50 protein-coding genes and 3 pseudogenes (2 of these 53 only partly in view) are annotated in these 57,671 nt (G+C 37.4%); 39 read left to right on the plus strand and 14 right to left on the minus strand.

What is annotated here, in order from left to right; translation table 11 throughout:
* Nucleotides 1-499, plus strand: partial view of an NAD-dependent succinate-semialdehyde dehydrogenase gene (locus BK574_RS21850; RefSeq protein WP_218970609.1) — the 3' end only. 932 nt of this gene lie to the left of the window's left edge; the window shows 499 of its 1,431 coding nt (coding positions 933-1,431); the start codon falls outside the window, past its left edge; the stop codon is at nt 497-499.
* A gap of 377 nt (nt 500-876) precedes the next feature.
* Here BK574_RS21850 and BK574_RS21855 read toward each other — a convergent pair whose 3' ends face one another.
* Nucleotides 877-2,148: a BaiN/RdsA family NAD(P)/FAD-dependent oxidoreductase gene (locus BK574_RS21855; protein WP_078430088.1), complete on the minus strand. Its 1,272-nt coding sequence runs from the start codon at nt 2,146-2,148 to the stop codon at nt 877-879.
* Nucleotides 2,149-2,918: 770 nt separating this feature from the next.
* Here BK574_RS21855 and BK574_RS21860 point away from each other — a divergent pair.
* Entirely contained in the window at nt 2,919-4,559 is a 1,641-nt protein-coding gene (locus BK574_RS21860; protein ID WP_078430089.1) for a putative polysaccharide biosynthesis protein, read from the plus strand.
* Nucleotides 4,560-4,725: 166 nt separating this feature from the next.
* On the opposite strand, the gene BK574_RS21865 is transcribed toward BK574_RS21860, so the two are convergent.
* The gene (locus tag BK574_RS21865) at nt 4,726-5,073 is read right to left on the minus strand and encodes a hypothetical protein (protein ID WP_338020612.1); all 348 of its coding nucleotides are present in this window, start codon (nt 5,071-5,073) and stop codon (nt 4,726-4,728) included.
* Between the two features lie 250 nt (nt 5,074-5,323).
* Between BK574_RS21865 and ftsW the strand changes: the two genes are divergently transcribed.
* The 4 genes from ftsW to BK574_RS21885 all read left to right on the plus strand — a co-directional run bounded on the left by ftsW (nt 5,324) and on the right by BK574_RS21885 (nt 9,274).
* On the plus strand, nt 5,324-6,463 hold the full coding sequence (ftsW, locus tag BK574_RS21870) for a putative lipid II flippase FtsW (protein WP_078430090.1): 1,140 nt from the start codon (nt 5,324-5,326) through the stop codon (nt 6,461-6,463).
* Nucleotides 6,464-6,556: 93 nt separating this feature from the next.
* On the plus strand, nt 6,557-7,735 hold the full coding sequence (gene rodA / locus BK574_RS21875) for a rod shape-determining protein RodA (protein WP_078430091.1): 1,179 nt from the start codon (nt 6,557-6,559) through the stop codon (nt 7,733-7,735).
* Nucleotides 7,736-7,863: 128 nt separating this feature from the next.
* Nucleotides 7,864-8,553, plus strand: coding sequence for a hypothetical protein (locus BK574_RS21880; protein ID WP_075385933.1), 690 nt, complete (start codon nt 7,864-7,866; stop codon nt 8,551-8,553).
* A complete protein-coding gene (locus BK574_RS21885) occupies nt 8,540-9,274 on the plus strand; it encodes a pseudouridine synthase (protein WP_075385934.1) in 735 nt (244 codons plus the stop codon). Before BK574_RS21880 ends, BK574_RS21885 begins: the two co-directional genes overlap by 14 nt.
* A gap of 77 nt (nt 9,275-9,351) precedes the next feature.
* On the opposite strand, the gene BK574_RS21890 is transcribed toward BK574_RS21885, so the two are convergent.
* Nucleotides 9,352-9,570, minus strand: coding sequence for a DeoR family transcriptional regulator (locus tag BK574_RS21890; RefSeq protein WP_175576473.1), 219 nt, complete (start codon nt 9,568-9,570; stop codon nt 9,352-9,354).
* 401 nt (nt 9,571-9,971) lie between these two features.
* Here BK574_RS21890 and pepV point away from each other — a divergent pair, with 401 nt between their 5' ends.
* Both pepV and BK574_RS21900 read left to right on the plus strand, forming a co-directional pair.
* Complete coding sequence (gene pepV, locus BK574_RS21895; protein ID WP_078430092.1) at nt 9,972-11,390, plus strand: dipeptidase PepV; 1,419 nt, start codon at nt 9,972-9,974, stop codon at nt 11,388-11,390.
* A 537-nt stretch (nt 11,391-11,927) separates the two neighbouring features.
* Complete coding sequence (locus BK574_RS21900; protein ID WP_075385936.1) at nt 11,928-12,476, plus strand: hypothetical protein; 549 nt, start codon at nt 11,928-11,930, stop codon at nt 12,474-12,476.
* Between the two features lie 78 nt (nt 12,477-12,554).
* On the opposite strand, the gene cysK is transcribed toward BK574_RS21900, so the two are convergent.
* Nucleotides 12,555-13,493 (minus strand): cysteine synthase A, encoded by a 939-nt coding sequence (cysK, locus tag BK574_RS21905; RefSeq protein WP_075385937.1) that lies wholly within the window; start codon nt 13,491-13,493, stop codon nt 12,555-12,557.
* A gap of 183 nt (nt 13,494-13,676) precedes the next feature.
* Between cysK and thpR the strand changes: the two genes are divergently transcribed.
* From thpR to BK574_RS21930, 5 genes are all read left to right on the plus strand, one after another.
* Complete coding sequence (gene thpR / locus BK574_RS21910; RefSeq protein WP_078430093.1) at nt 13,677-14,243, plus strand: RNA 2',3'-cyclic phosphodiesterase; 567 nt, start codon at nt 13,677-13,679, stop codon at nt 14,241-14,243.
* A gap of 6 nt (nt 14,244-14,249) precedes the next feature.
* On the plus strand, nt 14,250-14,615 hold the full coding sequence (locus BK574_RS21915) for a CidA/LrgA family protein (protein WP_238458070.1): 366 nt from the start codon (nt 14,250-14,252) through the stop codon (nt 14,613-14,615).
* A complete protein-coding gene (locus tag BK574_RS21920; protein ID WP_075385940.1) occupies nt 14,612-15,301 on the plus strand; it encodes an LrgB family protein in 690 nt (229 codons plus the stop codon). The genes BK574_RS21915 and BK574_RS21920 overlap by 4 nt, the downstream gene beginning before the upstream one ends.
* 62 nt (nt 15,302-15,363) lie before the next feature.
* Nucleotides 15,364-16,323, plus strand: coding sequence for a hypothetical protein (locus BK574_RS21925; protein WP_078430094.1), 960 nt, complete (start codon nt 15,364-15,366; stop codon nt 16,321-16,323).
* Nucleotides 16,324-16,529: 206 nt separating this feature from the next.
* The gene (locus BK574_RS21930) at nt 16,530-16,853 is read left to right on the plus strand and encodes a type II toxin-antitoxin system HicB family antitoxin (RefSeq protein ID WP_075385942.1); all 324 of its coding nucleotides are present in this window, start codon (nt 16,530-16,532) and stop codon (nt 16,851-16,853) included.
* Nucleotides 16,854-16,925: 72 nt separating this feature from the next.
* On the opposite strand, the gene purU is transcribed toward BK574_RS21930, so the two are convergent.
* Entirely contained in the window at nt 16,926-17,798 is an 873-nt protein-coding gene (purU, locus tag BK574_RS21935; RefSeq protein WP_078430095.1) for a formyltetrahydrofolate deformylase, read from the minus strand.
* A 191-nt stretch (nt 17,799-17,989) separates the two neighbouring features.
* On the opposite strand from purU, the gene pulA reads away from it, so the two are divergent.
* A complete protein-coding gene (pulA, locus tag BK574_RS21940) occupies nt 17,990-20,131 on the plus strand; it encodes a type I pullulanase (RefSeq protein WP_158211722.1) in 2,142 nt (713 codons plus the stop codon).
* A gap of 278 nt (nt 20,132-20,409) precedes the next feature.
* Entirely contained in the window at nt 20,410-21,198 is a 789-nt protein-coding gene (locus BK574_RS21945; protein WP_142248015.1) for a phosphotransferase family protein, read from the plus strand.
* A gap of 95 nt (nt 21,199-21,293) precedes the next feature.
* Here BK574_RS21945 and BK574_RS21950 read toward each other — a convergent pair whose 3' ends face one another.
* Together BK574_RS21950 and BK574_RS21955 are read right to left on the minus strand one after the other, a co-directional pair.
* A complete protein-coding gene (locus BK574_RS21950; RefSeq protein WP_142248016.1) occupies nt 21,294-21,554 on the minus strand; it encodes a YtzH-like family protein in 261 nt (86 codons plus the stop codon).
* 76 nt (nt 21,555-21,630) lie between these two features.
* Nucleotides 21,631-21,960, minus strand: a complete 330-nt coding sequence (locus BK574_RS21955; protein WP_078430098.1) for a YtzH-like family protein — start codon at nt 21,958-21,960, stop codon at nt 21,631-21,633.
* 253 nt (nt 21,961-22,213) lie between these two features.
* On the opposite strand from BK574_RS21955, the pseudogene BK574_RS21960 reads away from it, so the two are divergent.
* The 5 genes and pseudogenes from BK574_RS21960 (at nt 22,214) to BK574_RS21980 (ending at nt 28,003) form a co-directional block, all read left to right on the plus strand.
* Nucleotides 22,214-23,151 (plus strand): annotated as a pseudogene (locus BK574_RS21960) (RNA-guided endonuclease InsQ/TnpB family protein).
* A gap of 165 nt (nt 23,152-23,316) precedes the next feature.
* Nucleotides 23,317-23,955: a tRNA (guanosine(46)-N7)-methyltransferase TrmB gene (gene trmB, locus BK574_RS21965; protein WP_078430948.1), complete on the plus strand. Its 639-nt coding sequence runs from the start codon at nt 23,317-23,319 to the stop codon at nt 23,953-23,955.
* A 483-nt stretch (nt 23,956-24,438) separates the two neighbouring features.
* A complete protein-coding gene (locus BK574_RS21970) occupies nt 24,439-25,194 on the plus strand; it encodes a DeoR/GlpR family DNA-binding transcription regulator (protein ID WP_078430099.1) in 756 nt (251 codons plus the stop codon).
* Nucleotides 25,191-26,111 carry a 1-phosphofructokinase gene (gene pfkB / locus BK574_RS21975; protein ID WP_078430100.1) on the plus strand — a complete coding sequence of 307 codons (921 nt, stop codon included), beginning with the start codon at nt 25,191-25,193 and terminating at the stop codon, nt 26,109-26,111. The genes BK574_RS21970 and pfkB overlap by 4 nt, the downstream gene beginning before the upstream one ends.
* A gap of 5 nt (nt 26,112-26,116) precedes the next feature.
* Nucleotides 26,117-28,003, plus strand: a complete 1,887-nt coding sequence (locus tag BK574_RS21980) for a PTS fructose transporter subunit IIABC (RefSeq protein WP_078430101.1) — start codon at nt 26,117-26,119, stop codon at nt 28,001-28,003.
* Nucleotides 28,004-28,072: 69 nt separating this feature from the next.
* On the opposite strand, the gene BK574_RS21985 is transcribed toward BK574_RS21980, so the two are convergent.
* Nucleotides 28,073-28,375, minus strand: coding sequence for a PepSY domain-containing protein (locus tag BK574_RS21985; protein ID WP_075386220.1), 303 nt, complete (start codon nt 28,373-28,375; stop codon nt 28,073-28,075).
* 187 nt (nt 28,376-28,562) lie between these two features.
* Between BK574_RS21985 and BK574_RS21990 the strand changes: the two genes are divergently transcribed.
* The 9 genes from BK574_RS21990 to murC all read left to right on the plus strand — a co-directional run bounded on the left by BK574_RS21990 (nt 28,563) and on the right by murC (nt 38,979).
* Nucleotides 28,563-29,636, plus strand: coding sequence for a M42 family metallopeptidase (locus tag BK574_RS21990; protein ID WP_078430102.1), 1,074 nt, complete (start codon nt 28,563-28,565; stop codon nt 29,634-29,636).
* A gap of 111 nt (nt 29,637-29,747) precedes the next feature.
* Nucleotides 29,748-30,302, plus strand: a complete 555-nt coding sequence (locus tag BK574_RS21995) for a DUF84 family protein (protein WP_338020613.1) — start codon at nt 29,748-29,750, stop codon at nt 30,300-30,302.
* Between the two features lie 173 nt (nt 30,303-30,475).
* A complete protein-coding gene (locus BK574_RS22000; protein ID WP_078430103.1) occupies nt 30,476-30,988 on the plus strand; it encodes a hypothetical protein in 513 nt (170 codons plus the stop codon).
* 43 nt (nt 30,989-31,031) lie between these two features.
* On the plus strand, nt 31,032-32,063 hold the full coding sequence (locus BK574_RS22005) for a PTS sugar transporter subunit IIC (protein WP_142248095.1): 1,032 nt from the start codon (nt 31,032-31,034) through the stop codon (nt 32,061-32,063).
* 12 nt (nt 32,064-32,075) lie between these two features.
* A complete protein-coding gene (locus BK574_RS22010; protein WP_075385954.1) occupies nt 32,076-32,399 on the plus strand; it encodes a thioredoxin family protein in 324 nt (107 codons plus the stop codon).
* A gap of 51 nt (nt 32,400-32,450) precedes the next feature.
* Nucleotides 32,451-33,248 (plus strand): DUF1444 domain-containing protein, encoded by a 798-nt coding sequence (locus BK574_RS22015; RefSeq protein ID WP_075385955.1) that lies wholly within the window; start codon nt 32,451-32,453, stop codon nt 33,246-33,248.
* A 231-nt stretch (nt 33,249-33,479) separates the two neighbouring features.
* Entirely contained in the window at nt 33,480-36,008 is a 2,529-nt protein-coding gene (locus BK574_RS22020; protein WP_274379441.1) for a DNA translocase FtsK, read from the plus strand.
* 133 nt (nt 36,009-36,141) lie between these two features.
* The gene (locus BK574_RS22025; RefSeq protein WP_078430105.1) at nt 36,142-37,239 is read left to right on the plus strand and encodes a nicotinate phosphoribosyltransferase; all 1,098 of its coding nucleotides are present in this window, start codon (nt 36,142-36,144) and stop codon (nt 37,237-37,239) included.
* Between the two features lie 441 nt (nt 37,240-37,680).
* Nucleotides 37,681-38,979, plus strand: a complete 1,299-nt coding sequence (gene murC, locus BK574_RS22030; RefSeq protein WP_078430106.1) for a UDP-N-acetylmuramate--L-alanine ligase — start codon at nt 37,681-37,683, stop codon at nt 38,977-38,979.
* A gap of 344 nt (nt 38,980-39,323) precedes the next feature.
* Here murC and BK574_RS22035 read toward each other — a convergent pair whose 3' ends face one another.
* Nucleotides 39,324-40,439, minus strand: a complete 1,116-nt coding sequence (locus tag BK574_RS22035; protein ID WP_078430107.1) for an aminopeptidase — start codon at nt 40,437-40,439, stop codon at nt 39,324-39,326.
* Between the two features lie 277 nt (nt 40,440-40,716).
* Here BK574_RS22035 and BK574_RS22040 point away from each other — a divergent pair, with 277 nt between their 5' ends.
* The 3 genes from BK574_RS22040 to ytxJ are packed head-to-tail and all read left to right on the plus strand — an operon-like array spanning nt 40,717 to nt 41,947.
* Complete coding sequence (locus BK574_RS22040; protein ID WP_075385960.1) at nt 40,717-41,151, plus strand: DUF948 domain-containing protein; 435 nt, start codon at nt 40,717-40,719, stop codon at nt 41,149-41,151.
* A gap of 14 nt (nt 41,152-41,165) precedes the next feature.
* Nucleotides 41,166-41,603 carry a YtxH domain-containing protein gene (locus tag BK574_RS22045; RefSeq protein ID WP_078430108.1) on the plus strand — a complete coding sequence of 146 codons (438 nt, stop codon included), beginning with the start codon at nt 41,166-41,168 and terminating at the stop codon, nt 41,601-41,603.
* A 17-nt stretch (nt 41,604-41,620) separates the two neighbouring features.
* Nucleotides 41,621-41,947: a bacillithiol system redox-active protein YtxJ gene (gene ytxJ / locus BK574_RS22050; protein ID WP_075385962.1), complete on the plus strand. Its 327-nt coding sequence runs from the start codon at nt 41,621-41,623 to the stop codon at nt 41,945-41,947.
* 154 nt (nt 41,948-42,101) lie between these two features.
* On the opposite strand, the gene BK574_RS22055 is transcribed toward ytxJ, so the two are convergent.
* Nucleotides 42,102-44,276, minus strand: a complete 2,175-nt coding sequence (locus tag BK574_RS22055) for a cell division protein FtsA (protein ID WP_180320598.1) — start codon at nt 44,274-44,276, stop codon at nt 42,102-42,104.
* Nucleotides 44,277-44,488: 212 nt separating this feature from the next.
* Here BK574_RS22055 and BK574_RS22060 point away from each other — a divergent pair, with 212 nt between their 5' ends.
* From BK574_RS22060 to BK574_RS22085, 6 genes and pseudogenes are all read left to right on the plus strand, one after another.
* Nucleotides 44,489-45,565, plus strand: a complete 1,077-nt coding sequence (locus tag BK574_RS22060; RefSeq protein WP_078430109.1) for a bifunctional 3-deoxy-7-phosphoheptulonate synthase/chorismate mutase — start codon at nt 44,489-44,491, stop codon at nt 45,563-45,565.
* Nucleotides 45,566-45,867: 302 nt separating this feature from the next.
* The gene (ccpA, locus tag BK574_RS22065) at nt 45,868-46,878 is read left to right on the plus strand and encodes a catabolite control protein A (protein WP_078430110.1); all 1,011 of its coding nucleotides are present in this window, start codon (nt 45,868-45,870) and stop codon (nt 46,876-46,878) included.
* 77 nt (nt 46,879-46,955) lie between these two features.
* Nucleotides 46,956-47,765 (plus strand): annotated as a pseudogene (motP, locus tag BK574_RS22070) (flagellar motor protein MotP).
* Nucleotides 47,752-48,501 carry a flagellar motor protein MotS gene (motS, locus tag BK574_RS22075; RefSeq protein ID WP_420796978.1) on the plus strand — a complete coding sequence of 250 codons (750 nt, stop codon included), beginning with the start codon at nt 47,752-47,754 and terminating at the stop codon, nt 48,499-48,501. The pseudogene motP and the gene motS overlap by 14 nt, the downstream one beginning before the upstream one ends.
* A 304-nt stretch (nt 48,502-48,805) precedes the next feature.
* Nucleotides 48,806-49,793: pseudogene (locus tag BK574_RS22080) on the plus strand (IS200/IS605 family accessory protein TnpB-related protein).
* A gap of 437 nt (nt 49,794-50,230) precedes the next feature.
* Complete coding sequence (locus BK574_RS22085; RefSeq protein ID WP_075385968.1) at nt 50,231-50,926, plus strand: 5'-methylthioadenosine/adenosylhomocysteine nucleosidase; 696 nt, start codon at nt 50,231-50,233, stop codon at nt 50,924-50,926.
* A gap of 99 nt (nt 50,927-51,025) precedes the next feature.
* Here BK574_RS22085 and BK574_RS22090 read toward each other — a convergent pair whose 3' ends face one another.
* The 3 genes from BK574_RS22090 to BK574_RS22100 all read right to left on the minus strand — a co-directional run bounded on the left by BK574_RS22090 (nt 51,026) and on the right by BK574_RS22100 (nt 53,539).
* Nucleotides 51,026-52,198 (minus strand): acetoin utilization protein AcuC, encoded by a 1,173-nt coding sequence (locus BK574_RS22090; protein ID WP_075385969.1) that lies wholly within the window; start codon nt 52,196-52,198, stop codon nt 51,026-51,028.
* Nucleotides 52,195-52,842: an acetoin utilization AcuB family protein gene (locus BK574_RS22095; RefSeq protein WP_075385970.1), complete on the minus strand. Its 648-nt coding sequence runs from the start codon at nt 52,840-52,842 to the stop codon at nt 52,195-52,197. The genes BK574_RS22090 and BK574_RS22095 overlap by 4 nt, the downstream gene beginning before the upstream one ends.
* Before the next feature lie 64 nt (nt 52,843-52,906).
* The gene (locus BK574_RS22100) at nt 52,907-53,539 is read right to left on the minus strand and encodes a GNAT family N-acetyltransferase (RefSeq protein ID WP_078430111.1); all 633 of its coding nucleotides are present in this window, start codon (nt 53,537-53,539) and stop codon (nt 52,907-52,909) included.
* 241 nt (nt 53,540-53,780) lie between these two features.
* Here BK574_RS22100 and acsA point away from each other — a divergent pair, with 241 nt between their 5' ends.
* The gene (acsA, locus tag BK574_RS22105; RefSeq protein ID WP_078430112.1) at nt 53,781-55,496 is read left to right on the plus strand and encodes an acetate--CoA ligase; all 1,716 of its coding nucleotides are present in this window, start codon (nt 53,781-53,783) and stop codon (nt 55,494-55,496) included.
* A gap of 96 nt (nt 55,497-55,592) precedes the next feature.
* On the opposite strand, the gene BK574_RS22110 is transcribed toward acsA, so the two are convergent.
* Nucleotides 55,593-57,671, minus strand: partial view of a transglycosylase domain-containing protein gene (locus tag BK574_RS22110; protein WP_078430113.1) — the 3' portion only. 756 nt of this gene lie beyond the right edge of the window; the window shows 2,079 of its 2,835 coding nt (coding positions 757-2,835); its start codon lies beyond the right edge, outside the window; it ends in the stop codon at nt 55,593-55,595.

A 57,671-nucleotide genomic window follows, 5' to 3' on the forward strand; every position in this document is an offset into this window, starting at 1 on the left:
TTTAGAAGAAGGCGTTAATATTGGTCCACTTGTTGATTCTCAAGCACTAGAAAAAGTTCATAATCAAGTAACGGATGCGACGAGTAAAGGAGCTAAAGTTGCGATTGGTGGCGAGCGATTAAACAGTGAACCACTTCATAAAGGTACATTTTATGCTCCTACCGTTTTAACGAATGTGGATCAGTCGATGACCATCTATTACGAAGAAACATTTGGTCCAGTTGCTCCAATTATTCCATTTGAGACGGAAGAAGAAGTATTACAAATGGCTAATGATACACAGTATGGTTTAGCAGCTTACGTGTATACAAAAGACCTGAACCGTGCGATGAAGATGTTTGAAAAGTTGAAGTTCGGAATTATCGGAATTAATGATATTAATCCAACGGCAGCAGCAGCACCATTTGGTGGGATGAAAGAAAGCGGCCTTGGTCGTGAAGGTGGCAAAGAAGGAATTCATGAATATTTAGAAACTAAGCTCGGTGGTTTCTCAATTTAAGATGTAATGGGGCTGAAGATTTTTTCAGCCTCATTTTTTATTTTTTAATAGGATAGTTCGTAAAATAACGTACCCACTGCCCCCGAAAAGTTCAGGCTTTACCGCAAACACTAGTTAGAAAGGTTTTTAAGAAAGAGTTTTCTGAATTCAAAAGAGGACGGAATGAGGTGGATTCCTCTTCCGTTTTTCTTATATTGCTTTTGCCTGTTTTTGTCGTAATTTATCATTTTTTGTGAGTAACAGTGTGGAAAACTAAATGATTTATCCACAAATTATGAAGTGTGTAATAAAAATACTATTATACCGTCAAAAAAAGGAACATAAATTACTCACAACTTGTGGGTGTTTTTATCCACAGGGTGTGTATAAAGTTGTGGTTAACTTATGGTTTTCTTATTAGCTGCAGAAAAACCTGCGGTATAACCTGTTGAAAATGCGACGGTAATATTATAACCACCAGTGTATCCGTGGATATCTAACACTTCTCCACAAAAATACAATCCTTGCTTCTTTTTAGATTCCATTGTTTTAGGATGAATTTCTTTTACAGAAACACCTCCACCTGTTACAAAAGCCTTTTCAATCGGCAAAGTACCATTCACCTCAAATTGAAATGATTTGATCAATTGGGCCATTTTGCGAAGGGGTTCATTTCCAAGGTTGGCACAGCTGCCCCCAGGATCAATTGCGACTTTTTCTAAAATAAAGTTTAATATTCGGTCAGGTATGTACCCTTTTAAAACATTTTTTACTGCTTTTTTTGGTTCTTGATTTGTTAATTGACCTAGCTCTTGAAAAATGTTCTCACTAGATTGCCGCGGAAAGAGGTCAATACTCATGGTCACTGTATTCGGGTGCTTCTTTTGTTTCTTTAATTCTTTGATGACAAATTGACTACATCTTAATACGATGGGACCAGAAATCCCAAAGTGAGTAAAAATCATATCTCCTTCATGGCTGATTATTATTTTTCCTTTAGCATTGATAACAGATAGTTCAACATCTCTTAATGAAAGACCTTGAAGAGTTTTATTTTGGATAAAGGATTCGTCTGAGGTAATAGGCACTTCTGTTGGGTAAAGATCGGTAATGGTGTGCCCCGCCTTTCTTGCCCAAGGATATCCGTCACCTGTTGAACCAGTATGGGGTACGCTTTTTCCTCCTGTGGCAATAACAACGGCATGGCTATTGATCAACTCGCCAGTTTCTAATATTACGCCAAGAACTTTATCATCGTCGTAACGAACATCCTTTACAGGAGAATGAGTTTTAATCGTTACGCCTAGTTCTTTCACTTTGTCGATAAGTGTTCGGACAACGGTTGAAGCTTTGTCACTGACGGGAAACATTCTCCCACGATCTTCTTCTTTTAATCGGATCCCTAAGTCCTCAAAAAATTGAATTATGTTTTCATTATTAAATATAGAAAAAGGGCTATGCATAAATCTTCCGTTGCCAGGTATATGCGCAATTAATTCATCAAGAGCCATGCGATTTGTAACATTACATCGCCCACCACCCGAAATTCCTAATTTTCTTCCAAGTTGGTCTCCTTTATCTATTAATAGTACAGCAGCTCCTTGGCTAGCAGCTGCTATTGAAGCCATAAGGCCAGAGGGACCTCCACCGATTACAATAACATCATACATATGTTGTAACACCTTTCATTAAGCATATTTACTTTTTATCCCGCAACAACTGGCAGTAATCCCCCCACTTCGAGACTTCGAGGAATTAAAGAAGGATAAGTGGGGATAAACTGCCAGTAAGTGCCCGATTGGTTCAACTAATCATCAGTGGGGGGAGAGGAAAACCCCTCACTTATGGAAGTATCACTTTATCGTTTGATTTTATCATGAGGAAAGGTTTTGTTGGTAATTCTTTCACTTTTACATGAAAATATACACTAGGGATTAGAAGTGCATTAGTTATTAATTGGAAATAATAAAATAGGCAGTTTATCCCGCAACAACTGGCAGTAATACTCTCACTGATAGAAGTTTCATTTTATTAAGGGTATTTTATTTTCAAAACCTTCACATTGTGCGTGAAGAACCAAGCATCGCTTGGCTTACGGTCGAAAAGCAAAGAGCAACAATCTTTTAGGAATGAGCCTTATATAAAAAAGTGAAAGTAAATAAAAATTGATCGTGAAAAAATAGATTAGTACAATGTATAAGAATAGAAAGGAGTCGTTTTTATGCTAACAAAATGAACATTACATACAAAATTACGTGATGAAATGCTAGAAATTACAGATGAGGTAGAACATTTTGTAAAAGGTATTTACTTTTATGAGTTCGATGGTCCAAGAAAAAGAAATTACTTCATAAAATTGATAAAAAGTTAACTTGATACTTTGGTAAAATACTGTAGACTGTATATGTTGTGTTCGTTGTAAAACATTCAGGAGGACCATATGTCAGACTCTAAACTTCTTCGTGGTACGATGATTTTAACGGCCGCGACATTTATTTCGAAAATTCTCGGTTTAATATATATATTTCCTTTTAGCGCCATTGTTGGACAACAAGGACTAGCGTTATATGCCTATGGATATTTGCCGTATACTGTCATACTAAGTCTGGCAACAATGGGGGTTCCGTTAGCGGTTTCTAAGTTTGTGGCTAAATATAACGCGCTCGGTGACTATTATACAGGTCGAAGGTTGTTTCGATCGGGTATTATCGTCATGTCTATTACGGGGTTTATTGCGTTTTTAGTGATGTTTTTTATGGCTCCCGTTATTTCTACATGGATTATTAGAGATCCAAGTGAACTACAAGGGAGTTCAATGGACGATATGATATTTACAATCCGCATGGTAAGTACCGCATTGATCATTGTTCCGATTATGTCTGTAATCCGTGGATATTTCCAAGGGTTTCAATCGATGGGGCCAACGGCTGTTTCACAGGTTGTTGAGCAAATTGTGCGAATTATATTTATCTTAAGTTTAACTTTTTTAATTGTAGGTGTTTATCAAGGTAATATCGGTACTGCGGTAGGTTTTGCAACTTTTGGTGCTTTTGTTGGAGCACTTGGTGGGCTCGGTGTCCTTCTTGTTTATTGGTTTAAGAGACGAACGCTATTAAATGTTCAAATGGAAGGTAGTACTGTTGACCATCAAATTCCTCTTAAAAAAATGTACCGTGAGCTTATTTCATATGCGCTCCCGTTATCTTTTGTTGGACTTGCAATTCCTTTATATCAGTTAATCGACTTATTTACATTTAATCGTGCTTTAATGGCCTCAGGTATCTCACAAGCGGATGCAGAAGTTGCCTTTGGTGTATTTTCGCAATCATCGCATAAGCTCATCTTAATTCCTGTCGCCCTTGCGACGGCATTTTCAATTACGCTTGTTCCTACGATTACAAAATCGTTTATTAACGGCGATGAAGAATTATTACGAAATCAAGTGACACAAACGTATCAAATTATTTTATTTCTAACGATTCCTGCAGCTGTAGGCTTATCGATATTATCATTTCCAGCCTTTGGTGTACTATTTGGATTTGAGGATGTTGTCATCGGCGGAAGTATTCTAAGATATTATGCACCAATTGCGGTGTTCTTCTCCTTATTTGCTGTAACTGCCGCGATATTGCAAGGCATGAATCAACAAAGATATGCCGTCTTTGGTCTGATTATCGCACTCGTTGTGAAGTTGATATCAAACTATTGGGCTATTTCTTCTTTGGGTGCATTAGGAGGCGTGCTAACCACGTATGTAGGTTACGCGATTTCGATAGCGATCAATGTGTGGGCAATTGGAAAATTTGCCAATTATAATTACCGTTTTATTCTTAAACGATTCTTGCTGATCTCTATCTTTGTTGTGATCATGGCTATTGTTGTCATTGTCGTGAAGCATTTAATCGAACTTGTCTTTCCAGTGACAGGGTGGATGAACGCGTTAATAGTGTTAGTGCCATCTATAGCTGTCGGTGGGTTAGTCTATTTATTTTTAACCGTTCGATCTCATTTAGCAGGACAAATTTTAGGTCATCGATTTTCATTTTTAAGATGGAAGAAAAAAAGAAATGAAGTGCATTAGATGGAAGTATGTAGCCAAGAGCAACTCGGTAATGGGTTGCTCTTTGTCTTTACATGGACTAGATATAAACTTCTAAATAAATGTAGCACTAAGATGTGAAGAAAATAGAAAAATGCTAGGGGTCTTAAATAAGCCTAGCACCTTCCTCGTATTCCTTATGATTTTTTTAAAAACCGTCGGAATAAGGAAAACCTAACTGGCGTTCTACTCTTCGTAAACGACGGTTTAGACGGTTGAGTTGTTCTGTTTGTTGTTCAACCGTGCGCTCAAGTCTCGCTAGGCGGCGTTCAACGTCACGTGGTGGCCGTGGAGGTGTTGGTCCAGGTCCGAATCCGGGTCCAGGCCCAGGTCCAGGACTTGGAAACCCAGGGAATGGTGAAAAAGGCGGTTGTTGTCTTTCATCTTGCATCAACGGCTGTTGCTGTTGAGTAGCATCCATCATATTCGGTTGCTGTTGTTGATGTTGATTTCCATCCATCATGTACGGTTGTTGTTGATAATAATTATAGTTCAATGAAATCTCTCCTTAATTGGGGATTAATACATTACAGTTTTAGCTTATGTAAAATAAGGGCGAATGGGATTAGTCAAGTGCCTATTTTTCTAAAAAAACAGTTACTTCTCATTATTTCTTAATTTTCTACAAGAAGTGCCAGTAAAAGTCTCTTTCTCTTATTTTCACGGTTTGATATAATTGTACAAGCATAAAAAGAATTCAGTGATGCCTTTTTAAGTTAACTTAGGACATAAACTTGGGAGGGGCAATGAAATATTCATTAACAAAGGACAATGATTGGCTACTCATTGTCGTAACTGGTTTACTATCGATATTTGGTCTGATCATGGTATTTAGCTCAAGTTATGTTTGGGCTCTTTATGAATTTGGAGATTATTACTTCTTTATAAAGCGTCAAGCAATGTGGTTTTGTATAGGCATTTTTGTATTTTTTGTCGCCATGCATATCCCGTTTCAAGTCTATCGTAAGTTATCCCCAGCCATTATTTTCGGATCTGTCGTCATACTTACCGCGGTCTTATTTGTTGGGCACGAAGTATACGGTGCGCAGCGTTGGTTAAGGTTAGGTCCATTTACCGTCCAACCGTCAGAGTTTGTAAAATTAGGGATGATCATTTACCTAGCTTCCGTATATAGTCAAAAGCAAGCATACATTGATAAATTTATTAAAGGAATCATGCCGCCTTTAATTGTTGTGACAATCGTATTAGCATTGATTGTTCGACAACCCGATTTAGGGACGGCAACTTCTATCCTTTTAGTAACTATATTAATTGTATTTTTTTCAGGAGCTAAAATTAAGCACCTATTATTATTAGGTTTGTCAGGAGCAGCAGTATTTGCTCTTGCGGTTATGGCAGCTCCGTATCGAATGAAACGGATTACATCATTTATGGACCCGTTTGCTTATGCTGCGGATGATGGATATCAAATTTTACAATCTTATATCGCAATTGCTCACGGTGGGTTATCAGGTGCTGGTCTCGGTCAAAGTGTTCAAAAGTTAATGTACTTGCCTGAGCCGCAAACCGACTTTATTTTAGCAATTATCTCTGAGGAGCTTGGTTTATTAGGGGTAGCATTTGTTTTTATATGTTATTCTTTTATCTTTTTTAAAGGTGTTATGATCGGGATTCGTTGTAAAAATCCGTTTGGAAGTTTACTTGCGTTCGGAATTGTCTTTCAAATCGGGATTCAAATTGTGTTTAATGTAGGAGCAGTATCGGGCTTGTTACCGATTACGGGAATACCATTACCGTTTATTAGTAATGGGGGATCATCATTACTCGTTTCTATGGTATCCATAGCAATTCTAGCGAATATTTCAAGGCAAAATCGACAACAACGACGGCTCGCAGAAGAAAGTGATGAACGTGTAGGAGCATAGCTCCTATACGGTTAGAAAATATAACTTGTCAGTGATGTCTAGCTCCAGCGCCTTGAACGGGCGCTTGCGCTTTTCTTATAGATGGAGGAAATTATGGAAGAACGTAAATCGAGTTTACAGCAGATTGATTATACGTTGTTATTTTTACTATTTTTATTAATGTGTATTAGTTTAATGGCAATTTATAGTGGTTCGGGTCAATATTTTTCGAGTGACCCGACTTATTTTGTGAAGCGGCAATTAGTGTGGTTTGTCGTTGGTATCTTTTTAATGATTAGTGCAATGGTACTTGATTATGATCTATTTCGGAACTTCTCAATACCGTTTTATTTAATCGGCTTAATATTATTGTTGCTCGTTGACTTTTTTGGGGTGATTCAAAATGGATCACAACGTTGGATTGGATTCGGGGGGGTTCTTTTTCAACCTTCGGAATTTGTAAAAATTTTCGTAGTAATTGCACTTGCTCATTTATTATATCGAATTACGAAAGATGGGCGGGAAAAAGGGTTTAAATCTGATTGTTTTCTTGTTGCTAAAGTAGCTGCTATCGGTTTACCGCCTTTTTTTCTAATTTTAAAACAACCTGACTTAGGAACAGCACTTGTTATTGCTAGTATTATGGCAACGATGGTCTTAATGTCTGGGGTCGGTTGGAAAATGTTAACCTTACTTGTAACAGGTGTTATAGGAGGCATTGGTTTTTTAGTTTGGTTACACAATAATTACTTTGAAATATTTAATAAAATTATTAAAAATCATCAGATGGAACGAATTTATGGTTGGTTGTTTCCGCATGAAAATGCAGGGAGTTACGGTTATCAATTGGTTGAAGCGTTAAAAGGAATCGGTGCAGGAAGGCTATATGGAAGCGGGTTTCTACAAGGAGCTCAAACTCAAAGTGAACCTGCGCGTGTTCCCGAGCTCCATACCGACTTTATTTTCACAGTCATTGGGGAAGAATTTGGTTTCCTCGGGGCAACAATACTGATTGTCATTTACTTTTTAATGTTTTATCGAATGATTGTTATTGCGTTTAGTTGTAATAATTTGTTTGGAACGTATTTAGTTTCAGGGATCGTCGGATTATTAGTCTTTCAAATCTTTCAAAATATTGCGATGACGATTGGTTTAATGCCAATTACAGGTCTTGCCTTACCTTTTGTTAGTTATGGGGGAAGTGCGTTAATGACAAATATGATTGCAATTGGTATTGTATTAAATGTGAATATGAGAACGAGACATTATATGTTTCAAACCGAAGAAGTTTAATAAAAAGTGTCCACACCATTGGTAGGTTCATGAGCTATAGTGTAGCTAATTAAGTACCACTATACTCATGAATCGGTGTTGGGCACTTTTTTAGTAGAACTTATCATGTTATGTTAGGGGGACTATGAATGCTTTTATTTGTTGGTTTTGGTCGGCTTACGAAAGGTCTATTACCATTTATCAATAGCAAAGAAGCAATATATGTGTTTCATACACGTGAAAAAAAGAAAGAGGAGTATCAAAAGTTAAACGTGAACTTAGCGAAGCCTACGCAATTTTCTAACGCAACTCATGTTTTTTTAGCGTTACCTGCATCGGAATACAAACATTTTTTTACTACATATGGTCAATACTTTCAAAAAGACACGATTTTTTTTCATATGGCAACAGCGCTGTTACAACATGAAGTGCAGCAATCCATTCCGTATGGAACAATCGTACCGTGCAAATGTATCGGCCAAGCGGACCAAATGGCTGTGGAACAAAAAGGGTTAATAATTGTCCCTAGGGAGTTCTCTGCAGAAAGAAGTTGGCTTCAATCATTTTTTACAAAAGAGATGACAGTGCTTGAAGGGAAAGAGGAAGATGTAATACTCATCAATCAATTAGCGACAAAAGCGGCACTTGAATTAGCAATGTCATTAAAAAAAGAACTATATCAAAAGGGTTTAAATGAAAAGTGGATTGACCATTCCTTAGAAGTAACTGTAAGAGGAGTAATTAAGAGTTATTGTCATGGAAAACTAGGAGGGTTTGGTCGAAACCTATTAGTAGAGATTGAGAAGCAGAATGAGGTGTCTGACAATGAGAATAGATAAACTACTAGCTAACGTCGGCTTTGGAACGCGAAAAGAAGTGAAACGATTACTTAAAACGGGAGTCGTTCATGTGGATGGAGAAACAATCAAAGACGGTAAATTTCACGTTGACCATGAAAAACAATCGGTAACGGTTCATGGTGAACAAGTAGATTATAAAGAATACATCTATTTAATGTTGAATAAACCCAAAGGAGTGATTTCAGCAACAGAAGATAACCAACATGAGACCGTTATTGATTTATTAGCGTTTGAGCATGCGATCTATGAACCATTTCCAGTGGGAAGGTTGGATAAGGACACAGAGGGCTTCCTCATTTTAACAAATGATGGAAAACTCTCTCATGAATTAATGTCGCCGAAAAAGCATGTCGCTAAAACATACGTAGCGACAGTTAAAGGAGAAGTGACTGAAGAAGATGTTGAGAAGTTTAAGGCAGGAGTTGAGCTTGATGATGGATATGTAACGAAGCCAGGACATCTCGTAATTCGTGAAGGAGGTCCTATTTCAACCATTGAGTTAACGATTACGGAAGGGAAATTTCATCAAGTCAAGCGGATGTTTCTTGCCGTCGATAAAAAGGTGTTGGAACTAAAACGAATATCAATTGGTCCGCTACTCTTAGATCCTAGTTTACGGCTGGGAGAATATCGTGAAATGACGGAAGAGGAAGTGGAGTTATTACGAAATTCTCAAGGTCGTAATATCGCTATTGATTAATAATATTGAGAGAGGTTACTTATAATAAAGAAAAAACAGCCACATGACCAAAGTGGCTGTTTCTAGTGCATGCATATTTAAGATACTTTCGTTTTCTTCTTGTTTACGGTCCATTTGCCGCGGCTAGGACTAAGTACTAAATCATTATACTCTAAGACGTTCAAGTCTCTTTGGATCGTTCTTTGAGTTATTCCAAACTCTTCAACCAATTCATTCGTCGTGACAGTCCCCCTTTGTTTAATGTAGAGGTAAATAGACTTAATTCGAGTCAGCATTCGATCAGTTGAAGCTTTCAAAAAACCACTCCTTGTTATAAATGATCGTCCTTACAACCATTGTATTAAAGGGGGGTAATGTTCATTCGTGCCAATTACATTTATGGCTGCTTGGTCGAATGAGCAGTGATAGGACATTAGCCTTTAATATCAATGTTATGTCCTAGAGTTGGTGAGAGTCTGATGTCTATTTGGTGTTGATTTGTGAAGTCTCATCAATTAAGTTCACTGCAAAAGCTGCTTGTGTTGCCATTAAACTTTTTTATAATACTTAAAGTTTGCTGTATCTGACTAACATTCGCAACCATTACTGGCTAAAACTCACATCAATTCCCACCTTGTTACTTATTGTACAATAATTCATTCAATTTAGCAAAGTACCGTGCTACATTTTAGGACATTCGAAAGGCTGTGAAGGTGAATTGTCAAGTATTAATTGGAAAAAAGAAGTGGAAAAAAGAAAAGCTGAATTTATTTGTGAAACTAGAAAATTCCTACAGATACCAAGTGTTTTGGATGAATCGAGTGCAGGACCTGGACAGCCGTTTGGTACTTCGATTAAAGATGCTTTAAATTTTTTATTAAAAAAAGGTGAAGAATGTAACTTTCATGTTAAAAATTTGGAGGGTTATGCTGGTTACATTGAATTTGGTCAAGGAGAAGAATCTGTCGGCATTCTGTGCCATGTTGATGTTGTACCCGAAGGAGAAGGGTGGACAAGCCCGCCTTTTGCTGCTGAATTGGTAGATGGAAAAGTTGTTGCTCGTGGGGCTATTGATGATAAAGGACCCACAATGGCAGCTCTATATGCGATGAAAATCGTGAAAGACTTAGGGTTACCCTTGTCCAAGCGTGTACGAATGATTATTGGAACGGATGAAGAAAGCACATGGCAATGTGTAGACCATTATTTCAAGCATGAGGAAATGCCAACGGTTGGCTTTGCCCCGGATGCTGATTTTCCGATTATCTATGCAGAAAAAGGAATTTGTGATGTTGAGTTGCGCTATAGCTCTAGTGGAAACAGTGGTGAGTCGAAGCATAGCTTAGTTCGGTTTCAATCTGGCAGAAGACTAAATATGGTACCTGATGAAGCAAAAGCAACGATCGCAGTTAAAAATGAGGAAAAGTTGGCGATAGCAAATCAATTTCAATTATTTTTAAACAAACATAACCTAAACGGCTTAACGACGAATAGTTCAGATGAATTGTCTTTGATAGTCAAAGGAAAATCCGCACACGGAATGGAACCGAAGCATGGTATTAATGCAGGATTGTATTTAAGTCAATTTCTGAGTGGAATTCTACAAAAAGATGAAGGAAAACAGTTTATCGATTTTATAACGAGTTATTTAACAAACGACTCTAGAGGAAATCACTTAGGAATTGCTTTTACAGATGAGATTACAGGAGACTTAACGGTAAACTGTGGACTTATTTCATATGAAGCAGGGCATGAAGGTAGTGTGGGTTTAAATATACGGTATCCTGTGACCAAAAATGGTGAGGCAATGATTAACAATCTTCATTCAGTAGCCGAAAAAAACGGATTTTCATTAAAGATACTTGATCATTCACCACCGCATCATGTTAATAAAGAGCATTCTCTTATTCGAATCTTATCAAAAGTATATGAAGAGCAAACCGGCGAGAAAGCGGAGCTTATTTCAATAGGTGGTGGCACCTATGCACGTTCTTTAGAAGCGGGTGTTGCATTTGGACCACTCTTTCCAGGGCGTGAAGATGTCGCGCATCAAAGAGATGAATATATTTTCATCGACGATTTATTAAAAGCAACAGCCATTTATGCTCAAGCCATATACGAGCTTGCAAAAGATTAAAGCTTCTGGTGAGTTGAGGTGGTTGACAAAAGTTAAAGAGCGAACTTTAGCCTGCCAGAACATTTGCTGGTCGGAGCTAAACAGGCGACTTCGCTTTTCTTTGTCTAGCTGCAGTCGCCAGCTCCTCGAGGACAAATAACCTGTCAGGACAAAAGTTAAAAAGCGAACTTTAGCCTGCCAGAACATTTGCTGGTCGGCGCTAACCAGGCGACTTCGCTTTTCTTTGTCTAGCTGCAGTCGCCAGCTCCTCGAGGACAAATAACCTGTCAGGACAAAAGTTAAAAAGCGAACTTTAGCCTGCCAGAACATTTGCTGGTCGGCGCTAACCAGGCGACTTCGCTTTTCTTTGTCTAGCTGCAGTCGCCAGCTCCTCGAGGACAAATAACCTGTCAGGACAAAAGTTAAAAAGCGAACTTTAGCCTGCCAGAACATTTGCTGGTCGGTGCTAACCAGGCGACTTCGCTTTTCTTTGTATAAAGTGGGCTTGTGAAAGAATAATAATGACTGCATACGTTATTTCAGAGGGAGGTTTTTTTTATGGTCCATAAAAAGTTGTTTTTCTTGCTTTTTTCCAGTTTGTTTATATTTGGAGGCAGTAGTGTTTTTGCGCATGCTGAGGACTATTATAATGAGTTGTATTGGAAGTCTCAGTCAATTGAAAAGCAATATGAGATTATGGGCTATCAAACGAAAAGCGCTGCCGTGAAACAATTTGAGCAATTGTACCAAAAGAGAGTAAACCTACCTATAAAAATGCCACCTATTGAGATAACTCACTCGTTTGGAATTATTGATTCGTACAGTTATCCACCCAAATTAGAAATCGAATATGTAAATGAAAACCAACCAAAAGAGCAAATTAAAATGTTTATTATCCCTGTAGAGCAAGGAATATATAATAAAGCACAAATTGCACAGACCTTTATATTAGGTGATGGCGGGAAAGCAATTCAATTAAGGGACAGATACCATAATATCTTGATTTTTCATAAAGGAGATTGGGAGTATATTTTAGCGAATAGCAAAAGAATTGAGGATAAAGTATCCATACAGGATTTAATTAATATGGCAAATTCAATCAATTAAAAAGGGCTAACTCATCATTTGCCTTCCTCAACAGTTATTGTTAAGTCTAAGGAAATATGAGTTAGCCTTCTTTTCTCATTATTTTTTTTCAAAATCAAATAGGTCTGTTGATAAATAACGTTCACCTGTGTCGCAGGCAATGGCAACAACGACATCATCTGGTGATAATGTTTTCGCTACTTCAAGAGCGGCAAAGCAAGCAGCTCCAGAAGAAGGTCCAACAAGTATGCCTTCTTTACGAGCAAGTTCAATGGATGCCCAATAGGCATCTTCATCTTCAATTTTTTTAATCTCATTATAAACGTTTTCGTTTAAGATTGGGGGAATAAATCCAGGACTTGTCCCAACTAGTTTATGTGGTCCAGGCTTTCCTCCAGATAAAACAGGGGATCCCGCAGGCTCGACAACATGGACAGTAGCTTTCGGATAGAATTTCTTGAGCTCTTCTCCAGTCCCTGTAATCGTACCGCCCGTACCAGAAGCGGCGACAAACGCAGATAATTTCTTTCCGATACTGTCGAGTGCTTCTTTAATTTCGACAGCAGTTGTATAACGATGTGCATCAGGGTTTGCTGGGTTTTCGAATTGCATCGGCACAAAGCTATTTGGAATGTCTTTTGCTAACTCATGTGCTTTATCAATCGCACCAGGCATTTTTTTATCGCCTTCGGTTAATACAACTTCTGCACCATATGCTTTAAGAATATTAATACGCTCTTCACTCATCGTATCAGGCATTGTTAAGATGGCTTTATAGCCTCTAGCAGCAGCGTTCATTGCGAGACCTATTCCCGTATTGCCACTTGTGGGTTCAATGATTGTCGCTCCTGGTTTTAATAAACCATCTTTTTCGGCTTGAATGATCATTTGATAAGCGGCACGGTCTTTTACACTTCCGCTTGGGTTGAAGAATTCAAGCTTTAAATAAACAGATGCACCATTTTTATCTGCAATTTTGTTTAATTTCACTAAAGGGGTATGACCGATTAATTCCGCTATATTGTTGACAACTCGCATATAGTCACTTCCTTATTTTAGGTTAACAATAAATTATTGTTTTATTTTATCATAGATAATAAGATAATTCCTATCTTCTATATTGGTTATATGTAAATTCAAAAGACTCAGTCGATTTTTACAAAAATTGTAACGACAAAATATGAGAAATTCGTTAAACTATCTTAGAAAGGATGTTTTTTTATGAAAACTCATTTTTTTCTAGCGGTCCCTGTTTCAGGACAAGTTCAGAAATTTTTATCGGAATGGAAAGATCGGAACATTGGTCATTTCCCATTTCAAAAATGGGTTCACCCCGAAGATTTACACATCACACTTGTTTTTTTAGGCCATATTGAAAAAAAACTGTTACACCATTTAAGTGATCAGTTAGATGAGTTAATAAAAAAACATCACTCTTTCTCGTTAACATTAGGTAATCTTAATACATTCGGGGAAAACTCTCGCCCGAGAATCTTTTGGTCTGGTGTTGAAAATGAGCTATCACTATTCAAATTACAAAAAGATATTGCAAATACGTGTCTCTCCCTGAATTTAGATATAGAAAAGCGTCCATATCGCCCTCATATTACGTTAGCAAGGCGATGGAAGGGAGATGACAACTTTTCTCTACCGCAGGCCACGGAATTATTTAATCAAGAAAATAAGAGTTCATGGAAAGTGGATAAAGTCCATTTATATCAATCACATCTAGGGAAAAGTCCAATGTATGAACCCATTCGTACTTTTTTCTTGCAAAAAGAGGAGTAGTTTTCTTTGACGATTATACGTATAGTCCTTCATATTGCAATTTTATATCTTTTTTACTGGACCGGAGTATTGATTCAGCAAACATTTGATTTGTTTATTCCAGGAAGTATTATAGGAATGTTATTATTGTTTGTTTTATTTGCGACAAAAGTGATTAAACCCAACTGGATTGAATATGGAACCTCAATGTTATTGAGACATATGCCTTTATTATTTTTACCTGTCACAGTGGGAGTATTAAATTTTATTGATGTTTTTTCTGGAAAAGGATTTATTCTTGTGGTTATTGCGCTAATTAGCACTTTAATCGTCATGGTAAGTTCTGGAGCACTTAGTCAATTTTTAGCGACAAGAAAGGAGCAGAAATTATGATGAATATCTTAATGACGCTCTTTTTTATTGGCTTAACAATTATCGTCTATATTGGTGCTAGACTATTTTATCAAAAATATCCTTATCCATTTACTCTTCCGTTAGTCGTTGCAACGATAGTCATGATTTGTATATTAGTAGTATTTAATATTCCATACGATACGTATAAAGTGGGTGGAGAGTGGATTGAGAAGTTATTAGGTCCTGCCGTCGTTGCTCTCGCTTACCCTTTATATAAGCAGTTATCAATGTTGAAAAAATACTTTACGTCGATTGTTGTCGGTGTGTTGGTTGGTGCCATTATTGGAATTGTCAGTGGCTTACAATTAGCCAAATGGATGGGCGTTGAAGAGATGGTAGTTTATTCTCTAATTCCGAAATCGGTGACGACTCCAGTTGCGATGGAAGTCGCTGCAACGCTCGGCGGTGCTCCCCCATTGGCTGCGGTATTTGTTATGGTTGCAGGGATTGGTGGAGTTGTTCTAGCCCCTTACTTTTTTAAATGGTTTAAAATTAACCATTATATCGGAAAAGGTATCGGAACAGGAAGTGCTTCTCACGCCATTGGAACGGCAAAAGCCTTAGAGAATAGCGAGGAAGAAGGAGCTGCAAGTTCAGTAGCAATGACATTAAGTGCGATCGTTGTTTCAATAGTAGGCCCGATGCTCGTTTTTCTATTATATTAGTAAGTGTAACCGTCTAAAATAAAGTATAATAGATATATAAGTACGATGTGGAGGTTCATATTTTGGCCCACTTAATTAAATTAGAAGACTATATTTCTAGATATCAAATGGATATGCAACGATATCCGACTCAATATACAAGGATGAAAAAAGAACGTTGGTATTACTTAAAAAATGAATGGGAACAATTAAAGGCTACTGAAATGAGTCCTCACATGGACCAGGATGAATTATTAAGTCATGAACATGAAAAAACGTTCAATATGTGGATGAGTGCCGTTCAGAAATTTAAATCGTGGAGTTTATTAGGAAAACGAAAAAAGCAAGAAGAAATACCCATTTCCCAAACAGTCGAGGAAGAGAAAGATCAGCTAACTTTAAAAGCAAGAAATGTTAATCATTTAAGGGAGTTATTTTTAGATGACTTATTTCTATCTCAATTGATGTGGGCGAGTTCAAGTATTCTTGAACAATCGTATCTAAACCCAAAGTATAAATATGACGAACAGTTACGCTTTTTTACACAACAACTGCCTGATAATTATTTATTAATGTATGCACCTGTGTTTTGGATTAAGCAAGCGCCCGTCGATATGGACATTATTTTAATTACCCCTAGTGAGGTTCAATGCATAACAAAGTTAGAGGGTAAGGAACATAGTATTTTCCAAGCATCATCAGATCGCTTTTGGGTCGAATTAGTGGGGAAAAGTGAAAGAAAAGTATTAAGTCCAGTTGTTTCTTTAAACAGAATGGCTAGCCTTATTAGTGAAATAATGCAGGAAAACAATTGTGAATTTCCAATAAAAAAAACAGTGTTAGCAAAAGATTGTCTTGTTGATAATATAGCGCAAGGGTTAAAAGTCGAGATTATCGATAAGCGCTCCTTTGCGAGGTGGCATGAAAGACAAAGAAGACATCCATCTCCTATTAAAAGCCAGCAGTTAAAAATCGCAAAAATATTGCTAGACCATTGCCACATTTCAGCTCATATACGGCAAATTGTTAAAGATATTGATTAAAGTTTTGTGCACGGAGCACCAAGTTCATATAGGGTGAATATTTAGATTGGAAAATGGATATAATCTCTTCTTATGAGGAGAAATACAAAAGGCTGATTTTAATAAGAACCCTCATGATGATAAGGATCAAATTGGTCTTATTGAAGTTCATGAGGGGAATTGTTATGGAGTCAGTCTCTTAAAACATGTATAAAAAGGGGATTTGTATGAACTACGGACATCAAGAGTTTCAGAATATATTAGATTTACAACAATATTCATGGCTAGTACGAAGGCAATTCAATTGGAAAGGGCATGAAGAATATTCAATTGAAGTAAAGGGACTCGATGGCTGTATAGGTTATGGAGATACATATAAAGAAGCTAAAGAAGACTTAGCAATAGCCGTTCAGCTCTGGTTAAAGAAACAAGGTCTTACTGAAATTCCGAAGATAAAGGGTAGACATCGACCATTACTCATGATTGAACCTGCGATGTCTAAAGGTGAGTTTGAACAAGTGAATATTGTTATAAAAGAATGGAATGAATAGGGTTGTTCGATTCTTTTCGTACATAGGATATAATTAGGCTGCCAAACATCTTTGGCAGCCTAATTATCTTTGTTATGAAAATACAATCGTTTTATTACCGAAAGTGATAATGCGATCTTCTTTATGCCAAGTAACCGCTCTTGCCAATGTCAATCGTTCAGCATTACGACCGACGATTTTAAGCTGATCAGCTGTATATTGATGATTTACACGTAAGACATCTTGTTCAATAATTGGACCTTCATCTAAATCATCCGTTACGTAATGTGCCGTTGCTCCTATAAGCTTTACCCCACGTTGAAAAGCTCTTTGATAAGGGTTTGCCCCAATAAAAGCAGGTAAAAAAGAATGGTGGATGTTAATAATTTTTTGCGGAAACTCACTTACAAAGCTTGGAGATAAAATTTGCATATACCTAGCAAGTGCGATAAAGTCAATATCATATTCCTTCAGTAATTGAATTTGTTTTTCTTCCGCTTCAGCCTTTGTTTCTTTAGTAACTGGAATATGGTAATACGGTATACCGTAAAATTCCACTGTTTCTTTTAGATCAGGATGGTTACTAATGACTAATGGAATATCCACTATTAATTCTCCTGACCGCCACTTCCATAATAATTCTAATAAGCAGTGATCTTCTTTTGAGACAAAAATAGCCATTTTTTTAATGCGCTTTTCACTTTCAAGTCGCCATTCAATAGAGAAGTCTTCAGCAATGGGTAAAAACTCGGACTGAATGCGCGGGAATGCTGTATCGAAATCGTTTAGATCAAACTCAATCCGCATATAAAACATTCCGCCTTCCGGGTCGGTTGTATACTGATCTGATTGAACAATATTAGCTCCTTGTTTATATAAGAAATTTGAAATAGCGGAAACAATACCTGGACGGTCTGGACATGATATTAATAATTTTGCGCGGTTTTCTAAATTTTTTTGCAACATATTCTTTTTTTCTCCCTTACTCAAAACATTTTAGTAAAAGGTTACCACGTTTCTATATAAAAAGAAAAGAGTAAAACCATGGGTGTCTGAATATTAAAAGACGTATAATTTAAATTATTAGTAATCAACAACTAACAAATGATCCACATTTTAAATATAATGTAGTATAGAGAATGTAAGGGGGCATGCTTATGAGGGATTGTCGTGTAGAAAAAGCAATAATAAATGAAGTTGATCAAATAACAGTCATCATGTCCTCCACAATTGAACTATCGCATGATTTTTTTAAATTACGAACAGGAAAAAAAGAAATACCGATCGTCAACGTTAAAGAACAGTCGAATAGGCAATATATGTTACAGTTACTAGATCCAGTTGAATTTGGCAAAGAATACACATTAGATACTAAACTTGGTGATAGTCTACTAGTGGAAGTTGGTAGCGTCGTTCGAACTAATGCGTTTGATGACCTGTTTTACTATGAAGATAATGATTTAGGGGCTACTTATTCACAGTCAAGTACAACTTTTAAAGTTTGGGCACCAACAGCTACAGAAGTAAGATTAATCGTTTTTAATGAATGGCAAGAGGAAAAAGGAATAGAAATTCCAATGGTTCGAAAACAAAAGGGTGTTTGGAAATTATCATTACCAGGTGACCAAAATGGATTATTTTATTTATATAAAGTGTGTGTAAATGGAATATGGAATGAAGCTGTCGATCCATACGCGAAAGCACTAACCATTAATGGTCTAAAAGGAATGGTTATTGATTTGTCAAAAACGAACCCAGTCGATTGGCCAAGAAAATTGCCGTTCCATAAACGAAATGAAACTATTATTTATGAAGCTCATATAAGAGATTTTACGATAGCGAGGACAAGTGGAATTGATAAGAAAGGCAAATATATAGGGTGGACTGAAGAACATACAACAGGAAGTAATGGAACAGTAACGGGGTTAGATTATATTAAACAACTAGGAATAACACATGTTCAATTATTACCAATTAACGATTTTGGGAGTATCGACGAAGAAAAGCAAGATAGCTACAACTGGGGATACGATCCTACGCATTTCTTTGTACCAGAAGGAAGCTACTCTATTTATCCAGAAGATCCTTATGCACGGATCATAGAAGTGAAAAATTTAATTTCAACATTGCACCAACATCAACTTCGAGTGATTTTGGATGTTGTATACAATCATATATATATTTGGCAAGTTAGCGATTTTGAAAAGATTGTTCCAGGCTATTTTTTTAGATATGACGAGAAAGACCAAATTTCCAATGGTACAGGGGTAGGCAATGATATTGCTTCAGAACGAAAAATGGTCCAAAAGTTTATTTTAGATTGTGTTACGTATTGGGCACAAGAGTACTATGTTGATGGATTTAGATTTGATTTAATGGGAATTTTAGATTTGGAAACGATGAAAAAAATAGCAGACCGTTTATATGAAATCAATCCATCGATTGTGTTACTTGGCGAGGGATGGAATTTACCAACCGCATACCCCGCTGAAAAAAGAGCAGTGCTCGAACAAGCTAAAATGCTACCAAATATAAGCTTCTTTAATGATCGTTTTCGGGACCGCTTGAAAGGGAGTAGCTTTAACCATTTAGATAAAGGGTTTATCAATGGGAACGCCGAACAAACCGAATCTACAAAAGAAGTTATTTCAGGGACGATGGGAATGTTTCATCCGCATGATCAACTTTTTTCTAATCCACAACAATCGATAAATTATATAGAATGTCATGATAACCATACTTTATGGGATAAACTTACTCTTTCCAATGGTGGAGACCCAGAAGCATTTCGTTATAAAATGCATCGTTTAGGAACATCGATCGTTTTAACTGCTCAAGGTATTCCATTTATCCACGCAGGACAAGAATTTTTTCGGACGAAATATGGAGTAGAAAATAGTTATAACGCTCCTGATTCGATTAATGCCTTTGATTGGGATCGTAAAGCGAAGTTTATAGACAATGTCGAATATATTAAAGGCTTAAATTCTATTCGGAAAAAACATCCCGCTTTTCGGTTGAACTCGATGGAACAAGTGGAAAAACATATGAAACCTTTTCATACACCGCCTCATGTCATCGGGTATATGTTAGACAACTTATCTGGAATAGATGAATGGAATAGGATTGCTGTAATTCATAATGGGAGTTGGTCAACTATCGAACTCAACTTACCTTATAAAGGTGAGTGGTTTGTAATCGTTGACGATGAGAGGGCAGATTTGATACCATTGTATTCTGAAAAAGAAACATCTATAAAAATTCTTCCAATCAGTACAAAAGTATTATTTCAGGTGTAAAGCAGAGTCAAGTATAGCGGCTCTGCTTCATGATTCTGTATAATTAATATTGTGTATAATTATTTTAAACATCACTCGGTCCTTTTGAAATTGAAGAAGTCAATATTGGAACCTGGCTAGTAGGAACGACCTGATTACTCAACTATCCACGATTGAAGAATGGGGAAATAGTTGCGTGAAGTTTTACTTTATACATAGGCTAACTAACAAAATTGAGTTATACTGTAAATAATAAAATGGTGGAAAAACATATTAAATCAAAATTGAGGGTGAAATGGTTGGGAATTTTTTTAGGAGACGACTGGCATGTAACACCTGCCGGCGGAGCAACAGGAGAAGCGTATATTGCACAGCAGGGTGACCAGAAGCTTTTTTTAAAGCGAAATTCGTCTCCATTTTTAGCCGTTTTATCTGCAGAAGGCATTGTTCCAAAATTGCTTTGGACGAAACGATTAGAAAGTGGGGATGTCATTACTGCACAGCGATGGGTAAATGGGCGAGAACTGAAATCGTACGAAATGAATGGTACGAATGTAGCTCAATTATTAGGGAAAATTCATCGTTCAAGTGAATTGTTAGATATGTTCAAACGTATTGGTAATTCGCCATTAACTCCAAACATCATAATAGAAAATCTGCAAAAGAAATTATCTTCTCTTCAGTCATATGATGAGGTATTAGAGCATGGTTTGATTTATTTATTTAAGAAAAAAGATAAAGTGGACCACCCTAAATTCGTCGTATGTCATAACGATGTGAACCATAATAATTGGATACTAAGTGAAAGTGGAGAGTTATATTTAATTGATTGGGACGGAGCAACAGTTGCAGACCCAGCCCTCGACTTAGGTTTGTTATTGTATTTGTATATTCCAGAACTACAATGGGACAGTTGGCTCAATCAGTACGGCATTACGCTATCCAATGATTTGCAATTACGAATGCATTGGTATGTTGTGTCTCAAACCATTTTTATTATTCTTTGGCATATGCAAAGAAATGAACAAAATGAAGTCGATCGTTGGGTAAAGTATCTTGTCGAACTCCTTAAAGACAATACATTATGAGTAATGTCGATATAAGAAGAAGGTCACCCAACAATGGCAAATCATGAGAAATTCCCCAGGAAATATGGGGAATTTTTTTAGGGTTTTTGTCGGTATTATGTTAGCGATGTTTGATCAAGAAGTTGAAGCCATTGATTTACATCTTGATTTTCAAAAGGTTGGTGGTTATTTACATTTAATTGTTGGATGTGTTGAAGTGCTTGTAGTAAGTTAGGATCGTTTTGACTTTCGGCAATTAAAGACTCGGTTAGTCGATTAATTTGATCATATTCATCTTTCGTCATATATTGCTCTGTGGATTGGTTTTTTAAAATATCAGTAAGGAGACCGAGTTTATCGTAACTGTTCATGGGCATAGAGGTTACTTCCTTTCAGCATAATATCTACAATGATTGTAGTATTAGAATGCGTCACGGTTATACTATCTATCCGTTAAATTTCTCGGCCTTTTCGTTGATCATAATCAATCGTTACTGCTTCACTTCCTGTCATGACGAGATGCAGCTCTTCAAGCCATCGTTGTATGTTTAAGTCATGTAAGTTAATATGTTCGCCTATATTATGGCTTTCTTTAGCGGTCTTACAATATACATTTATTTCTTGAAGGGTACCTTTGAAATTGGGGTCAATTTCTTTTTTTATAACATTAGAAATTTCTTCCTGTAACTTTTCGAAATGTGAATAAGAGCTTGTTCCTTTTTTGAGTTGACTTTGTAAAATCTCAATCATAGGCGTTGTGTCGACAAGTTTATAGTTTTTCACTTTACTTCCTCCTTTTAATAGGACTAACGTGTATTACTCTCATACCCTTATGAATAAAATGATAAACTCCTTTTAATAGGACTAACGTGTATTACTCTCATACCCTTATGAATAAAATGATAAACTTTTCTGCAACGTTTCAATCGCAACTATACAATAGTAGGGAAAAAACATATAATTAAAAATTGAAAGTTGAACATTTTTCAGTTACCACGTTATAAAATAAAAGGAGTACATTAACGGATGTTTCGTTATGAAAAAGGCATTTAAAAACGAAATCCTTCTTACGGACGAGCAACAAACGAAAATTCATCAAACGATTGGTGTGTGCCGATTCTTGTACAACCGTTTTCTTGCCTACAACGGTGACCATTACGAACAGTACAAACAAGGAAGCAAGAGTATGGTTATGTGAGTGGGATGGACTTCGATAAGTATGTAAATAATGATTTATCGAAACAAGAAGGATTTAAGTGGATTAAACAGGTAGGAAGTAAAGCAGGACGTTATTATGTATCCGTACTTTGTGAGGTAGAAGTTTCTACTAAAGAAGAACAACTCACACAAGAAGGTGTTGGCATTGACTTAGGTATCAAGACGCTTGCCGTTTGTAGTAACGATGCTACATTTCCTAACATCAACAAGACCGTACATGTTCGTAAGCTAGAGAAGAAATTAAGAAGAGAACAACGTTCTCTTTCTCGAAAGTATGAGTTTTTTTAAAAAGAGACAAAAACGAAAGGTGGTGAACCTGCTACGAAACGTACCAACCTACAGAAAAATCTCCTTCGAGTGCAACGATTTCATCAACGCCTGGCAAATATTGGTCAAGAGTACGTCAAATCAGTCGTTAATCAGGTGGTCAAAACCAAGCCATTTTTTATCACGATTGAGTATTTGAACATCAAAGGTATGATGAAAAACAAACACTTATCGAAAGCCATTGCCAAGCAATGCTTTTACGAGTTTACCAAGTGGCTTGAAGCGAAATGTCGTGAAAATGGGATTGAGTTACGACAGGTGGGGCGATTCTATCCTTCCAGTAAGACATGTAGCCAATGTGGTCAGGTCAAGAAAGATTTACGCTTAAAAGACCGAGTGTTTATATGTTCCTGTGGTCATAGGACAGATCGGGATAAAAACGCTTCACTCAATTTGGTACAAGCGAAGGAATATACAGTACTTACCTAAAGAGTTTGTATATATGTACGGGGGGCTACCTCGGAATTTACGCCTGTGGAGAGCTATACCTACGAAAGTAGTTAACTACTTCAAGCGTAGGGTGAAATCGGGTTCGCGGAAGCAGGAATTGTCTAAATGTATATGGTTGTATACGTTTTTAGTAGCAGTGACATAATGCGTTTACGAAATAAACCATGGGCACATGATGAAATAAATAAAGAACCAACAATTGTGATAGCTAATCCAGAACAACAAAAAGGAAATTGGAACAATATCTTTGGTAACAATAACCCCATTCACATTGAAGTTGGAACTGGTAAAGGTCAGTTTTTAACGAAAATGGGACAAGCTCATCCTCATATTAATTATATTGGAGTGGAAAAATATACGAGTGTTATCATAACGGCGATGGAACGAGTCCGGGATGATAACATTTCAAATGTAAAGTTCCTAAATAAGGATGTAATGAACTTAGTGGATTATTTTGAAAAAGGAGAACTAGATCAGGTATTTATTAATTTTACTGATCCGTGGCCAAAAGCAAGGCATGAAAAGAGAAGACTCACGCATGAGGGCTTTTTAAAACTTTATGAATCCTTACTTAAACCTCATGGTGAAATTCATTTTAAAACCGATAACCAAGATTTATTTGAGTACTCACTTCATAGCTTTTCAAAGTATGGGATGATTCTTAATAATGTAAGTTTAGACTTGCATAAAAGTAATATGGTTGCAAATATCATGACAGAGTATGAAGAGAAGTTCTCAGCAAAGGGCATGCGAATATATAGATGTGAAGCAGTATATCGATAAGCAATATCAGGCTGTATCTTGTAGAAATGGAATGTTTCTATAGGATACAGTATTTTTTTTGGGTAAATTAGATCGATTTGTAAGGTGAAGAGTTGTACCGAGTGCATTGACAATGTTAATCCAGAGATATTTATGTGGATATTTAGCAATGGGTGAATAAAAAGTCTGTTCCGCAAACGAAAGATGAGTCAAAGAGCGTGAAAGAGCTTTTAAAAGATAAGAAAAATTAATTTGAGAAGGTATGATATTATGCGAAGTTTTCCTTAACATCATACCTTTTTTGTGTGAGTTAAATTAAATTCAAACCTGATAGAGGCATGAAGGAGTGGTTAATCTAACAAAGATAACGTGAACTTCGATTGAAAAAAGACATAGATGTGAACGTTTTTGATCGAAAGTAATTGAAGTTGATCGAAAGTGATTGATTCTGAAAGCGTTTCATTTTATAATAAACATATCAGCAACTAGGAGGTAGGTGCCAAAATGCTAACTGCAGAGCGACATCAACTTATTCTTTCTCTTTTACATGATAAAGAAATCGTTAAGTTACAAGAGTTTGTAGAGGCTACAAACGCTTCTGATTCTACAATTCGTAGGGATTTAACAGATTTAGAGAAAGCGAATAAGCTCAAAAGAGTCCATGGTGGGGCGTCACTCATTAAGAAACGATTAATTGAACCCACTATAGCTGAAAAAACAGTCAAAAACAATCAAGAAAAAGTGAGTATTGCAAAATTTGCTTCACAATTTATTGATAAAGGTGATTCTATTTATCTAGATGCGGGAACGACTGTAACCGAAATGATCCCGTTCATAAAAGATAAGGAAATTGTCGTCGTTACGAATGCGATTAACAATATAAATACATTAATTGAGCATGGTATTGAGACTCACGTCATTGGAGGGCTTGTAAAATCCGCAACAAAAGCTTTTGTTGGTAGAGCAGCTATTCAAGGGATCGAAACATTTCGCTTTGATAAAGTGTTTCTCGGTGCGAATGGTATTCATCCTGAATATGGAATTACAACCCCTGATACCCAAGAAGCGTTTGTAAAAGAATGTGCCCTCAGCAGAGCTCAGCAAGCATTTTTACTTGTCGATCATACGAAGTTTGGGGAAATTTCTTTTGCAAAAATTGCAGACATCGATGAAGTTACAATCATAACAAGTTCAGCGGTGGATCAAGAAGTGATAAAGGCGTATAAGAAGAAGACAGATATTAAGGTGGTAGACCGATGATTTATACTGTGACATTAAATCCTTCAATAGACTTCATAGTAAAAGTAGAAAATTTTCAACTCGGTGAATTAAACCGCAGTGCTGAAGAGATGAAACAACCAGGTGGGAAGGGCATTAATGTTTCAAGAGTACTTTCTAGGTTAGGGAAACGATCTGTAGCAACGGGATTTATTGGCGGCTTTACAGGAGATTATATTGAAAAAAGTTTAAAACAAGAAGACATCACTTCGCGTTTCGTTCATGTCAAGGAAGACACGCGCATTAACATTAAGCTTAAGACGGAAAAGGAAACAGAGATCAACGGACTGGGTCCTAACGTTTCAGAAGATCAGTTAAACCAATTAAAGCAAATTATTAGCGAACTCCAAGCAAATGATTATCTCGTTTTAGCAGGAAGTGTTCCGAAAACATTAACGAGCGACATTTACGTACAGTTAATGGAAATCGGCGAACAGCGAGGAGCAAAGATTGTCATTGATACGAGTGGAGAGCCATTTGTACAAGCGGTCGAAAAAAACCCGTTTTTAATCAAGCCGAATCATCATGAATTAGGCGAGCTCTTTTCTACGGAAATTAACACGATTGATGAAGCTATTCCGTTAGCTCAACAGCTGCTAGATAAAAGAGTAGAGAATATCATCGTATCGTTTGCTGCAAAAGGTGCTTTATTTATGAATAAAGACCATTGTGTTCACGGAAGCGTTCCAAAAGGTGAAGTCGTCAATTCAGTTGGGGCAGGAGACACGGTTGTTGCTACGTTTCTAGCATATTTAGAAGATACTAATGATAGATTAAAAGCTTTTCAATATGCCATAGCTGCGGGAAGTGCAACGGCATTTTCTAAAGGTTTCTGTACGCAAGAGCTTATTGAAAAGTTAGTAAAAGAAGTAGAGTTGACACCAAAGAAGAGAGGATGAGACTTATGAGAATATCTCAACTATTAAAAAAAGATACAATGCTATTAAACTTGAAAAGCACAACGAAAGCTCAAGTTATAGATGAATTAGTTGATCAATTAGATCGAGCTGGTCGCTTGAACGATAAAGAGGGTTATAAAAAGGCAATCCTTGCTCGTGAAGAACAAAGTACAACGGGAATTGGCGAAGGTATTGCTATTCCACATGCGAAAACTGCAGCCGTTAAAACACCTGCTATTGCTTTCGGACGCTCACAAAACGGCGTAGATTATGAAGCATTAGATGGACAGCCTAGTCACCTTTTCTTTATGATCGCAGCTAGTGAAGGGGCGAACAATGAGCATTTAGAGACGTTGTCCCGTCTAGCAACCTATTTAATGGATACAAACTTCCGTAATGCTATACTAGAAGCGCGTACAGAAGAAGAAGTATTACAAGCGATTGATGCGAAAGAAGCAAGTGAAGAAGAGAGCAATGAAGAGAAAAGCAACCAAGAAGATGCAGAACCTACTAAAAGTGAAAAGTTTGTTTTAGCTGTTACGGGTTGTCCAACAGGAATTGCTCATACGTATATGGCAGCAGATGCACTAAAAGAAAAAGCGAAAGAACTAGGTGTGCAAATTAAAGTTGAAACGAATGGTTCTGGAGGAGTTAAAAATCGTTTAACTACAGATGAAATTGCTAAAGCAGATGCGATTATTGTTGCTGCAGATACGAAAGTGGAAATGGTACGATTTGCAGGAAAGAAAGTGATTGAAGTACCAGTAACTGACGGTATCCGCAAACCAAAAGAATTAATTGAAAAAGCCGTTTCTGGTAATGTTGCTGTTTATCAGTCTACAGGTGGATCTCAACAAGAAGGTTCATCAGAAAAAGGAAGTAAAGGTGGTTTTTATAAACACTTAATGAATGGTGTTTCGAATATGCTTCCGTTCGTCATTGGTGGAGGTATCTTGATTGCTTTATCATTTATTTTTGGGATTGAAGCATCGGATCCAAACCATCCGAGTTATCATCCACTGGCTGAGATGTTAATGACCATTGGTGGCGGAAATGCATTCGGGTTAATGATCCCAGTCTTAGCTGCGTTTATTGCGATGAGTATTGCAGATCGTCCTGGATTTGCTGCTGGTATGGTCGGTGGTTTAATTGCTGCTACAGGCGGCGGCGGTTTCTTAGGTGGTTTGATTGCAGGTTTCCTCGCAGGTTACTTAGTTGTATTAATTAAGTGGGGACTCAGAAACTTGCCTCGTTCGCTTGAAGGAATTAAAACGATATTACTTTACCCTGTTTTAAGTATTTTGTTTACTGGTATGGTTATGTTATCGATTGTAGGACCGTTAAGTGCGTTTAATACAGGTTTAGAAAACTGGCTTGGTGGTATGGGTACTACGAATATAATTTTATTAGGTATTATTCTTGGTGGAATGATGGCTATTGATATGGGAGGACCGATTAATAAAGCTGCATTTACGTTCGGTATTGCGATGATTGATGCAGGTAACTTCGGACCGCATGCTGCAGTAATGGCAGGTGGTATGGTTCCACCATTAGGTATTGCTTTAGCAACGACTTTCTTTAAAAAGAAATTTACAAAACAAGAACGTGAAGCTGGTAAAACGAACTACATTATGGGTGCTTCATTTATTACTGAAGGAGCGATCCCATTTGCAGCGGCAGACCCAGGACGTGTGATCCCGTCAGTTGTTGCAGGATCAGCTGTAGCTGGTGCGTTAACAATGATGTTCGGTATTGGCTTACCTGCTCCTCACGGTGGAGCTTTCGTTATCGCTCTTGTTAGTGGAAATCCATTGATGTATCTTTTAGCGATTGTAATCGGAGCGATCGTAACCGCGATCATGCTTGGAATATTAAAAAAAACTGTTAAATAAAAAACTAAGAGGCTGCTGGTTGCAGCCTCTTTTGTGTGGTGTGGTGCCAAGAACCACTACGTAATTTAATTATTGTGTAACATCTAAGATCGTTCCTGTTTTAGCGTCGACAATAAAGTCGTATTGTAGATGTTCATCATTTTCTGTTGAGGTCGTTAACCCCCCACGATAAACCGTGTATTCTAACTGATTTTTGTTCCAGCTTTCGGGTACCATATGAATCCAAGACCCAGTCACATTGAAAGAATGAGATAATTTATCTTTTACTTGCTTTAAAGCTCTTTCGGGTGAAATAAGCTCTTTTCCAAGCTTAGAACTTAACAAAAGTCCAGCGACCAATCCAACACCTATTCCAACAGCAAAGCGTTTCATTCCCAATTTGATCCCACCTTCATATTTAGTTATTACTTAGAGTATACTTAATTCTTATAAGAATTCCAAATGGTGTTGCAGACATTTTCATTCGTTGGTGCCCTGCGTTTCTACTGGAAAAACCGAAGAGCTTTAGGTAAAATAAGCGTGTACATAATTTTTTCGGAACTCGAAAGGAGTCTATTCCATGAATAATGAAACATTAGCTCTTTTTAAAACGTTAACAGAATTACCTGGTGCTCCTGGATTTGAACATGAAGTTCGTCGTTTTGTTCGCTCTGAACTTGAAAGATATTCTGACGAAGTGATCCAAGATAAACTAGGAAGTATTTTTGGAGTAAAAAAAGGAAACGAGAACGGACCCAAAGTAATGGTTGCTGGACATATGGATGAAGTTGGATTCATGGTAACATCAGTCAATGAAAAAGGCCTAATCCGTTTTCAAACATTAGGTGGCTGGTGGAACCAAGTGCTACTAGCTCAACGCGTACAGATCATTACAGATCAGGGACCAGTCATTGGTGTTGTGGGTTCAACACCGCCCCACTTATTAGAAGATGCTCAACGTAATAAACCGATGAATATTAAAGAGATGTATATCGATATCGGTGCAGATGATAAAGCAGATGCATTGAAGATTGGTATTAAACCAGGACAACAAATCGTTCCTATTTGCCCATTTACGCCAATGGCAAATGAAAAGAAAATTTTAGCTAAAGCTTGGGATAATCGCTATGGCGTTGGCTTGTCGATTGAACTTCTAAAAGAATTACAAGGAGAACAACTACCGAACACACTTTATTCTGGAGCTACGGTTCAAGAAGAAGTTGGCCTTCGAGGGGCAGCTACTGCAGCTAATATGATTCAACCTGATATTTTTTATGCTTTAGATGCAAGTCCTGCTAACGATGCAACGGGTGGAAAAGATGCCTTCGGACAACTGGGAAAAGGAGCGCTTCTTCGTATTTATGATCGAACGATGGTTACACACCGTGGCGTTCGAGATTTTGTATTAGATATCGCAGAGACTAATAATATTCCTTATCAATATTTCCTGTCACAAGGTGGAACGGATGCAGGACGTGTTCATACGAGTAATAACGGTGTCCCTTCGATTGTTGTTGGTATTTGCTCTCGCTATATCCATACACATGCTTCAATCGTCCATGTTGATGATTATGCAGCAGCAAAAGAATTATTAACAAAGTTAGTAAAAACAACCGATAATAATGCCCTAGAGCAAATTTTGAAAAATAGCTAATAACGGTGAGGTAGTGCTATCTTTTGCACTGCCTTTTTTTCTTGAAAAGGATTTTATAAATGTATTTTATCCCGCAACAACTGGCAGTAACTTGAAAACAAAAGATGAGAATTGAAACTAAAACAGAATACAACTTTAAATGAGGTGATGATGATGGAAGTTTATGCGGTAGGATCAACAAATCCTGCAAAAATAAATGCAGTACGTGCTGTTATTATCGGAGAAACACAACGCGTTATTGGAATGGAGGTTAGTTCTGACGTATCCGCACAGCCTTTTTCCGACGAGGAAACAATGGAAGGATCTCTAGCTCGTGCGAAAGGTTGTCTTGTCAATGAGAATGTTACTATAGGTATTGGATTAGAAGGTGGCGTGATTGAGACGAAAGCGGGGTTAATGTTGTGTAATTGGGGAGCATTAATGGACCGTAACGGAGAAACAATCGTTACCAGTGGAGCAAAACTCGTCTTACCAAAGTTAATAGCGCAACAAGTAAGATCAGGTAGAGAATTAGGTGATGTGATTGATCAGTTTGCAAAAGAAAGCAATGTACGTCAAAAGGGTGGCACGGTTGGCGTTCTAACAAATGGTTTGGTTAGTAGAAGTGAAATGTTTGAGCACATCGTACGGTTACTAGTTGGTCAATATCAATTTAGAAAACGTTGATAAGCATTAAGGCCTCAACTAACCATCAGTCGGGGAAAACCTTCCTGATGGAGTTTCACTTATGTAGGGAAACATGCCTAGTATATTGTCGAAATCATGGTGGACTTGTCAAAAAAAATCTTTCTAATGTATGATATTATAGAATTTATTCAATTTTGAAAGGGCGGTTACGAGTGAAGCCAGTATTTTCAGTTATAATAATAGTATCATTTTTCATTTTTATGACAGGTTGTCAAATCTCTGAAGAAGATGCAATAGAAGCAGCTAAAAATGTATTTTATGAAAGCTTTTCCACAAGCGAAGTCGTCGAAGCTAATTTTGCAGGCGAACAAGTAGATCTTTATTTACCACGAGGAATGGAAGTAACAGAAGAAATAGACTTTAATGTCCAACTCGAAAGAAATGAACAAATCTTTTTACTGTTTTTTATTCCCTTTGAACCGTGGGATAGTGAAGTTCATCTTTTGAGAGATCAAGAGTTTGAAAATAACGCTACTGTATTAGAAGTTGTTGAAGAAGGCGATAAACGTGGTTACTTAGTCATTACTCCTGCTGAAGATGGGCAATATAAAGTTATTGTCGGAATAGGTGGAGCGAAGATTACGACTATTTCAACAGTAGCTAACTTAGCAGAAAGTACAGAAATGATGGCAGGAATTTTACATACTGTGCAGTATAAAGAATAAGTTTTGATCACGATTGGAAGAGAAGGAAACGTTAGGAGGAAATATATTGGGATTTCTAAAGAGAAAAGGAATTGACCTATCTTGGAGAACCTATGTAATCACTGCTTTGAGTTTTATGGCACTCGGGTTATTCTCCTCCTTAATTATCGGTCTGATTATTCGAACCGTTGGTGAGCAACTTGCACGATTTCAGCAGATAGCACTTTTTTCAGAATTTTTAACCGATATGGGCGCTTTAGCGATGGGCTTAATGGGACCAGCTATTGGAGTTGCGGTTGCATATGGATTAAAAGCGCCGCGCCTTGTATTATTTGCTGCTGTAGTTAGTGGCGCAGCTGGGGCTCAGCTTGGTGGACCTGCTGGTGCTTTTATTAGTGCTTTGCTTTCTACTGAAATTGGAAAGCTTGTTTCTAAAGAAACGAAGGTAGATATTATTGTGACGCCTTTTGTTACAATTGCAGTCGGTTTTTTTGTCGCTAATTTTATCGGTCCAGCTATTCAATCAGGAATGACTCAATTTGGTAGTATTGTCATGTGGGCAACAGAACAACAACCGTTTTTAATGGGAATATTAGTAGCGACTTTAATGGGACTAGCTTTAACAGCACCCATATCTAGTGCGGCCATTGCGATTATGCTTGAACTCGAAGGAATAGCGGCTGGTGCAGCCACCGTTGGATGCGCAGCTCAAATGGTTGGTTTTGCAGTTAGTAGTTATCGTGAAAATGGAGTATCGGGACTTATGGCTTTAGGAATTGGAACGTCAATGCTGCAAGTGCCAAACATTGTGAAAAATCCACTCATTCTAGTTCCACCAACTGTTGCAGGAATTATACTTGCTCCATTTGCAACAGTTGTGTTTCAAATGGTAAATAATCCAGCTGGAGCGGGAATGGGGACCAGTGGCTTTGTTGGACAAATTATGACATTTACAGCAATGGGATTTTCTTGGAATGTATTTTTTATCATTTTATTTCTTCATATTTTAGGTCCTGCTATCATTAGTTTAGCGATATCGGAGTGGTTGAGGAAAAAGAACCTGATTAAACTTGGAGATATGAAGATTGAACAATAAGGAGGAATTACAATGAAAGATCTACAGTCGATGGAAATGTTTAAAAGTGAAATCCAATCAGGAACTACAGTCATCATGTTTTCTGCGGACTGGTGTCCAGATTGTAGGGTCATCGAACCGTTTTTGCCTGAAGTGGAAGCAAAGTTCTCGCAAATAGATTTTATCTATGCCAACCGCGACCAGTTTATTGATCTTTGCGCTGAACTGAACGTATTTGGAATACCGAGTTTTATCGCTTATCATCATGGTCAAGAAGTGCATCGGTTAGTAAGTAAAGATCGAAAAACTCAGGAAGAAATTGAAAACTTTTTAACAGATGCGCTAAGTAAGTGCTAATAACCAAATCGTGTTATACTGTATACATGATATAAGTAAGGGGGACGTTTTATGGACCTTCATATGCTACGAGAAACTCTTGAAAAACGATTAGAACGACCAGAGTGGACGATTCAGTATGATAAAGAAGAAGATCGCCTTCGGATTGAAAATAAGAAAATCCGTAAAGGGGCTAATGTAGCATTAAAGCCACTGTTAACGAAGTATGAGAGAGTTAAGGATGATGCCATTGAAGAGGCTGTCCGTTATGTAGAAATTACGCTTACAGCGATGGAGCGAGATATTTCTTTAGATGGAAAAGATAAAGAAATTTATCCTGTCATTCGTGGAACTTCATTTCCGACAGAAACGAAAGATGGGAAGAAATTAGTCTTTGATGAGCATACGGCTGAAACACGAGTCTTTTATTCAGTCGATATGGGAAGCTATTATTCGCTTATTGACGAGGATATGTTAGAACGAAGTCAATATACTCATGAAGCTGTAAGAGAAGTAGCATTATTTAATGTGCGATCTTTAGCTCATCCTTTAAAAGAAGATCAAGTTGCTGAAAACACGTTCTATTTTTTAAATACGAATGACGGGTATGATGCTAGTCGTATATTAGATGAGTCATTATTAGAAAAGATGAGACAGCAAGCGAAAGGTACGCTAGCTGTGGCTGTCCCACATCAAGATGTTCTCATTTTTGCAGATATCATCAATGATACAGGGTATGACGTATTAGCTCAAATGGTGTTTCAGTTTTTTACCCAAGGTCGAAATCCAATTACAGCACTACCGTTTATTTATGAAAATGGAGAATTAGACCCCACTTTCATTCTTGCGCAGCGAAAGCCAAAGCATTAACAAGGTTGTAGAATTATGAAAAATATAATATCTTTACTACCACTAGAGATTTCTAGTGGTTTTTGCGTTAAAATAGATAGACTAAGAAAATATTGTAATTACATAAAAATGTGTTCAGTAAGTTTACCGATGAACAACCTTTAAAAAGTAGGTGAAAAAGTGGTTTCCAAACATCATAAATGGTTACGCAAACTCCAAGAGTGGTTTTTGGGTAAGGAAGAGACATACACGGTGGAACCAACAAGAAAAAAATCTCAGTATGGACGATTAGAGGCTGATGATCGACAATCTGATCTGAGAGTTGTTCACCAATACCCAAAACAAGGGAAGTTTCGCTTTCCCGTGATAGAAGATGCCCCGCAAATAAAAGGGCAGAAAAAAGAAGAAACTGAACGCCACAAAGTGGAACGAAGAAAGGACGAAGAGAAGAAAAGAGTTGTATCCACATACCAAGGGGCAAAAGAAGAATATAACAGGCCTAATGAAAAGAAACGCGAGTTGTTTACTAACAATCACTTTAAACCAACATCGATTCCGTCTCCAGTATATGGTTTTAAACAGCGAGAAAATAAGAACGTAACACCTTTGCCCTCAATTGTAAATGAGTCACTAAAATTAGATGCTGCAGACTCAATAACAGCACTTGAAGAAGCAAAAGAGATGATCAAGTTTAATAGAAATGAAAAAGACCATAGTACAAATGTGGAAGATGAAATAGCGGTAACTACAGAGCCTGTAGGTGAAGCTGTAGCAAGTCCTCTTATAAACGAACGAGAAGAGTTTCACCATTCTAACGTTGTAAAAGCAAATGATGAATACGATGACGATGAGAAAATGGAAGAACATTTAGAGGATTATTCGATGTTAAAGGATGAATATCTTGGAGAAATGATAATAGATCAAGAGGATCTGAGAGAAACGAGTATTGAAGAAAGACAGGAGTTGGAACTAGAGGCACCATTTGAACAGGAGCAAGAACAGGAATTATTTGCAGATTTAACGCAAGGTACAGAGGAAGAACCAAATTGCAGTCAAAAGGCGTTAACTAATCAAATTAAGGAGGATCAGTTAGAAGCGACTCCGATAGAAAAAGATAAAGAGCAAGAAAAGATAGAAATTTTATTAGAGCGAGCAACAAAAGAAGAGGAAATTAAAGAGCCAGCACAAGAACAAACGCAAAAGTTAGAACCAGAGACTAAAATCGAACAAAACGTAACAAGTAAAAAACAACCAAAGGATTCAGTCAGTAAATCTTCGACAACAATTCCTTATAATGTTATCATGTTGCCGCAAGATCGCTTAGAGAAACAAAGAAAAGGAACACAGGAAGAAACTAAAAGTTATCAGTTTCCTCCCATTAATATGTTAAATATACCACCACGTTATGAAGAAGAGGATACCGAGTGGTTAAATCAACAGGGAGAAATATTAGAGTCAACTTTACAAAATTTCAATGTATCAGCAAAAGTAATTCATGTAACTAAAGGACCTTCAGTGACGAGATTTGAAATTCAGCCTGCTCCTGGGGTTAAAGTAAGTAAGATTACGGGTCTAACGGATGATATTAAACTTTGTTTAGCGGCAAAAGACATTCGGATGGAAGCACCGATCCCTGGAAAACATGCTATCGGGATTGAAGTACCGAATTTGAAAAGTACACCTGTATACTTACGAGAAATCTTACGTCGAGGCGTGTTCCAAAAAGGGTCACCTTTAACGGTCGCATTAGGGTTAGACATATCAGGTCAGCCGATTGTGACGGATTTAACAAAGATGCCCCACGGCCTTGTAGCTGGAGCGACTGGTTCTGGAAAAAGTGTCTGTATTAATTCGATTTTAGTTAGTCTTTTATATAAGGCGACTCCTGATCAAGTAAAGCTATTGTTGGTTGATCCGAAAATGGTTGAGCTAGCTCCATATAATGAATTGCCGCATCTTGTGACGCCTGTTATAACAGATGCAAAACAAGCGACTGCTGCATTAAAGTGGGTTGTAGCTGAAATGGAACGACGCTATGAGCTTTTTTCACAACAAGGAGTTCGAGATCTCGGTAGATACAATGATCTTTATTCAGAGGATGTAAATAAACCTGCTCTTCCATATATTGTGGTTGTTATTGATGAGTTAGCCGATTTAATGATGGTTTCGCCACAAGATGTTGAAGAAGCAATTTGTCGAATTGCTCAAAAGGCTCGGGCATGTGGCATTCATCTCTTACTCGCGACGCAGCGTCCTTCAGTAGATGTCATTACAGGATTACTTAAAGCGAACATACCAACTCGTATTGCATTTTCCGTTTCATCTCAAGTTGATTCGCGAACGATCATCGATATGAATGGGGCAGAACGATTACTCGGAAAAGGGGACATGCTTTTCCATGAAAACGGCACAGCAAAACCAGTTCGGGTACAAGGTACATTTGTATCAGATGAAGAGATTGAAAGAGTCATAGAATTTGTGAAAAAACAAAGAGAACCTCAATATTTAATTGATAATGAACACTTAACAAAAGGACAAGATATAGAGGGACAAGATGATGAATTATTTGAAGAGGCTTGTTATTTTGTGATTGAACAAGATGGGGCTTCAGCTTCAAGCTTACAAAGACGGTTTCGAGTTGGATACAATCGAGCTGCAAGATTGATTGATATGATGGAGGCAAAAGGAATTGTCTCTGAAGCCATGGGAAGTAAGCCGCGCCACATCCTTATGTCAGTTAGTGAATTCGAAGAGAACATTCTTTCTACTTCAAAAGAGTAAATCTTGTTTTCTTACAAAAGGTTCTATATATTATAAGAAAGTAACTACGGTCCCTGTACGGATGAGAATCTGCAATCATGGGTAGTTTAACTACAAATGAAAGTTACAGGAATAGATTTAAGGAGATTTAGGCATGAAAGAAATCGCACTTAAGTTGCAAGGAAAAATCAAAAGATTAACGAACAAAACATTTAAATTCGATGAGCGAGTAAGAGAAGGCTGGTTTTCGGCGGTATATTTCTTAAAAACTCGTGAAATTGTGGAAAAACATAAGCCAAATAACACAGTAACCATGCAATTTTTTCAAAAAACGAATGCGATTCTTTGTGGAACAGATGAAGTCATTGCATTAATTAAAACATTTGCAAAAGATCCAGACAGTCTTGAAATTTATTCTTTAAAAGATGGCGATAAAATTAAGCCATTTGAAACTGTAATGAGGATTACAGGTCCATATCAAAATTTTGGGTATTTAGAGGGGATTATTGACGGTATTTTTTCACGCAGAACATCGGTCGCAACGAATGTTTATAATGTCGTCAAGTCAGCGAGAAAATCAGGTCACCAAAAGCCAGTCATTTTCATGGGTGATCGTGATGATCACTTCACTCAGCAATCGGGTGATGGTTATGCCGCTTTTATTGGTGGATCAATCGCACAAGCAACACATGCTATGAATGAATGGTGGGGTAAGAAAGGGATGGGTACGATGCCTCATGCTCTTATTCAGTTGTTCGAAGGGGATGTTGTTGCTGCGACACATGCTTATAAAGAGACGTTTCCCGAAGATGAATTAATGGCACTCGTTGATTATAATAATGACGTAGTGACAGACGCATTGAAAGTGGCTAGAGAATTTGGGGAAGAATTAAAAGGGGTTCGTGTTGACACATCCCGTACGATGGTCGATCAGTATTTTTGTCGTAATCCTGAGGTCATGGGTTCGTTTGATCCACGTGGAGCTAACCCAGAGCTTCTATTTGCTCTTCGAAAGGCATTAGATGATGAAGGGTATACTCATGTTAAAATTATTGCTACAGGTGGGTTTACAGCCGAACGAATTGCGGAATACGAAGATCTAAGTGTACCTGTTGATATTTATGGCGTCGGTAGTAGCTTATTGAAAATTAATATTGGCTTTACCGGTGATAACGTAATGTTGAATGGAAAAAGTGAAGCAAAAGCGGGTAGAAGGTATAGAGAAAATTCTCGTCTAGAGCGAGTTGAGTAGCTTTGTTTCATCCAGAACATTTGTTTTTCGGAGCTGATCGAGGGACTTCCGCTTTTCTTGTCTAGCTTCAGGCCCTAGCCCCTCGAGGTCAAATAACCCGCCAGATAAAAGTCAAAAAGCGGACTTTTACCTGCCAGAACATTTGCTTGTCGGGGCTGAACGAGGGACTTCTGCTTTTCTACTGACCTGTCGAGTGACAGGTCTTTTCTTAAAGGGTGGGCATATAATGACTGGTGAGTGAAAAATACGGTATTAGACCTATTTTCATGTTTCCATTCATTTGAGAGTTTTTCTAATCCTTTGTTTCTGTTATAATAAATCTTTGTATGGCGTATCCTAATTGAAAATATTTATTCCCCAAATGGGTGGAATTTTCATACATAAGTAGTAAGAGCGCTTTTTACTGGATAAGATAATCATCTATATTTGGAGGTTCAGTCAATGACTGTTTACCATTTTATTGGAATTAAAGGATCGGGAATGAGTGCATTGGCTCAAGTCATGCACGACATGAATTATACTGTACAAGGTTCAGATGTTGACAAAGTGTTTTTTACACAAAAACCATTAGAAGAAAAAGGAATTACCATTTTACCATTTAATGCGGATAATATTAAGGAAGGGCAAGTTGTTATTGCTTCTGCTGCTTACAAAGAAGATCATGTAGAAATACAGCGTGCTAAAGAGATTGGGCTTGACGTTTATCCGTATCCTACGTTTTTAGGTGAATTTATTAAAAAGTTTACAAGCATCGCTGTAACAGGTGCTCACGGGAAAACATCAACGACAGGGCTTTTAGCTCACGTTCTCGGTGAAGCCCATCCAAGTTCATTTTTAATTGGTGATGGTACGGGAAAAGGAGCACAAGATAGTAAATATTTTGTGTTTGAAGCATGTGAGTATCGAAGACATTTCTTAAACTATACTCCTGACTACTGTATTATGACGAATATCGATTTTGACCATCCAGATTATTTTAAGGATGTAGAAGATGTCTATTCCGCGTTTCAAGAAATGGCGATGCAAGTGAATAAGGCGATTGTTGCTTGCGGTGACGATCAATATTTACAAGAAATTCATGCGAATGTACCTGTTGTATTTTACGGATTAGGAGAACATAATGACTTCCAAGGACGAAACGTTCAAGTCACAAGTTCAGGTCTTTCGTTTGATGTTTTTGTAAGAAATAATTTTTATGGAACATTTATAATTCCAGGATATGGTAAACACAATGTACTTAATGCATTAGCCGTTATTGCTTTATGTCATTACGAAAACGTACCAGCTGATGTACTAAAAGAACATCTTGCAACGTTTCAAGGAGTGAAACGTAGATTTAGCGAGACTTTTGTTAACGACCAAGTGTTGATCGATGATTACGCTCATCATCCGACAGAAATTTATGCAACAATTGACGCTTCAAGACAAAAGTACGAAGAAAAAGAAATTGTTGCGATTTTTCAACCCCACACATTTACGAGAACAAAAGCCTTTTTAAATGAATTCGCAAATAGCCTGAACGAAGCGGACAAAGTTTATTTATGCGATATTTTCGGTTCAGCTCGTGAAGATAAAGGGAACTTATCGATTAATGACTTAAAGGAATTAATTCCAAATAGTGAAGTTATTGATGAAGGTGAAGTTGAAACTCTGAAAAAGCACGATAATGGCGTCTTATTATTTATGGGTGCTGGTGATATTCAAAAGTTTCAAAAAGCGTATGAAGAGACAATTAAATAAAATTGCAAAGCAGAAGAACGAGGATTACCTTTTCTTCTGCTTTTTTCATGGAGCACGGTCATGTTGTCTTTGAATGAGAGCAAATTATAGAATGCGGTAATTAAGAGGTTGTCATAGTGCCCAAACGAGGAGGAGCAGAAAGAGAACGGTAACTATGAAGCGTTCATAGTGCCCAATCAAAAAAGAAAAAAGAATGAGCGGTAATCATAAAGATAATAAACGTTCCAAAGTGAGGTAGTTTAAAGATTTTATCCAATTCAAAAAGGCGTTACAAGAAATCTATAACGCCTTAAAGAAAGTCTATTCTAATTTTTTCATATGGTGATCCATTATAGCTTGTAATCTTATTTTAGATTTTCTGGGTTTAACGCTTCCAATTCAGGGATCACAAATCGGCCGTCTTTTCTAATAAGAACATCATCAAAGTAAATTTCGCCACCGCCGTACTCAGGACGTTGGATCATAACTAAATCCCAATGAATTGCGGAATGGTTGTCATTATATGCATCGTCATAACACTGACCAGGCGTAAAGTGAAAACTTCCATCAATCTTTTCATCGAAAAGAATGTCTTTCATCGGATGTTGAATATATGGGTTCACCCCAATGGCAAACTCTCCAACATAACGGGCACCTTCATCCGTATCGAGAATTTTTGTGATTCTATCAGTGTCATTAGAAGTAGCTTCAACGATTTTACCATCCTTAAACGTAAACTGAACGTTTTCAAACGTAAAACTTTGATATGGAGAAGGCGTATTAAATGAGATTGTTCCGTTCACTGAATTTTTTACAGGAGCTGAATATACCTCTCCATCTGGAATGTTAAGATGTCCAGCACATTTGATTGCTGGAATATCCTTTATCGAAAACGTTAAGTCTGTTCCTGGTCCTATCAGTTGGACTTTGTCAGTTTTGTTCATTAACTCTACTAGAGAATCCATGGCTTTGTCCATTTTCCCGTAGTCTAAGTTACAAACGTCAAAATAAAAGTCCTCAAAAGCTTCCGTACTCATATTCGCTAATTGTGCCATAGATGATGAAGGATAACGTAACACACACCATCTTGTTTTCGGTACTCGAATTTCACGGTGAACCTTCGTACCCACCGTTTTACTATGTAAGGCCATTTTCTCAGAAGGAACGTCACTGAGTTCTGATATGTTATCACCTGCACGTAATCCGATATAGGCATCCATTTCTTTCATCACATTTGCTTCAAACTGAGCCGTTAAATTCTGTTGTTCTTCAGTTGCCCCAACCAATAGGGCACGATCGACTTGATGATCTTTTAAGGTAACAAATGGTAGGCCGCCTACTGCGTATACTTCCTGCACGAGAGCATTAACTAATTCTTTTTGAAGTCCGAAATTTTCTATTAAAATTTTTTCGCCCTTTTGAAGACGGACTGAGTAATTGATTAAATTTTTAGCTAAAGTCGAAATTCTTGGATCTCTCAAAGTTGTTTCCTCCTAAGTAATCTATTTCTTTTACTATTGTATACGATTAAAGGAGATTATAGTAGCTATGCCTTAAAGAATTCGCCGATGTACTTATATTTTGATTTGTCTCTGTACCATAGGCAGAAATTAAGCTTGAAAAGTAACAGGTTTACGCAATCAGACATTAATTTTTTGAAGGAAATAGAGATTATGTGTAGAAGTTCTTATCAAGTCTCCGTTTAAAAATGCTTCTAAGTGGGTAAATAGCATGATGTAGGGAGGTGGAGAAAAAACAATGATCATAGTTTACATAAGTGTAGCAGTTGTAGCAGTAGCCTTTTTCATTTTAGTTCTTTATTTAGTCCAAACCTTAAAGTCAGCAACGAAAACATTAAATAATGTAGCTGATACGGTCAGCAGTTTAGAAAAGCAATTACAAGGAGTTACGAAAGAGACCGAATTTCTGCTGCAGAAGACGAATCGCCTTGCCGATGACATTCACGAAAAATCTCAGTCATTGAATACGATGTTTGACTCGGTAAAAGATTTAGGGCAGTCTGTCCAAACGGTAAATGATTCTTTAAAGAAAGTGTCAAATACTGTAGCTAGACAGTCTGAACAGCAGTCTGCGCAAGTTGCCCAAGCGGTTCAATGGGGGAACGCAGCTATTGATTTATATTCGAAATGGAAAGAAAAAAAGCAACAACATCCTAACGATGTTAATTCATAAAGGAGGAATTTGATATGGGAGATATGAATACGAAAGATTTTTTAATTGGTTCATTAATTGGTGGGATTGTAGGTGCCTCAGCAGCACTTCTATTAGCACCGAAATCAGGAAAAGAACTTCGAAGTAATATTAATGAACAAGCACTATTGGCAAAAGAAAAAACAACAAATTTAACGAATACAGCCTATGAAAGAGGAAATGAATGGGCTTCTTTAGCGAAAGAAAAATCTACACAAGTTGTGGATAAAGTGAAGGAAGTTACGAAAAATATTAAGACAGATGTTGAAGATGCTCAAAATTCTGCCGATGACTTTGTAGCAGATGTTGCTGATCAAGTTGCAGAAAGTAGTGATAACCTTAAACAAAATCTTCAACAGGAAGTAGAAAATATAAATAATACGATTACAGAAGAAACAGAAAAAAGAAAAGTAACTGCAGCGGATCAAAGATAAAAGGAGTCAATAGACAAATGCAGAAAGTAAATACGACAGAAGAATTAATAGCATTATTGAATGAGCATAATAAATTATTTTTGTTAAAAAATAGTACAACTTGTCCCATTAGTCATACAGCCTATAACGAATTCACGCAGTTTGCAGAGGGCTATCCTGAAGAAACATTCTATTATTTAAACGTACAAGAAGCTCGACCATTATCTAATGAGATTGCTGAGAAATTTGAAGTGAAACACGAATCACCACAAGTATTATTGTTTTCAAATGGCCAAGTCGTTTGGCATACTTCTCATTGGAATGTAACAGTATCTAATTTGGAATCTGAGTGGAGTAAAATTTAAAACGTTAAAAAATAGTGCAGTGTTTATGACTGCACTATTTTTTCGTTTAGCATACTAAAGGAGACAATGAAGAAAAGACAGCAACTTATGCCACTCTTAAAGTGGAAAATTGCTGTCTTCATAAGATGTAGTTCAGTATTAACACGCGAAACACTTAATATGTTTTATCGTTATTCAAGATAGAGAATCGTATTTCAAGTTTATCACCAGTGTATATCGGTTCACTAAATGAAGCGTTACTACCGTTTTTTAAAACTAAAACGTGTTGATTTGGTTTTGGAGAAATGTCAAAATCTACGAAGCGAAAAATATCTTGATAAATAAAAGAACTTTCATTCGAAGTTGCTAAACTTAAATTTTCACCTTGTGTTAATAAAGTATCTTTCTCTATAAGTTCAGAACCACGGAAGATCTCAACAGAAGGTTTCACCAATCGAACAGGATCATCATTGAAGAAAACCGAAATCGATTGTTCAGTTGGTATATTTAAGATTGCGAGCAAATCTGATAAGGTCGGTGTACTTCCTTTTTTGGTCTTTGTTATGTTCAACGAGTCTCCGTTTTTAATAGGTGAAGTTAATGTTGCTTCTTTGCCATTTAAAAAAACTGGACTCTCTTGAGGGATCGTTACTTTATTACCGTTTATATAAACGGTAAACGGTGTAAGTGTTGCTATTTCATCTGTGTTATGAAGAGAGACTAAAACATCTTTCACGGTCTTTGGAAGTTGAATAGAGAGCTCATCTCTTTCATAAAGCGGATCACCGCTGTTTGTCGGCGTTCCGTTTTTAAGTATGAGTGCTGAAACCGTAGTCAGTTGATTATTAACGGTAATATGAACAGTTGGAATTTCTTCAACTAGATCTGAAACTTTGGCAACAGCAGGTGTACCGTCTTTACCTTTTTCAGTCGAAAGGTTGTCTTTTGCTTCAAGTGGAGCATCAAGTGACGTTTTCTTCCCGTTTTTTAAGATGGTTGGAGGTTCACCGTGATGTCCAGGAATTGTGACGAGTTGACCATTTACATAGATCATCATCGCACTTCCAGGTCTTCCATACAGTTTTGATAGATGGACACCTGCTGCCAGAAGTCCATCACCGACGGTTAGCTTTTTCACATCAAATACACGAACCGTTCGTTCGTTAACCGTTATACTAATATATTCTATAGGATTTTCTTTTGCGGCTATTGCGATGCCAATCGGTGTGACCAGCTCAGGTCCAGAATTACCATTCGTTGAAGCAACGGTTTTAATGGCATCGATGCCTCGTATAGCGACTCGGTTTTCTGGAAGTTGTAACGATTGAGCCACATAGTTCGCTAATCGTGGTGTCATACTACCACCACCTACTAACATAACAGCCTTCGGAGATTTCCCATTTAACTCCAATATTTGGGAAGTAATCGATTTTGCTAATTCTGAAATAGTACCTTCAACCGCTTGGATCACTTCCTCTTTTGGGTAGGTTGTTTCAAATCCAAGAATATCTTTTAAAGTTACCTCATCTTTTTCTGACAATTGTCTTTTGATAAGTTCAGCATCGGGAAAATCAAGTAGGAATTGATCACTAATCGCTTCGGTTACTTCGTCTCCAGCAAAAGGGACCATTCCATAAGCGGTAACTGTTCCTTCATCGGTAATGGCTATATCAGACGTTCCTGCGCCGATATCCACGAGTGCTACATTTAGGCGGCGCATCGATGGTGGTATGAGAACATTAATAGCGGCAATCGGTTCAAGTGTTAAAGCTTCAAGCTCTAATTCACTTCGTTGTAGGACAGCAATTAAAGACTCAACAACTACTTTAGGTAAAAATGTAGCAATAACTTCGACGCTGGCTGTTTGTCCAGATTGATCGAGAAGACTCCCAATCTTTTCATCATCTAGTCGATAATCGAGAACGGAATAACCAACACAGTAATAATTAAAACTTTCTTGATCTTGAAAATCGGTAGCAAGTGAAAACTGTGCTTGTTGTACAGCGCTTAACTCTAAGTGCAAAATATCTTCTTGATTGACTATGTTTTTTCCTGATATTTGTATTTCAACTTTAGATCTTTTCGTTTTTAATGAACGACCTGCGGCAGCAACACAAACTTTTGCTAATTTTCCATGTTTTTGTTCTAGTAATGACTTTATTTCTATGACTAATTCAGAAACGGATAAGACATTATGAATTTGTCCATCTAACATCGCACGTTCAGAATGTTCTTTTGAAATAATATCAATGACTTCATATTTATTATCGATCTTTTTTAAGAGAAGTCCAACTACAGATCGGGTCCCAATATCTAAGGCAAAAATAGGCGTTTCTTTATTTATGTTCATATGTAACATCCTCTTAAAAGTATTCATAAACTATTGAATCAACCATAAATCATTTTGTGAAAATAAGAATTTTTCCTTTAACGCTTAAAAGCGTTTAATCAATAAAGAAAAAAACGTGACATATTGTTATATATCGTTTATAATAATCCGTAATCATTAGAAATGTACCATATTTCTTAAATCTTTGAAACAAACAATAAGGAGTGGGAGAGATGAGCAACGAGCAATTAGAGACATTGAGAGACAAGTTAGATGAGGTTAATTTACAGCTTTTAGAGTTAATTAATGAGCGAGCCCGCTTAGTTCAAGAAATCGGTAAGGTGAAAAATAAACAAGGTGTCAATCGATTTGATCCTGTCCGAGAGCGTAAAATGCTTAATTTAATAGCAGAAAATAACAATGGGCCGTTTGAAACCTCTACATTACAACATTTATTTAAACAAATTTTCAAAGCAGGTTTGGAACTGCAAGAAGATGATAATCGAAAAGCGTTGCTAGTTTCTCGTAAAAAGCATCCTGAAGATACAGTTATTAATCTTAAAGGAGAGCAAATTGGTGACGGACAGCAACGTTTAGTAATGGGACCATGTGCTGTTGAAAGCTATGAGCAAGTAGCAGCTGTTGCTAAAGCTATGAAAGAACAAGGAATGAAGTTATTACGTGGAGGAGCGTTTAAACCACGTACATCTCCATATGATTTCCAAGGTTTAGGACTTGAAGGATTACAAATTTTAAAACGAGTAGCTGATGAATATGATATGGCGGTCATTAGTGAAATCGTTCGTCCTGAAGATATAGAAGTAGCATTAGAATATATTGATGTAATTCAGATTGGTGCACGTAATATGCACAACTTTGAATTATTAAAAGCAGCGGGGTCTGTTAATAAACCAGTCCTATTAAAAAGAGGACTTTCTGCTACAATTGAAGAGTTCATTAATGCAGCTGAGTATGTTATTTCAAAAGGTAATGGGAATATTATGCTTTGTGAGCGCGGAATTCGCACATACGAAAAAGCAACTCGTAACACATTAGATATTTCAGCTGTACCAATTTTGAAACAAGAGACTCATTTGCCAGTATTAGTGGATGTAACTCATTCAACTGGTCGTAAAGATTTATTACTTCCAACGGCAAAAGCTGCTCTTGCAATTGGTGCTGATGCGGTCATGGCAGAAGTACACCCTGACCCTGCGGTAGCTCTTTCTGACTCGGCTCAACAAATGGATATCGGACAATTCAACGAATTTGTAAGTAATCTAAGAGAGTCTGGCTTGTATAAATTTTAATGTAAAAGAAATTCGCCTTCTACCATTGTTTCGTAGAAGGCTTTTTCGCTGAATAAAATAAGGTATAGGAAATATCTGTTAAGGACATTGCTAAATATAGAATAGTATACATATATTAAGGAGCAGTATCGACACTTTTCTACATAAAGTTTGGAAATTCAAAAATTTGCTCAAAAGTAACTAGAATGTTGTCGATATAACTAGTGTAAACAGATTGCGGAACCTCCTTAATGTATCGTATGATAACTATACAATTAAACCAGTTTGACAAAAGGTTATTATTTATATAGAGGAGGATCATCGTGAATACGACAATTTATGATGTAGCAAGAGAAGCAGGAGTATCAATGGCAACCGTTTCTCGTGTTGTTAATGGAAACCCAAATGTAAAACCTGCAACACGAAAGAAAGTAATGGAGGCCATTGAACAATTAGGTTATAGACCGAATGCAGTTGCAAGAGGGTTAGCAAGTAAGAAAACGACGACAGTCGGTGTAATTATTCCTGATATATCAAGTATTTTCTTTGCAGAGTTAGCTCGGGGTATTGAAGATATTGCGACGATGTATAAATATAACATTATCTTATGTAACTCAGATCAAAACAAAGAAAAAGAAATTCGACTCATTAATACGTTGTTAGAAAAGCAAGTGGATGGAATTGTTTTTATGGGGGGACAAATTACAGAAGAACATGCTGCGCAATTTAAGAACTCTCCTGTTCCAGTAGTATTAGCTGCAACTTTAGATGCGGAGAAAACGATTCCGTCTGTTATCATTGATTATCAACAAGCTGTATATGATGCTATTACCCATTTATTGTCTGTTGGCCATAAGGAAATAGGAATGCTATCAGGTCCTCTTGAAGATCCAGTCAATGGTTACCAGAAATATGCAGGGTATCGACAGGCAATTGAGGAAGCAGGATTAACGTTTAATGAAGATATGATTAAAATCGGGGATTACACATACGATTCGGGGATTGAAGCAATGCAAAGTTTTTTAGAGATGGACGAAAAGCCGACTGCAATATTTGCTTCTACTGATGAAATGGCTCTAGGTGTTATACATGGTGCACAAGATAAAGGATACAGCGTACCTAAAGATTTTGAAGTTGTCGGATTTGACAATACACGTTTAGCAACGATGGTCCGTCCAACATTAACGACGGTTGTACAACCTATGTATGATATTGGTGCTGTTTCCATGCGATTATTAACAAAATTTATGAATAAAGAAGAAGTGCCAGACCATATTGTCGTCCTGCCACATCGGATAGAATTTAGAGATTCTACTGTACAAAAAGAGAGCTAAAAAGAAGGTAACAATAACCTTCCTTTTTAACTTCTACTTAGTATATAGCGGCGGTGGCATAAGTTAGGGAGAGGGTTATGAAAAAGTTCGATTTTTTAACGGTTGTAGGTATCTTTGTAGGGATTTCAGTACTATTATTAGCAATATTCTCTAATGCTGGCCCATCGGGTGTAGTATTTTTTATCCAAATTGCCTCATTTCTCATTGTGTTTGGTGGTACGATAGCAGCGACAATTATTAACTTCACGATAGCTGATATTAAAATACTTCCAAAAGTGTTTATGGAATCTTTCCGTCATGAAGACCATAACTTGAACCGTTTAATTGATACATTTGTTGATTTATCGGGAAAAGCAAGACGCGAAGGATTATTAGCGTTAGAAGCTGGATTAGAAGAAGTGGAGGACCCATTTATCAAAAAGGGGGTTTTACTTGCTGTTGATGGGGTAGAACCTGATGTTATAAAAGATATTATGATGGCCGAAGTCGTTGCTATGGAAGAAAGACATCGTAAAGGATGAGCTATCATTATAAAGATGGGAGAATATGCACCTGCATGGGGTATGATTGGTACTCTTATTGGGCTTGTACTGATGTTACAAAATTTAAACGATCCATCAACATTAGGACCAAATATGGCTGTCGCTCTCTTAACCACTTTATATGGAACGGTTTTAGCTAACTTAGTCTTTTTACCAATTGCTTCAAAACTAGAAAATAAAACCGAACAAGAAGTGTTTGTAAAGCAAATCATTGTTGAAGGAGTTATTGGAGTCCAATCTGGGCAGAATCCGAAAATATTAGAAGAAAAATTAAGTGCCTTTATTCCAAAAGGGAAAAAAGTAAATGTGAATGAAGAGACGAGTGATATAAATGTTGAATCGTAGACGTCGGCAAGAAAATAAAGGTGCTCCAAGATGGATGGTCACTTTTTCGGATTTAATGACTCTTATTCTAGTATTCTTCATTCTACTATTTTCGATGTCTGTTGTAGATGCTGAAAAATTCCGAGCAATTGCAGACTCGTTTCAACAACGTCAAATACTTGATTTTCTACCTTCAGCAATAGAATTTGAAACACCTAGTGAGGATAGAGGAGAACAACGTCGTGATCCGTTTGATGAAGGAAAGTTTGGGGAAGAGCAAGACATAAATATGGATGAGCTCTTACAAGAAGTTCAACAATTTCTAGAAACCAATGAACTAACGGAATTAATATCAGCGACTCGTGATGATCGAGGGGTTGTTCTCGTTTTACAAGAACGAACGTTATTTGAAACTGCAGAAGCGGATGTACTTCCAGATGCGCAACCATTTTTAGACAAAGTTGGAACGCTATTAACTGCCATTCCTAATTTGGTTAAAGTAGAAGGACACACGGATTCAAGACCGATATCCACATATCGTTTTCCATCGAACTGGGAGTTATCGGGTGCTCGTGCGAGTAGTGTTATCCGATATCTTCTTGATAATCATGATCTTGAGACCAATCGTTTTATTGCCACAGGGTATGGAGACACGCGGCCAGTCGTACCGAATACGACCGTAGAAAATTTACAAACAAATCGTCGTGTCGTTATTGTCATTTCTGACCCTACCTATGATACCGAAGAAACATTCTAAGGAGACTTATTCTATTGAGTCTCCTTATTTTTGAATCTATATAACTGGAGTTAAAGCTCCCGCTGAATGAGGTTTCACTTTATCCTTTTAGGCAAGAAGACTCCATCTGATTTGTGTTAAGGGCGTTAGCCCAACAAATCAGGTGGAGATGAATTGCCGTCAACCGTTAGGTTGAATTTCATTGATTGTTTTTAAATAAATTTTCTGACTTTAAGGAGAACTAACGTTCGCCTATTCTTTTGTTTAATGATATAATTAATATGAGATTAATCTATTGAATTGAAGAGAAAGGTGGTGAACATAGGTGGCTAAAAAGAAACCCGTTAAAGTATTGCGTAAACAAAAGAAAACCGAAAATATTCAACGTTTCACTCAGAAATAGAATATTGGACGTGGTAGCCTTACGGCTAAAGAATTTCGTCTGCTTCAACGCATGTCTCACAGTTCGAAGGCGTTACGTAATGTGGGATTGTACACGTTGAAACAAAATTACTTAATTCACAATAAGATGGCGACCACAAAAGAAGTAGACGCTGCAATGAAGGCAGATGTTAACTATTGGGGTGTTCAATCGAACGCCGTTCATGCGATTCGCAGAACTCTATTTTCAGAGGCGAAGAGCTTTTTTGAGGCGCTGAAAAAGTGGAAGAAAAACCCTGAGAAGTTCACGGGTCATCCACAATTTCCGAAGTATTCTTCCACTACTGAGAAACGCATTATCGAAATCTACCAAATTCCGAAAGTAGATAAAGACGGGTACTGGTTAATTCCGATGAACGTTGAATTTAGAAAACGTTTCGGTTCGATTAAAATTCGTATGCCACAAGCCGTAAGCTTATTGTTTAAAAAAGTCAAACAACTAAACATCGAAACCATTGTTGTTGGTTATAACGCTGGTTGGAAACTAGAGTCCAATATGGGCAAAAAGAACAATCAACAATTTGTTCAAATTCCATTTCATAAACTGATTTCTTCCATCGAAAACAAATGCCTGAAAGAAGGCATTCGTTTCAAAAAACAAGAAGAAAGCTATACATCAAAAGCTAGTTTCTTAGATAGAGACACTATCCCTGTTTGGTCGAAGGACGATAAGACGAACTACTCATTCAGTGGTAAACGTATACATCGTGGTCAGTATCAAAATAAAACTGGACCATGTATCCACGGTGACATCAACGGCGCATTGAATATTTTACGTAAATCAGAAGTCGTAGAATTGGATGAAAATCTAAAAGTCAAAACTCCAAACTCCAATCAAATTGGAAGTACAAAAACGTAAAACTATTGCCTAGCGCATAGTTTAGTGGGTGCGTCAACCATCCATGTGTACTTGACTTGTCGGGGCTTGTAGCGCACGCCAGAGTAACCTGAGTGGTGGTTTCTTCCGCAAGGAAGAACTGCTCTTTTTCGGAAGGGTGGTGCAAGTGGGAAAACGGTAGTTCGTCGCCAGTACCAACCAAAAACAGTGTTTGGGGAGTGCTTAATGACACTCGCTATTCAGAGCGTCAAATCGTCTTAACGAGGAGACCTGAGTAGCAAACCCAAGCCCCCACTGAAATAGGAACCACAAGGTTCTCAGTGGGGGTACGTTGACTAGGGGATACTTATAGAATATTTTCTCTTAATGACCTTAGATGATAATTTAAGGTTTAGTATATATAATAAGCATATTGAGTTAAAGCTTAGTAAAAAAAATCGTATGTTTACAAACAATTTGGAGGATATTGAGATGGTTATTGGTATTATTGGCGCAATGAAAGAAGAAATTGAACTGATGAAAGAAGAAATGGACATTGAGAAGGAAACGAAAGTAGCAAAAATCACTTTTTATGCTGGAACGATGGAAAATCACCAAATCGTTTTGTGTAAATCAGGAGTTGGAAAAGTAAATGCTGCTTTAACAACACAAATTTTAATTGATCATTTTCAAGTGGAAAAGATCATCTTTACTGGAGTGGCTGGAGCACTAAATCCACGTCTAGACATTGGCGACATCGTTATATCGACGAGTGCGCTGCAACATGATATTGATGCGAGTCCTTTAGGATTTAAGCGCGGTGAGATACCAATGTTTGAACATACATCTGATTTCCCAGCTAATACAGCACTGATTGAGTTGGCAACAAAAGCGTCTGAGCAATTAAATATTCAAGTTATTAAAGGAAAAGTTTTAAGCGGAGATCAGTTTATTGCAAGTCAAGAACTTGTCCATGAACTTTATGAAACGTTCTCGGGAGCTTGTGTGGAAATGGAAGGATCAGCGGTTGCACAAGCGGCGATGTTAAATGATATACCGTATGTTATCATTCGTTCGATTTCAGATAAGGCTAATGGTGAAGCTAAAATGAGTTTTAACGAATTTGTTCATGTGGCAGCAAAGCAGTCGAATTTTATTGTAAAAGCGATGCTAGAGCATATGGAGTAAAGGAAATAAGAGGTCAGCGGCATCTAACTATCAGTCGAGAGGGTAAAGAGAAGACGGAAACCTAAGTGCTTTCCGTCTCTAAATGGTATGTTTTTAGTATTATGATTGCGTTTTCATTTCTCTGCGAATGTGGTAGAGTGCTTTTTCAACTGTTTTCAGGTTTTTTTCGACGATTTCAGGCTTCCTAGGAATTGCTGGATAAAGGTCACTCGGATCTTCCCACGTTGGAATTAATGAAACGGGAGCCTTAGCTTGCCATTCATCTAACCACGCTTGAGGTAAGGGGCCTTTCGCTAAGTGAAGTTGGTTCGTCATTTCCAACCAAATCATCGACCATGCTCTTGGAACAACTCTCCAAATATCATAGCCACCGCCTCCTACAGCAATCCAACGTCCGTTACAATATTCATGTGCTAAGTCGTGAGCAAGCTTTGGAATAAAGCGATACGTTTCTATCGTCGAACATAAATGAGTAAGGGGATCAAAATAGTGCGAATCGGCCCCATTTTGTGTAAGGATAACGTCTGGTTTAAAAAACTCTATGATTTCACGAAAGGCAGTTTCATAGGCTGAAATGAATGATTCGTCTTCTGTAAAAGCATCGAGTGGGATATTAATAGAATATCCATAACCTTCTCCTTGTCCTTTTTCATTAACATGTCCAGTCCCTGGGAATAAGTAACGACCCGTTTCGTGAATAGAGAAAGTACAAACATCATGGTCATCATAAAATGCCCATTGAACTCCATCGCCATGATGAGCGTCAGTGTCAATGTATAATACTCTTGCTCCATACTTTTTTTTCATATATTCAATAGCTATCGAGCTGTCATTGTAAATACAAAAGCCTGAGGCTTTACCACGAAAGCCGTGATGAAGGCCTCCACCAAGGTTGACTGCATGCTCAACTTTATTTTCCATCACCAGATCAACTGCAGTTAATGTTCCTCCAACAAGAAGAGCGGCTGCTTCGTGCATGTTTTCAAACATTGGCGTATCTTCTGTTCCTAGACCGTAGTTATTCGCAATACCGATGCTTAATTCACCTTTACCAGCAGCTTTTACTGCATCGATAAAAGATTTGTCATGAATTAAAGCAATCTCTTCATCGGTTGCCATTCTTGGCTTTACAATTTGATCGTCACTTATTGCATTTAATTTTTTTAGTAAATCGTGTACAAGGTTTAATCTTAAGTGATTGAAGGGATGATCTTTACTAAATTTATAGGAGAGTTGGTCTTCAGAATAAATAAAGGCTACATCTTTACTCATAGATCAATACCTGGCAAGTTCGGCCACAATACTTTATAGCCTTCTTTTTCGATTGCTTCAATAATCCCCCTCGGATCCATCGTTTGTACACGAAACGTTAATATTTTGAAATTCGAATTTTCTTTACTAGGATGAACGAGTACACTTGTAATGTTTACTTTGCGATTTTTGAATATAGCTGCGATATCCGCTAATTTACCCGTAATATTTTCCACTTGTACATCAATTTGTGAACTAGGTTGATGAGCACCCATTAATTCTACTAACGTATGAAGAATATCGGTTTCTGTTATCATACCAATCAGCTTTTCATCTTCAGTAATTGGCAAACATCCGATATTATACTCATAAAAAATGGAAGAAACTTCAGCAACAAAATCAAGTCGATGAGCAGTGATGACATCTACTTTCATTATTTCTGTTACAGGCTTTAAAAAATCCTCTTTATGTTCATCCGAATGAAAAATCGAAGGACTAGCATCTCGAATATCGCGATCCGTAACAATACCTAAAATGTGCATGTCATCATCGACAACTGGAATATGACGGATACGATTTTTGCTCATGACTTCAATTGCTTCTTGGATGGTTTGTGTTACTTTTAAAGTTGTAATGTTTGTACTCATAATTTCTTCAACAATCATTTATTTAGCACCCTTTCCATACTTTGGTGACCTTTGCAGAATAAATTTTTACATTGAATTAAGATTAATACATAAAACGGTTTTTAAAGCGTAAGTGATCGAATTTCTCAATAGAGTCGGTACTTACCCGACTGCCGATACGAACCATGAGGCAGTTAGCAGGATGTGAGCTAATTTCGGGGTCATCCGTGGCGTACCATACGAGTCCGCCAGCATTCATCATTTTTTCCATCATTTTACGGTAGTCCCAAACCGATAATCCACTGCCTTTTAAGTCCCAATGCCAGTAATATTCTGTCGTAATGATAATATAGTCTTCCATGGCATCATCCATTACCGATAGTCGAAGCAGATTTTTCCCTATTTGAATGCCACGGTATTCAGAAGCGACTTCAATTGCACCTAACTCAATTAAATCTTCCATGTTTCCTTCAGACCAACGCTCTAAAGGATCTGGATAAACAAAAGTTACATAGCCAATAATTTGATTTCCATCACGGGCAATATTAATTCTTCCTTCAGGTAACTCAGCAATTCCTATCAGTGCTTTCTTTTGTTGTTCAGGAGGCCTGAATGCTGTTAATCCAGGATGATAATCTAATTTCTCCAGTTCAGATCCTGTGATAGGACCTTCAATAATAATAGTCCGATCTTCATATGGCAATTCATTTCGATAATACGTTTTTATATGGTTCAATGTGGTAACCACCTTTTAAAAAACTTAGAAATAAATATTTCGGTTTACTTCATCACTATTATACATGAATCATTTTGCAAAGTCGTGAGACGTTTTAATTGACACAAAATGTTTACACTATTAACTCTAGTAAGGGAACTATTAAAATTCCAAAAAATCCAATTATTAATTGAAGAAAAATTCGAACTATAATATAATTATGATAGTAAGTAGGGAAATACATATAGAGAGGAAGATGTAAATGAACGTGCAAGCGCTTCCAGCAACAAAAGGGAACCACAACCTAAAAAATTATAATGAAACTGCTACTAATTTTGATTGGAATACAGTTGAAAAGGAGTTTTCATGGAGTAATACAGGTAAAGTAAATATGGCTTATGAAGCTATCGATCGGCACGCTTTATCAGATAAAAAGGACAAAGTAGCGCTTTATTACAGTGATGCAAAGCGAGATGAAAAATATACATTTGAACAGATGATGCAAATGTCTAATCGCGCTGGTAATGTATTAAAAAGTGTTGGTGTTAATAAAGGCGACCGAGTATTTATCTTTATGCCGCGTTCTCCAGAACTTTATTTTTCGGTACTAGGTGCGATTAAGCGAGGTGCGATCGTTGGCCCATTGTTTGAAGCATTTATGGAGGGTGCAGTACGTGATCGTTTAGAAGATAGTGCAGCAAAAGTTTTAATTACTACACCAGATCTTCTTGAACGTGTTCCTGTTGGAGATCTTCCTAACTTAGAAACCGTATTAATTATTGGTGAAAATGTAAATGAAGAAGGTCCGATAAAGGACTTTAATAAATTAATGCAAGAAGCAAGTACTGATTTAGAGGTTACATGGGTAGATCGAGAAGATGGACTCATTCTTCACTATACATCTGGTTCAACTGGGAAACCAAAAGGGGTACTACACGTCCATAACGCAATGGTCCAACATTATCAAACGGCAAGATGGGTACTTGATTTAAAAGATGATGATGTTTATTGGTGTACGGCTGATCCTGGATGGGTAACAGGAACATCTTACGGAATTTTCGGTCCTTGGCTTTGTGGGGTAACGAATGTGGTTCGTGGTGGCCGTTTTAGCCCGCAAGATTGGTACGAAACATTGCAGCGTTATCAAGTAACGGTTTGGTACAGTGCACCAACAGCATTCCGAATGCTAATGAGTGCTGGGGACGAACTTGTAAAACAATATGATTTATCTAAGATCCGTCATATTTTATCGGTAGGAGAACCGTTAAATCCTGAGGTTGTTCGATGGGGTGCAAAAGTATTTGACCTACGGATTCATGACACATGGTGGATGACTGAAACGGGCGCTCAGCTTATTTGTAACTATCCATGTATGGATATTAAGCCAGGCTCCATGGGAAAACCAATTCCAGGTGTTAAAGCAGCTATTATTGATGACCAAGGTAATGAATTACCTCCAAATCGAATGGGGAATTTAGCAATTGCTAAAGGCTGGCCATCAATGATGAGAACGATTTGGAATAATGAAGAAAAGTATAATAGCTACTTTGAAATTGATGGCTGGTATATATCAGGAGATTCGGCATATATGGATGAAGAAGGGTACTTCTGGTTCCAAGGACGAATCGATGATGTTATTATGACAGCTGGTGAGCGTGTTGGACCGTTTGAAGTAGAAAGTAAATTAATTGAACATCCAGCAGTTGCTGAGGCTGGTGTTATCGGTAAACCAGATCCTGTTCGTGGTGAGATTATTAAAGCCTTTATCGCTTTGCGAGAAGGAAACGAACCTTCAGATGAATTAATCGAAGAAATTCGTAATTTTGTTAAAAAAGGTCTTGCAGCACATGCTGCACCTCGCGAAATCGAGTTTCGTGAAAAACTTCCAAAGACGCGCAGTGGTAAAATTATGCGCCGTGTTCTAAAAGCGTGGGAGTTAGACTTACCTACAGGTGACTTATCAACAATGGAAGACTAATAGCAAAGAAGAGGCCAACTATGATTGGCCTCTTCTTTTTGACTAAAATAAACGGAAAAGAAAGAGGCTACAGTAAAGTAGCCCCTTGTCATAGTATTATTCATCGTTCTCGTTTGAGTTGGAGGGTTGTTCTGGTGTCGAAGGTTTTCTTTCGTCACCATTTTCTGATGGTTTTGGTTTTTTCTCCTCATCTTTTTTCTTGTCATTTTCTTCTTTTGGTTCTTTTTCATTAGGTGGTTCTGGACTCCAATTATTTCCCTTGACTATTTTAGATACAGGAGATTCTTGACCAGAAACATCAACGGCTGTCACATAATAACCGTAAGAACCAGATTTTACATTATGAGAAGTTGTAGCACTACCTGTTACGCTTGCAACGAGTTCAAATTGATCACTTCCATTTGGTGCACGGTAGATTCGATAGCCGACAATATCATTTTCTTTATGTTTTGCCCAGCTTAATGTAGAGCCACTTAGATTAGTATTGTTTACAGGATCTGGTTGTTTTCCGTTTTCCTGAGCTTTTCGTTCAGGAACAACATTATTCCAAGATGACGGCAATGAGTCACCTAGAGTACCTAAAAACTCTTCTTTCACCATAACCCCAGTTTTCGTAAATTCTTTAGGGGTATTTTCTAACGCAAGAAATGGCTTATCATCGATAAGTACATATCTTACTGATTGTAGACTATCATCTACTTTTGAAGGTACAAACTTAGCATTAAAAAGGTCGGTTTTCACTAACCCAGCTTCTTTACATAAATCGGATGGGAGTAACCCAGAAATACCACAAACTGCTCTTGATACGATACCATCAGGCACTTGGAAATTATGACCTGGCGACATCACTTCAGGAGCTACACCATAGGCAGCGTTCGCAATGTTTGCCCATATTTGTTGGGTACGTTGGCTGTAACTTAAGCCGCCAGCTGATTTAATAGATTCTGGCTGATCATAACCAATCCAAACGCTCATCGTTACATTTGGATTCGTTGCTACAAACCAAGCATCACGAAATTCTTGCGTTGTACCTGTTTTACCTGCCCAATCAGCTCTGAACTTTAATCGTCCAGGTAAGGAACTAGCCGTTCCGCCACGAAGAACATCACGCATCATGTCGACCATTAAATAAGCTGTTTGCGGTGAGTATATTTCTACTTCTTCAAATTCATGCTCAAAAATTAGTTCACCATCTTTAGTTTCAATCCTATCAATCATATAAGATTGAATATAATTACCACCATTTGCAAAAGTTGCATAAGCATTTGTATTCTGTTCAACAGTAATATCAACGGCCCCGAGTGCAGCTGATTCGTATGGTTCTCCATCATTTAAACCGATGCCCATTTTTAAGAGCGTATCACGACTCATTTCATGTGGTGCCATCCAAAAACTTCGAACCGCAGTAGTATTTTGCGATGTTTTAAGTGCTTCCCTGACAGTAATTAAACCGCGATGGCGATGATTAAAGTTTCTTACTTCTTGGGTAGGATTGCTTTTATAATGTGTTGTAACATCAGGAATAATCTGTCCAGGTTGTATCGCTCCAATTTCCATTGCAGGTCCATAAGCAAGAAGTGGTTTCATTGTAGAACCATTAGGGCGATAGGCTTGAGTTGCATGGTTCGTTTGTTCGCGTTCAAAGTCTCGGCCACCGACAAAACCAAGGATTGCACCAGTTCGGTTCTCGATTAACATCGAACCGACTTCTTCTGGTTCCCCTTTTGAGCTAAGAGGTCCAAAATAACGCTCATCTTTGATCGCCTCATTCATCGCATCATAAATCTCTTTATGAACCGTTGTATGAATACGATATCCATTTTGTCGTAAATCGTGTCGCGCCTGCGCAAGATGAGAATTATACACTTGAAGTCGTTCATCACGTTCTAGTTCTTCAAGGTTTATGTCTTTTTCAGCTATATATTGTCTTGCTAAAATATCACTTGCCCTGTTCTCGACTTCACTTGCAAGGTAAGGATATTTTTCTCGCATCGTTTCAACAGGATCTGTTAAATTCGCACGAATATCAAAGTCAAGGGCTTCCATATATTCTTCCTCACTAATATAGCCACCCTCATACATTCGTCTAAGAACGGTTTTCATACGGTTAATTCCAGGATCTAAATTTTCTTTTACATGAACTTTCCCTTCACTCCGATAAAAAGGCGTATATCC

It is taken from the genome of Alkalihalobacterium alkalinitrilicum, from assembly GCF_002019605.1.
Classification (GTDB): Bacteria; Bacillota; Bacilli; order Bacillales; family Bacillaceae_F; genus Alkalihalobacterium; species Alkalihalobacterium alkalinitrilicum.

Bases quoted from the DNA above. Each gene is read 5' to 3' on its own strand.
- cysK (WP_075385937.1), bottom strand. From the start codon at position 13,493: ATGCGAGTTGTCAACAATATAGCGGAATTAATCGGTCATACCCCTTTA.
- BK574_RS22060 (WP_078430109.1), top strand. From the start codon at position 44,489: ATGAGCAACGAGCAATTAGAGACATTGAGAGACAAGTTAGATGAGGTT.
- motS (WP_420796978.1), top strand. From the start codon at position 47,752: ATGTTGAATCGTAGACGTCGGCAAGAAAATAAAGGTGCTCCAAGATGG.
- murC (WP_078430106.1), top strand. From the start codon at position 37,681: ATGACTGTTTACCATTTTATTGGAATTAAAGGATCGGGAATGAGTGCA.
- trmB (WP_078430948.1), top strand. From the start codon at position 23,317: ATGCGTTTACGAAATAAACCATGGGCACATGATGAAATAAATAAAGAA.
- ytxJ (WP_075385962.1), top strand. From the start codon at position 41,621: ATGCAGAAAGTAAATACGACAGAAGAATTAATAGCATTATTGAATGAG.
- BK574_RS22010 (WP_075385954.1), top strand. From the start codon at position 32,076: ATGAAAGATCTACAGTCGATGGAAATGTTTAAAAGTGAAATCCAATCA.
- BK574_RS21900 (WP_075385936.1), top strand. From the start codon at position 11,928: ATGGTCCATAAAAAGTTGTTTTTCTTGCTTTTTTCCAGTTTGTTTATA.
- BK574_RS21860 (WP_078430089.1), top strand. From the start codon at position 2,919: ATGTCAGACTCTAAACTTCTTCGTGGTACGATGATTTTAACGGCCGCG.
- BK574_RS21880 (WP_075385933.1), top strand. From the start codon at position 7,864: ATGCTTTTATTTGTTGGTTTTGGTCGGCTTACGAAAGGTCTATTACCA.
- pfkB (WP_078430100.1), top strand. From the start codon at position 25,191: ATGATTTATACTGTGACATTAAATCCTTCAATAGACTTCATAGTAAAA.
- BK574_RS21855 (WP_078430088.1), bottom strand. From the start codon at position 2,148: ATGTATGATGTTATTGTAATCGGTGGAGGTCCCTCTGGCCTTATGGCT.
- pulA (WP_158211722.1), top strand. From the start codon at position 17,990: ATGAGGGATTGTCGTGTAGAAAAAGCAATAATAAATGAAGTTGATCAA.
- BK574_RS21920 (WP_075385940.1), top strand. From the start codon at position 14,612: ATGATGAATATCTTAATGACGCTCTTTTTTATTGGCTTAACAATTATC.
- BK574_RS22025 (WP_078430105.1), top strand. From the start codon at position 36,142: ATGAAAGAAATCGCACTTAAGTTGCAAGGAAAAATCAAAAGATTAACG.
- purU (WP_078430095.1), bottom strand. From the start codon at position 17,798: ATGTTGCAAAAAAATTTAGAAAACCGCGCAAAATTATTAATATCATGT.
- BK574_RS22090 (WP_075385969.1), bottom strand. From the start codon at position 52,198: ATGAGTAAAGATGTAGCCTTTATTTATTCTGAAGACCAACTCTCCTAT.
- BK574_RS22015 (WP_075385955.1), top strand. From the start codon at position 32,451: ATGGACCTTCATATGCTACGAGAAACTCTTGAAAAACGATTAGAACGA.
- BK574_RS21930 (WP_075385942.1), top strand. From the start codon at position 16,530: ATGAACTACGGACATCAAGAGTTTCAGAATATATTAGATTTACAACAA.
- BK574_RS21990 (WP_078430102.1), top strand. From the start codon at position 28,563: ATGAATAATGAAACATTAGCTCTTTTTAAAACGTTAACAGAATTACCT.
- BK574_RS21980 (WP_078430101.1), top strand. From the start codon at position 26,117: ATGAGAATATCTCAACTATTAAAAAAAGATACAATGCTATTAAACTTG.
- BK574_RS22085 (WP_075385968.1), top strand. From the start codon at position 50,231: ATGGTTATTGGTATTATTGGCGCAATGAAAGAAGAAATTGAACTGATG.
- BK574_RS21950 (WP_142248016.1), bottom strand. From the start codon at position 21,554: ATGCCCATGAACAGTTACGATAAACTCGGTCTCCTTACTGATATTTTA.
- rodA (WP_078430091.1), top strand. From the start codon at position 6,557: ATGGAAGAACGTAAATCGAGTTTACAGCAGATTGATTATACGTTGTTA.
- BK574_RS22045 (WP_078430108.1), top strand. From the start codon at position 41,166: ATGGGAGATATGAATACGAAAGATTTTTTAATTGGTTCATTAATTGGT.
- acsA (WP_078430112.1), top strand. From the start codon at position 53,781: ATGAACGTGCAAGCGCTTCCAGCAACAAAAGGGAACCACAACCTAAAA.
- BK574_RS21985 (WP_075386220.1), bottom strand. From the start codon at position 28,375: ATGAAACGCTTTGCTGTTGGAATAGGTGTTGGATTGGTCGCTGGACTT.
- thpR (WP_078430093.1), top strand. From the start codon at position 13,677: ATGAAAACTCATTTTTTTCTAGCGGTCCCTGTTTCAGGACAAGTTCAG.
- ftsW (WP_078430090.1), top strand. From the start codon at position 5,324: ATGAAATATTCATTAACAAAGGACAATGATTGGCTACTCATTGTCGTA.
- BK574_RS22040 (WP_075385960.1), top strand. From the start codon at position 40,717: ATGATCATAGTTTACATAAGTGTAGCAGTTGTAGCAGTAGCCTTTTTC.
- BK574_RS21885 (WP_075385934.1), top strand. From the start codon at position 8,540: ATGAGAATAGATAAACTACTAGCTAACGTCGGCTTTGGAACGCGAAAA.
- BK574_RS22055 (WP_180320598.1), bottom strand. From the start codon at position 44,276: ATGAACATAAATAAAGAAACGCCTATTTTTGCCTTAGATATTGGGACC.
- BK574_RS22095 (WP_075385970.1), bottom strand. From the start codon at position 52,842: ATGATTGTTGAAGAAATTATGAGTACAAACATTACAACTTTAAAAGTA.
- BK574_RS21970 (WP_078430099.1), top strand. From the start codon at position 24,439: ATGCTAACTGCAGAGCGACATCAACTTATTCTTTCTCTTTTACATGAT.